The organism is Maribacter spongiicola, from assembly GCF_052119685.1.
GTDB classification, from domain to species: Bacteria; Bacteroidota; Bacteroidia; order Flavobacteriales; family Flavobacteriaceae; genus Maribacter; species Maribacter spongiicola_A.
The window spans coordinates 57,672-115,342 of record NZ_JBGQOO010000007.1; the positions used below are offsets into that span (position 1 = coordinate 57,672).

General features: G+C 35.1%; 53 protein-coding genes (1 of these 53 only partly in view). 28 read left to right on the forward strand and 25 right to left on the reverse strand.

What is annotated here, in order from left to right:
• The 3 genes in view from ACEN2N_RS12195 to ACEN2N_RS12205 are tightly spaced (at most 25 nt apart) and all read left to right on the forward strand, a layout consistent with a single transcriptional unit that may run on beyond the window.
• Window positions 1–321, forward strand: the 3' portion of a protein-coding gene (locus ACEN2N_RS12195) for a TolC family protein (RefSeq protein ID WP_441824586.1). Its footprint begins 1,020 nt before the window's first position; 321 of the gene's 1,341 nt are visible here — the last part of the coding sequence; its start codon lies beyond the left edge, outside the window; the stop codon is at window positions 319–321.
• A gap of 25 nt (window positions 322–346) precedes the next feature.
• The gene (locus ACEN2N_RS12200) at window positions 347–1,513 is read left to right on the forward strand and encodes an efflux RND transporter periplasmic adaptor subunit (RefSeq protein ID WP_441824587.1); all 1,167 of its coding nucleotides are present in this window, start codon (window positions 347–349) and stop codon (window positions 1,511–1,513) included.
• Window positions 1,514–1,519: 6 nt separating this feature from the next.
• A complete protein-coding gene (locus ACEN2N_RS12205; RefSeq protein ID WP_441824588.1) occupies window positions 1,520–5,020 on the forward strand; it encodes an efflux RND transporter permease subunit in 3,501 nt (1,166 codons plus the stop codon).
• A 72-nt stretch (window positions 5,021–5,092) separates the two neighbouring features.
• Here ACEN2N_RS12205 and ACEN2N_RS12210 read toward each other — a convergent pair whose 3' ends face one another.
• Window positions 5,093–5,440: a toxin-antitoxin system YwqK family antitoxin gene (locus ACEN2N_RS12210; RefSeq protein ID WP_423996863.1), complete on the reverse strand. Its 348-nt coding sequence runs from the start codon at window positions 5,438–5,440 to the stop codon at window positions 5,093–5,095.
• A 257-nt stretch (window positions 5,441–5,697) separates the two neighbouring features.
• Here ACEN2N_RS12210 and aspS point away from each other — a divergent pair, with 257 nt between their 5' ends.
• The 4 genes from aspS to ACEN2N_RS12230 all read left to right on the forward strand — a co-directional run bounded on the left by aspS (window position 5,698) and on the right by ACEN2N_RS12230 (window position 10,036).
• A complete protein-coding gene (gene aspS, locus ACEN2N_RS12215; protein WP_441824589.1) occupies window positions 5,698–7,452 on the forward strand; it encodes an aspartate--tRNA ligase in 1,755 nt (584 codons plus the stop codon).
• Between the two features lie 169 nt (window positions 7,453–7,621).
• A complete protein-coding gene (locus ACEN2N_RS12220; protein ID WP_441824590.1) occupies window positions 7,622–9,406 on the forward strand; it encodes a chloride channel protein in 1,785 nt (594 codons plus the stop codon).
• 101 nt (window positions 9,407–9,507) lie between these two features.
• Window positions 9,508–9,774 (forward strand): hypothetical protein, encoded by a 267-nt coding sequence (locus ACEN2N_RS12225; RefSeq protein WP_441824591.1) that lies wholly within the window; start codon window positions 9,508–9,510, stop codon window positions 9,772–9,774.
• A gap of 70 nt (window positions 9,775–9,844) precedes the next feature.
• Window positions 9,845–10,036 (forward strand): cold-shock protein, encoded by a 192-nt coding sequence (locus ACEN2N_RS12230; RefSeq protein WP_299319054.1) that lies wholly within the window; start codon window positions 9,845–9,847, stop codon window positions 10,034–10,036.
• Window positions 10,037–10,106: 70 nt separating this feature from the next.
• On the opposite strand, the gene ACEN2N_RS12235 is transcribed toward ACEN2N_RS12230, so the two are convergent.
• Window positions 10,107–10,550, reverse strand: a complete 444-nt coding sequence (locus ACEN2N_RS12235; protein WP_441824592.1) for a nucleoside deaminase — start codon at window positions 10,548–10,550, stop codon at window positions 10,107–10,109.
• A gap of 63 nt (window positions 10,551–10,613) precedes the next feature.
• On the opposite strand from ACEN2N_RS12235, the gene ACEN2N_RS12240 reads away from it, so the two are divergent.
• Both ACEN2N_RS12240 and ACEN2N_RS12245 read left to right on the forward strand, forming a co-directional pair.
• Window positions 10,614–12,380, forward strand: coding sequence for a 1-deoxy-D-xylulose-5-phosphate synthase (locus ACEN2N_RS12240; RefSeq protein ID WP_441824593.1), 1,767 nt, complete (start codon window positions 10,614–10,616; stop codon window positions 12,378–12,380).
• Window positions 12,377–13,504: a DUF3078 domain-containing protein gene (locus tag ACEN2N_RS12245; RefSeq protein WP_441824594.1), complete on the forward strand. Its 1,128-nt coding sequence runs from the start codon at window positions 12,377–12,379 to the stop codon at window positions 13,502–13,504. Before ACEN2N_RS12240 ends, ACEN2N_RS12245 begins: the two co-directional genes overlap by 4 nt.
• On the opposite strand, the gene dgt is transcribed toward ACEN2N_RS12245, so the two are convergent.
• Window positions 13,501–14,844, reverse strand: coding sequence for a dGTP triphosphohydrolase (gene dgt / locus ACEN2N_RS12250; protein ID WP_441824595.1), 1,344 nt, complete (start codon window positions 14,842–14,844; stop codon window positions 13,501–13,503). The genes ACEN2N_RS12245 and dgt overlap by 4 nt on opposite strands.
• 178 nt (window positions 14,845–15,022) lie before the next feature.
• Here dgt and ACEN2N_RS12255 point away from each other — a divergent pair, with 178 nt between their 5' ends.
• From ACEN2N_RS12255 to ACEN2N_RS12265, 3 genes are all read left to right on the forward strand, one after another.
• Entirely contained in the window at window positions 15,023–15,421 is a 399-nt protein-coding gene (locus ACEN2N_RS12255) for a carboxypeptidase-like regulatory domain-containing protein (protein ID WP_441824596.1), read from the forward strand.
• Window positions 15,422–15,653: 232 nt separating this feature from the next.
• Complete coding sequence (locus ACEN2N_RS12260) at window positions 15,654–17,921, forward strand: anion permease (RefSeq protein WP_441824597.1); 2,268 nt, start codon at window positions 15,654–15,656, stop codon at window positions 17,919–17,921.
• A gap of 31 nt (window positions 17,922–17,952) precedes the next feature.
• Window positions 17,953–18,672 (forward strand): DUF6503 family protein, encoded by a 720-nt coding sequence (locus tag ACEN2N_RS12265; protein ID WP_441824598.1) that lies wholly within the window; start codon window positions 17,953–17,955, stop codon window positions 18,670–18,672.
• On the opposite strand, the gene nadD is transcribed toward ACEN2N_RS12265, so the two are convergent.
• From nadD to ACEN2N_RS12295, 6 genes are all read right to left on the reverse strand, one after another.
• Window positions 18,669–19,253 carry a nicotinate (nicotinamide) nucleotide adenylyltransferase gene (nadD, locus tag ACEN2N_RS12270; RefSeq protein ID WP_441824599.1) on the reverse strand — a complete coding sequence of 195 codons (585 nt, stop codon included), beginning with the start codon at window positions 19,251–19,253 and terminating at the stop codon, window positions 18,669–18,671. The two genes, ACEN2N_RS12265 and nadD, sit on opposite strands and share 4 nt — an antisense overlap.
• 6 nt (window positions 19,254–19,259) lie before the next feature.
• Window positions 19,260–19,841: a guanylate kinase gene (gmk, locus tag ACEN2N_RS12275; protein WP_441824600.1), complete on the reverse strand. Its 582-nt coding sequence runs from the start codon at window positions 19,839–19,841 to the stop codon at window positions 19,260–19,262.
• Entirely contained in the window at window positions 19,842–20,699 is an 858-nt protein-coding gene (locus ACEN2N_RS12280) for a YicC/YloC family endoribonuclease (RefSeq protein WP_441824601.1), read from the reverse strand.
• Window positions 20,700–20,831: 132 nt separating this feature from the next.
• Entirely contained in the window at window positions 20,832–21,656 is an 825-nt protein-coding gene (locus ACEN2N_RS12285) for a 3-keto-disaccharide hydrolase (RefSeq protein ID WP_441824602.1), read from the reverse strand.
• 12 nt (window positions 21,657–21,668) lie between these two features.
• A complete protein-coding gene (locus tag ACEN2N_RS12290) occupies window positions 21,669–22,409 on the reverse strand; it encodes a 3-keto-disaccharide hydrolase (protein WP_441824603.1) in 741 nt (246 codons plus the stop codon).
• A 12-nt stretch (window positions 22,410–22,421) separates the two neighbouring features.
• On the reverse strand, window positions 22,422–23,474 hold the full coding sequence (locus ACEN2N_RS12295) for a sugar phosphate isomerase/epimerase family protein (RefSeq protein WP_441824604.1): 1,053 nt from the start codon (window positions 23,472–23,474) through the stop codon (window positions 22,422–22,424).
• A 161-nt stretch (window positions 23,475–23,635) separates the two neighbouring features.
• Here ACEN2N_RS12295 and ACEN2N_RS12300 point away from each other — a divergent pair, with 161 nt between their 5' ends.
• Window positions 23,636–25,339: a GMC oxidoreductase gene (locus ACEN2N_RS12300; protein ID WP_441824605.1), complete on the forward strand. Its 1,704-nt coding sequence runs from the start codon at window positions 23,636–23,638 to the stop codon at window positions 25,337–25,339.
• Window positions 25,340–25,403: 64 nt separating this feature from the next.
• The gene (locus ACEN2N_RS12305) at window positions 25,404–25,865 is read left to right on the forward strand and encodes an ASCH domain-containing protein (protein ID WP_441824606.1); all 462 of its coding nucleotides are present in this window, start codon (window positions 25,404–25,406) and stop codon (window positions 25,863–25,865) included.
• A gap of 71 nt (window positions 25,866–25,936) precedes the next feature.
• Here ACEN2N_RS12305 and ACEN2N_RS12310 read toward each other — a convergent pair whose 3' ends face one another.
• The 4 genes from ACEN2N_RS12310 to ACEN2N_RS12325 form a co-directional block, all read right to left on the reverse strand.
• Window positions 25,937–27,076, reverse strand: a complete 1,140-nt coding sequence (locus ACEN2N_RS12310) for a Gfo/Idh/MocA family protein (protein ID WP_441824607.1) — start codon at window positions 27,074–27,076, stop codon at window positions 25,937–25,939.
• Between the two features lie 169 nt (window positions 27,077–27,245).
• A complete protein-coding gene (locus ACEN2N_RS12315) occupies window positions 27,246–28,475 on the reverse strand; it encodes a nucleoside permease (RefSeq protein WP_441824608.1) in 1,230 nt (409 codons plus the stop codon).
• Window positions 28,476–28,919, reverse strand: coding sequence for a DinB family protein (locus ACEN2N_RS12320; RefSeq protein ID WP_441824609.1), 444 nt, complete (start codon window positions 28,917–28,919; stop codon window positions 28,476–28,478).
• A gap of 15 nt (window positions 28,920–28,934) precedes the next feature.
• Entirely contained in the window at window positions 28,935–29,927 is a 993-nt protein-coding gene (locus ACEN2N_RS12325) for a sugar phosphate isomerase/epimerase family protein (protein ID WP_441824610.1), read from the reverse strand.
• Window positions 29,928–30,099: 172 nt separating this feature from the next.
• Between ACEN2N_RS12325 and ACEN2N_RS12330 the strand changes: the two genes are divergently transcribed.
• The 3 genes from ACEN2N_RS12330 (at window position 30,100) to ACEN2N_RS12340 (ending at window position 33,458) form a co-directional block, all read left to right on the forward strand.
• Window positions 30,100–31,809 (forward strand): GMC oxidoreductase, encoded by a 1,710-nt coding sequence (locus ACEN2N_RS12330; protein WP_441824611.1) that lies wholly within the window; start codon window positions 30,100–30,102, stop codon window positions 31,807–31,809.
• A complete protein-coding gene (locus tag ACEN2N_RS12335; protein ID WP_441824612.1) occupies window positions 31,809–32,456 on the forward strand; it encodes a gluconate 2-dehydrogenase subunit 3 family protein in 648 nt (215 codons plus the stop codon). The genes ACEN2N_RS12330 and ACEN2N_RS12335 overlap by 1 nt, the downstream gene beginning before the upstream one ends.
• 78 nt (window positions 32,457–32,534) lie before the next feature.
• Entirely contained in the window at window positions 32,535–33,458 is a 924-nt protein-coding gene (locus ACEN2N_RS12340; protein WP_441824613.1) for a hydroxypyruvate isomerase family protein, read from the forward strand.
• Between the two features lie 1,009 nt (window positions 33,459–34,467).
• Here ACEN2N_RS12340 and ACEN2N_RS12345 read toward each other — a convergent pair.
• Complete coding sequence (locus ACEN2N_RS12345) at window positions 34,468–35,025, reverse strand: hypothetical protein (protein ID WP_441824614.1); 558 nt, start codon at window positions 35,023–35,025, stop codon at window positions 34,468–34,470.
• Between the two features lie 21 nt (window positions 35,026–35,046).
• Window positions 35,047–35,187, reverse strand: coding sequence for a hypothetical protein (locus ACEN2N_RS12350; RefSeq protein ID WP_441824615.1), 141 nt, complete (start codon window positions 35,185–35,187; stop codon window positions 35,047–35,049).
• A gap of 307 nt (window positions 35,188–35,494) precedes the next feature.
• On the opposite strand from ACEN2N_RS12350, the gene ACEN2N_RS12355 reads away from it, so the two are divergent.
• On the forward strand, window positions 35,495–36,229 hold the full coding sequence (locus ACEN2N_RS12355; RefSeq protein WP_441824616.1) for a LytR/AlgR family response regulator transcription factor: 735 nt from the start codon (window positions 35,495–35,497) through the stop codon (window positions 36,227–36,229).
• Between the two features lie 89 nt (window positions 36,230–36,318).
• A complete protein-coding gene (locus tag ACEN2N_RS12360) occupies window positions 36,319–38,220 on the forward strand; it encodes a tetratricopeptide repeat-containing sensor histidine kinase (protein ID WP_441824617.1) in 1,902 nt (633 codons plus the stop codon).
• Here the strand turns inward: ACEN2N_RS12360 and ACEN2N_RS12365 are convergent.
• Window positions 38,213–38,782: a DUF3109 family protein gene (locus ACEN2N_RS12365; protein ID WP_424004364.1), complete on the reverse strand. Its 570-nt coding sequence runs from the start codon at window positions 38,780–38,782 to the stop codon at window positions 38,213–38,215. The two genes, ACEN2N_RS12360 and ACEN2N_RS12365, sit on opposite strands and share 8 nt — an antisense overlap.
• Before the next feature lie 115 nt (window positions 38,783–38,897).
• Between ACEN2N_RS12365 and ACEN2N_RS12370 the strand changes: the two genes are divergently transcribed.
• On the forward strand, window positions 38,898–39,476 hold the full coding sequence (locus ACEN2N_RS12370) for a MarC family protein (RefSeq protein WP_133685993.1): 579 nt from the start codon (window positions 38,898–38,900) through the stop codon (window positions 39,474–39,476).
• Window positions 39,477–39,512: 36 nt separating this feature from the next.
• A complete protein-coding gene (locus tag ACEN2N_RS12375; RefSeq protein ID WP_424004362.1) occupies window positions 39,513–39,716 on the forward strand; it encodes a hypothetical protein in 204 nt (67 codons plus the stop codon).
• Here the strand turns inward: ACEN2N_RS12375 and ACEN2N_RS12380 are convergent.
• The 4 genes from ACEN2N_RS12380 to ACEN2N_RS12395 form a co-directional block, all read right to left on the reverse strand.
• The gene (locus ACEN2N_RS12380; RefSeq protein ID WP_424004461.1) at window positions 39,713–41,338 is read right to left on the reverse strand and encodes a S41 family peptidase; all 1,626 of its coding nucleotides are present in this window, start codon (window positions 41,336–41,338) and stop codon (window positions 39,713–39,715) included. The two genes, ACEN2N_RS12375 and ACEN2N_RS12380, sit on opposite strands and share 4 nt — an antisense overlap.
• Before the next feature lie 14 nt (window positions 41,339–41,352).
• On the reverse strand, window positions 41,353–41,790 hold the full coding sequence (locus tag ACEN2N_RS12385; protein WP_424004360.1) for a deoxycytidylate deaminase: 438 nt from the start codon (window positions 41,788–41,790) through the stop codon (window positions 41,353–41,355).
• 85 nt (window positions 41,791–41,875) lie between these two features.
• Window positions 41,876–42,460, reverse strand: a complete 585-nt coding sequence (locus tag ACEN2N_RS12390; protein ID WP_441824618.1) for a HupE/UreJ family protein — start codon at window positions 42,458–42,460, stop codon at window positions 41,876–41,878.
• A 25-nt stretch (window positions 42,461–42,485) separates the two neighbouring features.
• Window positions 42,486–43,226 carry a TerB family tellurite resistance protein gene (locus tag ACEN2N_RS12395; protein ID WP_441824619.1) on the reverse strand — a complete coding sequence of 247 codons (741 nt, stop codon included), beginning with the start codon at window positions 43,224–43,226 and terminating at the stop codon, window positions 42,486–42,488.
• 130 nt (window positions 43,227–43,356) lie between these two features.
• On the opposite strand from ACEN2N_RS12395, the gene ACEN2N_RS12400 reads away from it, so the two are divergent.
• The 3 genes from ACEN2N_RS12400 to ACEN2N_RS12410 all read left to right on the forward strand — a co-directional run bounded on the left by ACEN2N_RS12400 (window position 43,357) and on the right by ACEN2N_RS12410 (window position 45,268).
• Entirely contained in the window at window positions 43,357–43,767 is a 411-nt protein-coding gene (locus ACEN2N_RS12400) for a BrxA/BrxB family bacilliredoxin (protein ID WP_291788363.1), read from the forward strand.
• Window positions 43,768–43,847: 80 nt separating this feature from the next.
• Entirely contained in the window at window positions 43,848–44,585 is a 738-nt protein-coding gene (locus ACEN2N_RS12405) for a lysophospholipid acyltransferase family protein (protein WP_441824620.1), read from the forward strand.
• Window positions 44,582–45,268, forward strand: a complete 687-nt coding sequence (locus tag ACEN2N_RS12410; RefSeq protein ID WP_441824621.1) for an HD domain-containing protein — start codon at window positions 44,582–44,584, stop codon at window positions 45,266–45,268. Before ACEN2N_RS12405 ends, ACEN2N_RS12410 begins: the two co-directional genes overlap by 4 nt.
• A gap of 88 nt (window positions 45,269–45,356) precedes the next feature.
• On the opposite strand, the gene ACEN2N_RS12415 is transcribed toward ACEN2N_RS12410, so the two are convergent.
• Window positions 45,357–46,757, reverse strand: coding sequence for a glycosyltransferase (locus tag ACEN2N_RS12415; RefSeq protein WP_441824622.1), 1,401 nt, complete (start codon window positions 46,755–46,757; stop codon window positions 45,357–45,359).
• 280 nt (window positions 46,758–47,037) lie between these two features.
• On the opposite strand from ACEN2N_RS12415, the gene ACEN2N_RS12420 reads away from it, so the two are divergent.
• The gene (locus tag ACEN2N_RS12420; protein WP_441824623.1) at window positions 47,038–47,472 is read left to right on the forward strand and encodes an endo-arabinase; all 435 of its coding nucleotides are present in this window, start codon (window positions 47,038–47,040) and stop codon (window positions 47,470–47,472) included.
• 112 nt (window positions 47,473–47,584) lie between these two features.
• Here the strand turns inward: ACEN2N_RS12420 and ACEN2N_RS12425 are convergent, their stop codons facing one another.
• Entirely contained in the window at window positions 47,585–48,658 is a 1,074-nt protein-coding gene (locus ACEN2N_RS12425) for a PA0069 family radical SAM protein (protein ID WP_441824624.1), read from the reverse strand.
• 88 nt (window positions 48,659–48,746) lie between these two features.
• Between ACEN2N_RS12425 and ACEN2N_RS12430 the strand changes: the two genes are divergently transcribed.
• Window positions 48,747–49,403 carry a hypothetical protein gene (locus ACEN2N_RS12430; RefSeq protein ID WP_441824625.1) on the forward strand — a complete coding sequence of 219 codons (657 nt, stop codon included), beginning with the start codon at window positions 48,747–48,749 and terminating at the stop codon, window positions 49,401–49,403.
• On the opposite strand, the gene ACEN2N_RS12435 is transcribed toward ACEN2N_RS12430, so the two are convergent.
• Genes ACEN2N_RS12435 through ACEN2N_RS12445 form a run of 3 tightly spaced genes read right to left on the reverse strand, consistent with a single transcriptional unit; the run spans window position 49,396 to window position 53,180 of the window.
• Window positions 49,396–50,949 (reverse strand): hypothetical protein, encoded by a 1,554-nt coding sequence (locus tag ACEN2N_RS12435; RefSeq protein ID WP_441824626.1) that lies wholly within the window; start codon window positions 50,947–50,949, stop codon window positions 49,396–49,398. The genes ACEN2N_RS12430 and ACEN2N_RS12435 overlap by 8 nt on opposite strands.
• Window positions 50,950–50,966: 17 nt before the next feature.
• On the reverse strand, window positions 50,967–51,749 hold the full coding sequence (locus ACEN2N_RS12440) for an enoyl-CoA hydratase/isomerase family protein (RefSeq protein WP_441824627.1): 783 nt from the start codon (window positions 51,747–51,749) through the stop codon (window positions 50,967–50,969).
• Window positions 51,750–51,767: 18 nt separating this feature from the next.
• Entirely contained in the window at window positions 51,768–53,180 is a 1,413-nt protein-coding gene (locus ACEN2N_RS12445; protein WP_441824661.1) for a sensor histidine kinase, read from the reverse strand.
• A gap of 202 nt (window positions 53,181–53,382) precedes the next feature.
• Here ACEN2N_RS12445 and ACEN2N_RS12450 point away from each other — a divergent pair, with 202 nt between their 5' ends.
• Both ACEN2N_RS12450 and ACEN2N_RS12455 read left to right on the forward strand, forming a co-directional pair.
• Window positions 53,383–54,177 carry a transglutaminase domain-containing protein gene (locus tag ACEN2N_RS12450; protein ID WP_441824628.1) on the forward strand — a complete coding sequence of 265 codons (795 nt, stop codon included), beginning with the start codon at window positions 53,383–53,385 and terminating at the stop codon, window positions 54,175–54,177.
• Between the two features lie 229 nt (window positions 54,178–54,406).
• Window positions 54,407–57,658 (forward strand): ligand-binding sensor domain-containing protein, encoded by a 3,252-nt coding sequence (locus ACEN2N_RS12455; RefSeq protein WP_441824629.1) that lies wholly within the window; start codon window positions 54,407–54,409, stop codon window positions 57,656–57,658.
• Window positions 57,659–57,671: the final 13 nt, after the last annotated feature.

Here is a 57,671-nt window from a genome sequence, read left to right on the forward strand (position 1 = left end):
CAACGTGCTAAAATTGCTTTAGAAAAAGCAAAAACGCAATTAACAGAAGCTGAACAACAAATTAGATTACAGTTAGAGAATGCTAAAAATAATTATACCCTAGCGATAGATAACTACGAAACTGCAAAGCAAAACCTAACACTATCTGAACGTATTGAAAACAAAAACCAAATCAAGTATAAAGAAGGTTTGGCTACAAGTTTTGAACTAAGACAGGCACAGACACAATTGTATACTACCCAACAAGAATACTTACAATCTATGGTTGAGGTGATAAATAACAAGACAGAACTAGAAACCATTTTAAATACAAAAGACTAAATAATCAATCATTAAAAATATAATCATGAAGAAAATACTAGTTTTATTAATTGCGACCGTAAGCCTACTTTCTTGTGGCAGTGGTGAGCAATCGGTAGCAGATATTATAGCACAACAAGACCTAGAGGCAATAAGAGCTAAAAAAAATGATATTACCACGCAGCAAAAACTTATTGATGCGCAAGTAAAATCTTTAGATTCTGCCATTGCCATTTTGGGTAATGAAGAAAAATTACCATTGGTAAATACATTGACTGCTAAAAAAGAGCTATTCAATCACTATTTAGAATTACAGGGTGATGTATCTACCAAACAAAATGTATTGATCTACCCAGAAATGGCAGGTACGTTACAAAGAGTCTATGTAAAAGAAGGCGACAAGGTTTCTAGAGGTCAGGTATTAGCGACTATCGATGATGGTGGTATGTCAAGCCAATTAAGTCAACTAAAATCGCAAGCTGCTTTGGCAAAAACGACTTTTGAGCGTCAAGAGCGTTTATGGAATCAGAATATAGGTTCAGAAATTCAATTTTTACAAGCTAAAACCAATTATGAGGCTGCAGAAAATATGGTATCTCAGACACAGAGTCAATTAGGTAAATCTACCATAAGAGCACCTTTCTCTGGTATTATTGATAATGTAATAAAAGATCAAGGTACTGTTGTTGCCCCAGGCCCAGGTTCAGAGGTATTTCGTATTGTAAATCTATCTGATATGTACATTGAAGTAGAAGTGCCAGAAACTTACCTAGGTAGTGTATCAAAAGGAAAAGAAGCATTAGTATACTTTCCGGTTTTAGGTGATAGTATCGTTACAAAAATTAGAGAAACAGGCAATTTTATCAATCCTTCGAATAGATCATTTGAGGTAGAAATACCTGTACCGAATAAAGAGGGTAAAATTAAACCGAACCTATCGGCTAAAGTGAATATAAACGATTACACTAACGAAGATGCTATATTAATACCGACAAGTATAATATCAGAAAATGCAGAAGGTGAGCAATATGTTTTTGTAGCAGAAGAGCCAAATGCAGATGGTGAGGCGTTGGTAAAAAGAACGGTAATCATAACTGGTAAAACACAAGGTGCGAAGATTGAAGTATTATCTGGTTTAGCAGATGGCAACCAAATTATTAAAGAAGGTGCTAGAAGTGTAAAAGATGGTCAAAAAGTTAAAATCAAAAAATAAAGAGCGATGAGCAAAGTACAAAAGAACGCCGATAAAGAGTTCGGTTTATCGTCTTGGGCCATTGATAACCCTTCGGTTATTTATGTAATGATCGCTATTTTTCTTTGGTTGGGATTCAGTGCCTATATGGCAATGCCTAGAGAAGATTTTCCTGAAATTATTGAGACCAAAATCTACATTAGCACACCTTACCCAGGTAACACTGCCGAAGATATAGAAAAACTGATTACAGATCCTTTAGAAGACAGGCTAAAAAACATTAGTAATGTAGTAGAAGTTACCTCAACTTCTCAAGAAGATTACGCTATTTTAACCGTTGAGTTCGACGAAGAAATTACTGTTGAGCAAGCCAAACAAAAGGTGAAAGATGAGGTAGATAGTGAAAAAGCTAGTGAAGACTGGCCTACTTTTAATGGAGCAAAGGTAGAACCCAATGTTTTCGATCTAAATTTCTCAGAAGAGGTGCCTATTATGAACATCAATTTTACGGGTGATTACCCTGTAGAAAAGTTGAAGGAGTTTGCTGAATATTTACAAGACGAAATTGAAGACCTTCCTGAAATTAAACAAGCGGATATTCGTGGTGCACAAGATCTAGAAGTTGAAGTTGGTGTTGATATTTATAAAATGATGGCTGCCAAAATCAGCTTTCAAGATGTTATTAGTGCTATTAGCAATGGTAATATGACGATGTCTGCCGGTAACTTAAAAACCGTAGGGCAAAGACGTACCATTCGTATTTTAGGCGAAGTAGAAGACCCTAAAGAACTGAACAACTTCGTAGTAAAATCTGAGAATGGTGCCGTATACTTAAAAGATATTGCGACTATAAACTTTCAGGCAAAAGACAAAACTACTTATGCTCGCGAATACGGGAATAATGTGGTAATGCTTGATGTAAAAAAGCGAGCTGGTAGAAACTCCATTTCCGCTTCAGATAAAATAAAAGAACTGGTAAAGAAAGAAAAAGCAGATTACTTTCCGCCAGATTTAAATATTTCTATTGCCAATGATTCCTCTACTAGAACACTGAATCAAGTAGATGACTTGGTAAATAACATCATCTTCGGTATTATTCTAGTTGTAACCGTACTAATGTTCTTCTTAGGGTTTAGAAATGCATTATTCGTTGGTTTCGCAATACCAATGTCAATGTTTATGTCTTTCGTCATATTATCATGGCTAGGTTATACCTTAAATACGATGATTCTTTTCGGAATGATCATGGGGCTTGGTATGTTGGTTGATAACGGTATTGTTGTAGTTGAAAATGTATACCGATTAATGGATGAAGGTTTGTCAAGAACCGAAGCTGCTAAAAAAGGTATCGGTGAAATTGCTTACCCTATTATTATATCGACAGCTACAACGGTAGCGGCGTTTGTTCCATTAGGGCTCTGGCCTGGTATTTTCGGGCAATTTATGATCTATTTCCCTATTACACTTTCTGTTGTATTGGGCTCGTCATTATTCGTGGCAATATTCATGAACTCTATGTTGGTTTCAAAATTCATGAGCACCGATGAAAAAGAACTGAACTTAAAACAGCTCATTAGAATGAGTGTTATTATGGGGGGACTTGGAGCATTAATACTAATTTTCGGTGGCGCTATGCGCGGTTTGGGATCTGTACTTATACTTACTGCCATCATGTTTTGGGCATACAAATACGTTATTAAGGGCACTGCTATCAAGTTTCAAAAGAAAACCATGGCTCGCTTTGAAAATTGGTATGAGCGTCGTTTAAAGCATGCACTTAGAGGTAGCAACGTATATTGGTATTTTGGTGTTACTTTTTTAATGTTGATTGGCGTATTTATGTTATTTGGTATGTCTGTTAGTAGCGGTCGTACTAAAATCGAATTCTTCCCAGACAATAAACCAAATGAAATCTATGTGTATGTAGAGTACCCTGAAGGTACTTCTATTGAAAAGACCAATGAAATTACCAAAGAGGTCGAAAAGCAGGTGTACGCTATTATGGATGATGATATCTATCAGAAAGATGGAAAGAACTTTATGATGGCATCTGCTGTATCTGTGGTTGGTGAAGGTGCTGGAAATCCGCTTACAGATGGTGGTTCGTCTGCCGAAATGCCACATAAGGGCAAGGTAACCGTAAACTTTAGTGAGTATAAATATCGTAATGGTTTAAATACCGAAGATATTCGTGGTCGTGTGCAAGCTGCATTACAGGGCATTTATCCTGGTGTTGCAATATCTGTAGAGAAAGATGCCAATGGTCCGCCAGCAGGTTTCCCTATTAATATTGAACTTGAGGGTAATGATTATGATGAGCTGATCAATACTGCCGAAGACATTAAAAACTTCATCAACACTAAAAATATTGCAGGTATTGAAGAATTGAAGATTGATGTAAACAAAGGCAAACCTGCCATGCAAGTAATTGTAGATCGCGAAAAAGCGGGTGAATTAGGTGTTGCCGTTGGCCAAGTCGGTAATCAATTAAGACGCTCTATTTTTGGCGAAAAAGCAGGTGTTTATAAAGAAGATGGTGAAGATTACGATATCAACATCAGGTTCAATGAAGATTTGAGATACAATAAGAGTGCATTATTCAATCAGAATATCATTTTTAGAGATCCTTCTAACGGACAGATCAAAGAGATTCCAATTTCTGCTGTAGCGACCGAGAAAAACACATCTGGTTATAGTGCTATTAAACACCGCGACGGTAAACGTGTGGTTACTATTTATTCGGGTTTAAAACCTGGCTTTACAGATGCCGGCGCCATTGTTGCTGAAATTCAAAATGAGATGGGAAGTTTTGATGGAACTCCAGCTACTATAAATATTGATTATACCGGTCAACTAGAAGAGCAAGCGAAGCAACAAGCATTCTTAGTTGGTGCTTTTTTCTCAGGATTAGGATTGATTATGCTTATTCTAATCTTCCAATTTGGTGGCATATCGAAACCATTAATAATTATGATCGCAATTTTCTTAAGCTTCATTGGTGTATTTGGAGGATTGATGATCACCGGATGGTCTTTCGTAATTATGATGACGATGATGGGTATTATCTCATTAGCAGGTATTGTGGTGAATAACGGCGTAGTACTCCTCGATTACACCCAAATTTTGGTCGATCGTAAAAAGGTAAGACTTGGTATGGAAGACAGTGATCTGTTAACAATTGAAGATGCGACCGATTCTATGATTGTTGGTGGTAAGGCAAGATTACGCCCAGTTATATTAACTGCCATTACCACCGTATTAGGATTGATTCCGCTTGCAATCGGACTTAACATCGATTTCTTTGCGCTATTCTCAGAGTTTAATCCGCATATATACATAGGTGGTGACAACGTAATTTTCTGGGGACCATTAGCATGGACGGTAATCTTCGGATTAATCGTTGCGACCTTCTTAACCCTAATAATCGTGCCGGTATTATTCAACATAGTATACCGTATAAAAATAAAGTTTAGCGGTTTCGGCAGTAATAGTAATGAAGAAAATAAACAATTAGAACAAGTGGCTTAATCTACAAAAAGCTGAAATAAAAAAGCCCCGTATCAAATGATACGGGGCTTTTTTTATTGTTGTTGATCGAGATTATTTATTGCTTACAACAGGATCTTTTTTACTAGCTTTATTTACACTAGCAATTCTGTTGTTATCGAAGTTTACTTCACTCGTTACATCACCTTCCCAAAATAACCACTTACCGGTTCTTACACCATTATCATAGTTACCCATTGCAATCTTCTCTCCTTTTTCATTGAACATTTTCCATTGTCCTTCTAACTTTTCATTTAAAAAATAGCCCTCTTGAGACTTTTCTCCATTAGCATGAAAATATGTTGCTTTTACTTTATCTCCATCTTTTTCAAAAGTAGGATCAACTTGAGCGTAAGCTCCGAACGACAATGCCATTACAGCTATAATTAAGATTTTTTTCATGGGATATATTTTTTAAATTAATTTCTTCCTTAACACTAACGTTACAAATATACATTTATTTCTCAATTAATCAATGTTTTGGTAACTTTTAGTTTACATTAAGTTTACATTGGAAGTGTACTATCCTATTTTACAGTGTTTTAACAACAATTCATGTTTAACATTGGCACAACTAGTCATCGTGTAAAAGCTACCGGTTAAATAGATCTATAATGAAATAGACTTCTTAAATTTGCCAATTCATTAAAGCAAGTACTATGTATAGAAGCCATTCCTGCGGGGAGTTAAGAGAATCACATATTGGCCAAACGGTTACACTATCTGGTTGGGTAGCAAAAACTAGAGACAAAGGTTTCGTAGTTTGGGTAGATTTAAGGGATCGCTATGGTATTACACAACTAGTACTTGATGAAGACCGCACAAATGCCGAGCTATTAGAGCAGGCAAGAAATTTGGGTAGAGAGTTTGTTATTCAAATTAAGGGAGAGGTTATTGAAAGAGCATCTAAAAACGCAAACATCCCAACGGGTAATATAGAAGTTTTGGTTTCTGAACTTACAATTCTGAACGAATCTAAAACTCCGCCATTCACTATTGAAAACGAAACCGATGGTGGTGAAGATCTTCGAATGAAATACAGGTATTTAGACATCCGTAGAAATCCTGTAAAAAACAACCTTATTTTTAGAAGTAAGGTAGCTATGGAAGTCCGTAAGTTTTTATCTGGCGAAGGCTTTATAGAAGTGGAGACTCCATATTTAATAAAATCTACACCAGAAGGTGCTCGAGATTTTGTGGTACCAAGCCGTATGAACGAAGGTCAGTTTTATGCGCTACCCCAATCGCCACAAACATTCAAGCAATTGCTAATGGTTGGTGGTTTAGATAAATACTTTCAGATCGTAAAGTGTTTTAGAGATGAAGATTTACGTGCCGATAGACAGCCAGAATTTACGCAGATAGATTGCGAAATGGCTTTTGTTGAGCAAGAAGATATACTCAATGTATTCGAAAATTTGACCAAGTCCCTTTTAAAGGAAGTAAACGGTGTTGAGATCGATTCTTTCCCAAGAATGACTTATGATGATGCCATGTCTAAATATGGTAATGATAAGCCAGACATTCGTTTTGGAATGGAATTCTCAGAACTTAATGCTGTAGCACAACATAAAGAATTCGGAGTTTTTAATTCCGCCGAATTAGTAGTTGGTATTGCAGTACCTGGTGTAGCAGAATATACTAGAAAAGAATTAGATGCATTGGTCAACTGGGTAAAACGCCCGCAAGTTGGTGCCAACGGAATGGTTTATGTAAAATGTAATGAAGACGGAAGCTTTAAATCGACCGTTGATAAATTTTATGACCAAGACGATTTAGCAAAATGGGCAGAAGCTACAGGTGCTAAACCAGGTGACTTAATTTGCGTATTATCTGGTGATGCCAATAAAACAAGAACACAGTTAAGTGCCTTGAGAATGGAAATGGCAACCAGACTAGGACTTAGAAAGCCAAACGAATTTGCACCATTATGGGTAGTAGATTTCCCTTTATTGGAGCTTGATGAAGAAACTGGTCATTACCATGCAATGCACCACCCATTTACCTCACCAAAGCCAGGTCAATTAGAATTATTAGATACTGATCCGGGTGCAGTACGTGCAAATGCTTACGACCTTGTATTGAACGGTAATGAAATAGGCGGTGGATCTATTCGTATTCACGATAGAGATATGCAAGCAACAATGTTTAAGCATTTAGGCTTTACACCTGAAAAGGCAAAAGCACAATTTGGTTTTCTAATGGAAGCTTTTCAATACGGTGCACCACCACATGGGGGATTGGCATTTGGTTTAGATAGATTGGTAGCAATTTTAGGCGGACAAGAAACTATCAGAGATTTTATTGCGTTCCCTAAAAACAATAGTGGTCGCGATGTAATGATCGACGCTCCCGCACCAATTGATAATGCACAGTTGAAAGAATTGAGTTTGAAGTTGGATATTCAAGAATAATTAATCTTGACAAAGTCATAATCAAAAATCCTGCCCAGTGCAGGATTTTTTTTGTTTTTACTATGGAAACCTTACGTCAAATTTATCTTGAATATTTAGAGGAACTTAAAACCAAAATCATAGCAAGTAATTAAATACCTTTGAACCCTATCACTGATATGGCTCAACCATGCCCATCCAAAGAAATAAAATTTTAAAAAACATTTACAAATGGAGATATAAGCATATCTCTCAAAAAACCTTCATTTACATCTTAAGTGTAATCGTTGGGCTTTTAGCTGGGTTGGCATCTGTTACCCTAAAAAACATTACTTATTTTATTGAGGCATCTCTTGAAAAGGGAATTATTTTTTCTAGTAACCAATTATACTTTATTCTGCCTATTATAGGTCTTACTCTGGTATATCTCTATGTAAAATACATTCATAAAGAGAAATTAAAGCATGCCGTTTCTTCAATTCTATTTTCTTTATCAAGAAACAAGGCAAATATTGATGCAAAGCAGATGTACACCCAACTTATTATTGCACCGCTAACTGTAGGTTTTGGTGGATCAGTGGGTTTATTAGGTCCGGCAGTGGCAACAGGTGCCGCATTAAGCTCTAATTTAGGTAAGCTCTTTCATATCAATTCTAAAAGGCGCTCTTTATTAATTGCCTGTGCATCGGCAGGTGCAATCTCATCTATATTTCAATCGCCGATTGCCGCCATCATATTTGCGGTAGAAGTATTTAGTCTAGACCTGACTATGATATCTATGTTACCATTATTATTGGCATCGATCAGTGGTGTACTTACCTCCTACTTCTTCATGGGTAACGAGGTATTGTTCAATTTTTCCATTAGTGAGCCATTTGAAGTGAAGGATACTTTATTTTATGTTCTTCTCGGCGTAGGTACAGCAGTAGCATCTATCTACTTCACAAAAATGTATTTTGGTATCATTAACCTTTTTAAACCATTGAAAAGTCCGAAATACCGTCTTTTGGTTGGCGGTCTAGCCATTGGTATTATGCTGTATATGATTCCACCATTGTACGGTGAAGGATTTACATTTATAAACAACTTGTTGAAAGGTGACCATATTCAAGCTTTAGGCAAAACCCCCTTTGATGCCTACATCGGTAATATTTGGGTTGTAATTGCTCTATTATTCGGCATCACAATTTTTAAGGCAGTAGCGATGACCACTACTTTAGCTGCCGGTGGTGCAGGTGGTATTTTTATACCAACAATGGTAATGGGTAGTGCCTTGGGCAATGTCGTCGCGAAATTGATCAACAATTCGGGATTGGGGTTTTCAGTATCTGAAAGTAATTTCACCCTAATAGGCATGGCAGGTCTTATTGCAGGCGTGCAACACGCTCCGTTGACGGCAATTTTCCTTATTGCTGAAATAACAGGTGGTTATGCCTTATTTGTGCCTTTGATGATTACAGCATCTATATCATACATCATTACTAAAAACACGGTAGATTATACGATTTACACCAGAGAATTGGCTGAAAGTGGCGATTTACTGACGCACAATAAAGATCACGCCGTACTTACCCTTATGAACATTGATATGGTTATAGAAACCAATTTCAAAATCGTACACCCAGACATGACGTTGGGTGAAATGCTGCATGATTCCGTTGCTAAATCAACACGAAATATTTTTCCTGTAGTAGATGCAAATCACGTGTTTTTGGGCATTATTTTATTAGATGATATTAGGGAGTTCATGTTCGACACCAAATTGTATGACACTACAAAAGTGGAAACATTTACCCATAAGGCACCTGATCATATTTACTATGGGCTTGACAGCATGCAAATTGTAATGCAAAAATTTCAAGATAGTGGTGCATGGAATTTACCCGTCGTCAAAAACGGAAAATACATGGGCTTTGTTTCAAAATCAAAACTATTGACCGCTTACAGAAGAGAACTTATAAAATTCACTAAGTAATCAACCTCGGGGCAAGCCCAGAGACATTCTTAGAACAACAATAACAATTCGAGACAAGCCTCGGAGCATTTAAATCTCGATTATAGAGTAAAAGAGAACTTATGAAATATGTAATTATCGCCATAGTATTAATCTCAATCGGATTAATTATCTACGGATTCAATTTAGATGCTAGTCAAGATGCCTTATCTCACAAATATATAGGCTCGGGCACTTTATTACTATTTTTAGTGGCTATGCCGCTGTTTCTTATTCGAGAGAGTAAGGGTAAAAAATTCAATGATTACATGCTTACCGATGAGAATGTACGAAAAATGCAAGGCAAAGAACCTAAAAAGGCTGATAATCAAGACACTCCGAAAAAATAATAGTTCAATTCTTTACCAATGAATCTTAAAATATTGTAAATTAGAATGTTAATATTAAAATTTCAATACAATGATTGGTACCGTCAAATTTTACAATGAATCTAAGGGTTATGGGTTTATAACCAATGAAGAAACTGGAAAAGATATTTTTGTTCACGCCACCGCTTTACATGGCACAGAAATTAGAGAAGGTGATAAGGTGAGCTACAAAGAGGAAGAAGGAAAAAAAGGTACAGTTGCCGGGCAAGTGCAGGTACTTTAAAAATATTCTTTTTCACTAAAAAAATTAGATAACCACGCTCTTGCGTGGTTTTTCATTTATGCTCGATTTCCTATTTTCTTTTCTTCGCAAAAAATTGCTGTAATAAACTAGCCGCTTCATCTGCAAGAATACCGCCGATCATTTTAGTTCTAGGGTGAAGAGTTGTTCCCATAACTCCGCAACCGCGCTGTTCATCTGCAGCCCCATAAACAATTTTACCAATCTGGCTCCAATACAACGCACCAGCACACATTTGGCACGGCTCTAAGGTTACATACAACGTACAATCTATTAAATACTTACCACCTAGAAAATTAGCTGCAGAAGTAATCGCTTGCATTTCGGCATGTGCCGTAACATCATTCAATTTTTCGGTCAAATTATGAGCTCTTGCAATAATCCTGTCTTGCACTACAATTACAGCGCCTACGGGCACCTCGCCAGCTTCAAATGCATATTCAGCTTCTTGAAGTGCCTTTTTCATAAAATAAGTATCATCGTAAGGTAAAACCATAACCTCAAAAATACGATAGTTTCATTTTTAAAAAAGTATTTTTGTGACCATTATAGATGCAATTTGAAATCAATTCTAGAACATATCAAATCACCTAACGATCTAAAAACTTTATCAGTAAAGGATTTAGAGCAATTGGCTGTTGAGTTACGTGAGTTCATTATTGATATTGTTTCTGTAAAAGAAGGACATTTAGGCGCCAGTTTAGGTGTTGTAGAGTTGACCATTGCATTACATTATGTGTTCAACACACCTATAGATAAGCTAATATGGGATGTAGGCCACCAAGCATACGGTCATAAAATACTGACGGGCAGAAAAGATGTTTTTGATACCAACAGACAATTTGGTGGCATTAGTGGTTTTCCGAAAATGGAAGAAAGCGAGTATGATGCTTTTGGCACTGGGCATAGTTCTACCTCTATTTCAGCTTTGTTAGGCATGGCTTTGGCAGCACAATTACAAGGGAAATTAAGAAGGCAACATATTGCAGTTATTGGCGATGCATCTATAGCAAGCGGTATGGCATTTGAAGGCTTAAACCATGCTGGTGTAACCAATGCAAATATTATTGTGGTACTCAACGATAATGCTATGGGTATAGACCCAAGCGTTGGTGCATTAAAAAAATACCTGACTAATGTAAAAACTGGTACCGCAAAAGAAGAGAATATTTTCGAGTGCCTTAATTTTTATTACTCAGGTCCTGTAGACGGTCATGACCTACCTGCTTTGGTAAAAGAATTAGAACGATTAAAAAAGATAGAAGGCCCTAAATTATTACATGTAATCACTACAAAAGGAAAAGGCTTACAAAAGGCAGAAGAAAATCAAGTTACCTACCATGCACCTGGTAAATTTGATAAACAAACTGGCGAGCTACAAAAGAAATCTAATACTATTGAACCACCTAAGTTTCAAGATGTATTTGGCAAGACTTTAGTTGAGTTAGCACTTAAGAATGAAAAAATAGTAGGTATTACTCCTGCTATGCCTACAGGTAGTTCATTAAAATTTATGATGGATGCGCTACCTGAAAGAGCTTTCGATGTTGGTATTGCCGAACAGCATGCGGTAACCATGGCAGCAGGTATGGCAACAGATGGCTTAATTGTATTCTGTAATATTTACTCCACTTTTTTACAACGTGCTTACGACCAGGTTATACACGATGTAGCTATACAGAATCTTCCGGTTATTTTTTGTTTGGATCGTGCAGGTTTGGTTGGCGAAGATGGCCCTACGCATCATGGTGTGTTCGATATTTCTTATTTACGATGTATTCCGAACCTAATTATCTGTTCCCCATTAAACGAAATTGAGCTCAGAAACATTATGTATACTGCTCAGTTAGGTTTAGACCATCCTATAGCAATAAGATATCCACGTGGACGTGGAAAAGAAATGAATTGGCAAGTACCCATGAAAAAGTTGAACATAGGCGAAGGTCAACTTTTAAAAGAAGGAAGTAAAATTGCGATTCTAAGCACCGGCCCTATAGGCAACATGGTTTCTGAACTAATACATGAATTGGATAATACCCCTGCAATCGCGCATTTTAATTTCCCATTTATAAAACCATTAGATACGGATTTATTGAAAAGAATACTGAAGAAATTCGATCATATTATCACCTTAGAAGATGGTTCAGTAACTGGCGGATTCGGAAGTGGTTTGTTAGAATTTGCAAATACTATTGGAATCCATAAAATAATTAAGATATTTGGCATTCCAGATGAGTTTATAACCCACGGTGCTACCGAAAAACTGCATATAAAAGCAGGGATAGATAAGACATCCGTTAAAAAATATGTACAACAATTTTTATGAATAAAATACCTTCAAAAATCGTTAAGAGTTTATGTTCGTTACTCTTTTTGGTAACACTAGTAACCTTTGGACAAGATACCATACCTGCACCTATAATAGTAGATAGTGTTACCGTAGACAGTGTTGCTATAGATACTATTGTAATACGCAGAACGGTAGATAAAATCTATTCTCCTAGAAAAGATGTAAATCTTCAAATACCCAATATAGACTTCAACAAAACGAAAACCTTACAAAAAGGGTTTAACAGATTTAGAATACCCTCGTTTTGGGAAAACGAAAATAGCTTCGGTATCAATATTAGCGAAGTTGCCTTTGTCAATTGGAACGCGGGTGGCGATAATGCCGTTAGTGGTTTAGGATTTTTAAAATTTGCCAGAAAATATAAATTCAGCAATTTTCAATGGGAAAATAATCTTGAATTACGTTACGGATTAAATGCCCAAGAAGGCCGCAAACTTAGAAAGACAGAAGATGTTATACGTTTAAGTTCAAATTTGGGCTTTAAAAAAGACAACACCAGTCGATGGTTCTATTCGGTTCAGCTAAACTTTAATACCCAGTTCTCTAATGGTTATAAATACCCAGATAGAGAGACCCCTGTATCTCGTTTTATGGCACCTGGCTATCTACTTTTTGGTGCGGGTACCTCTTATATAACTAAAGATGAAAAGTTTAATCTTTACCTATCACCATTAACTCAAAAATCTACTTTCGTATTGGATCAAGATTTAGCTGACAATGGGAATTTTGGTGTACAAGAGGCCATTTTAGATGCAGATGGAAACATTATAACACCCGGAGAAAACCATTTGTTAGAAATCGGAATATTAATTACCAATAATTTCAATATTACCATTGCTGATAATATTGAATTAACCAACAGGCTAAATCTTTACACCGATTATATAAAAAGCTTTGGTAATATTGATGTGGACTGGGAACTTACGCTAAACATGAAAGTAAACAAGTTCATTAGCACAAGCTTAGGCACACAAATGATTTATGATGATGATATTCTTTTCGATGTACTGAAAAACGATAACGGAACTATAATAAACCCTGGTGTACCTAAAATTCAATTTAAGCAAGTATTAGGTGTTGGTATCTTGTACGGATTCTAAAGTTGTTTTCCTTTAATTTTATTGTGAATATGTACTGCTGCGCTATCAGAGAGACTTGCAACATAGCAACAAGTGTTTAGAACTATTTCGTAAAGCGATGTATTGGTTTGCTGATAAAAACCAGGCAAAGTTCTCAAAATCAATTTGTGATAGTTAGATGCATTGTTATTCATTTTACCAATTAAGGCAGCAATATAAACATCTAGAATATCGGATATAATAGTGTACCCGGCAATCTCTTTTTCTACCACTTCTTGCGACTGATAAATTTTTTGAACGCTTAGGCTAATAATGTCTTCAATTTGGGCTTTGAATCCACTTTTATCTAATAAAGAGACCTCAAAATTGCCATTTAAAATAAGTTCTTCATTCTCGATGAAAATAGAAACTGCATCTTGTATTAGCGTATTGATGGCTAAGGCACGAAGGTAACTAAGCCTATCTTCCATATATTCCAAAGAATTATACTTTTTGGTATTTATGGTGTCCTTAACCAGTTTAATAAGGTATTCTAGGGCATAATCTTCAGAAATGAGACCTAAGTTAATTCCGTCTTCAAAATCAATAATAGTATAGCAAATATCATCTGCAGCTTCTACCAAAAATGTCAGAGGATGCCTACCATATGAAATGGTACCGTCGTTACTTCTAGTCGGTAACCCTAAATCTTGAGCTACTTCGTCAAAAATGTGTTTTTCACTTTGAAAGAATCCGAATTTTTTATCACAGATATGGTTAGTAGGTTTTTTAGGCAATGATTCTTTCGGGTATTTCATAAAAGCACCCAATGTGGCATAGCTAAGACGGAGTCCGCCAAAGACACCTGCCCTATCTTGCGTCATTAATTTAAATCCGTTGGCATTACCCTCAAAATCGATAATATCTTGGTATTCAACTGCCGAAAGTTGATCTTTTAACTGTAGCCCGTTACCGGTTTTAAAATACTCGCCAATTGCTTTCTCACCACTATGCCCAAAGGGTGGGTTACCTATATCGTGAGCCAATGCAGCAGCAGCAACGATTCCTCCAAAATCATTGAATTGATAGCCATGAACCTCTTTTAAGTAAGGGTGTTTTTCAATGATTTTCTTTCCTGCCAATCTACCTAAACTTCTACCAACAACAGACACCTCAAGACTATGCGTTAATCTGGTATGAACAAAATCGGTCTTTGACAAGGGTATTACCTGGGTCTTATCTTGCAAACTTCTAAAGGCGGACGAAAATATGATACGGTCATAATCAACATCGAACCCTAAACGGGTCTCATCTTGTTCATTTCGTAACCGTTTGTTTTTATCGCCTTGTCTACGCAAAGAAAGTAATTGCTCCCAATTCATGTTAGTCCGTTTTTACAGCCTGCAAGATACAGCATTTGCCTATTTCATTACCTAAAGTCTCATTTCTGGTAAACTATTTTATCTCAGAACCTTAACCTTTAAAACATATATTCATAATCCTTAGGTAACCTTAACTTAACCTTTGGTCATTTTCTTTGTACCAGTATTTAAATTAGGTATGAAGAAAATATTTATTCTATTCGCTTTAATGATTTGCTCTTTGTCTTTCTCACAAGAGACCAGTGCTATTAAAGGTCAAATTTTAGATGGTGAATTTTTCAACGAACCATTATTAATGGCTTCTGTATCTATTGATAATGCAGATATTTCTACACAGACAAATTTTAGAGGTAATTTTGAGTTTACCGATATTACACCTGGCACGCATGATGTACTAGTACAATTTGTAGGCTACGACCCAATACATATAGAAATAACGGTTAAAGAAGGCGAGCAAGCTGAAATTCTAGAGACCTTATATGCTAAAAGCCTACCAATGCCTTCTACGGCTAAAGTAAGTTCAACAACAAAAGATGTTCTTAGTTCATTAGAATTAGCCGCAAACAAAACAAGGTAATCTTCAGAAATTTTGCTATCGAATTGGCTGCATTTTTTTAATCACTTAAAAAAGCCCAATTGAATTGCGCTAAAAAATCTTTTTCGAAAAGAAATTAGTATTTTCATCAACTAATCTTGGTTTCTTTGTAACTATTAATCATCATTGCAAAATTTACGATTTAACTTCATAACCTTATTTTAACGTTAATGATAATTTATAATATCATTTTTGTTCCTTATTTAAATTTTTGATGGGCGAGAACATTTATTTATTCATGATTATTGCATTAGCGGTTTTAGCCGTAACAGATTTAATCGTTGGTGTCAGTAATGATGCCGTTAACTTTTTAAATTCTGCAATAGGTTCAAAAGCGATTTCTTTTAAAACAATAATGCTTGTTGCCAGTGTAGGTATCGCCTTTGGAGCCGTTTCTTCAAGCGGAATGATGGAGGTGGCCCGAAAAGGAATATTTAACCCGTCTGAATTTGTTTTCGCTGAGATTATGATTGTTTTCATGGCAGTTATGATTACAGACATACTATTGCTTGATTTTTTCAATACTTTAGGTATGCCAACCTCAACCACTGTTTCTATTGTTTTTGAACTATTAGGTGCAGCGGTGGCCATATCATTGGTTAAAATTTACGCAGGTGATGGTAATTTTACCCAACTTTCAAATTATATCAATACCGATAAGGCTACTGAAATTATAATAGGTATACTCTTATCAGTCGTCATTGCATTTACTATTGGTGCTATCGTCCAATTTTTCACCCGTATTCTACTATCATTTAAGTTTGAAAACAAACCAAAATGGCTAGGTGCTATTTTTGGTGGTATGGCGATTACAGCTATTATTTATTTTATACTTATAAAAGGTTTAAAAGGCACTTCTATTATCAGTCCTGAATTATCAGTATTGATTGGTAATAATCCTGAAATATTCATATTAGGTAACTTTATAGTGTGGTTTGCCTTATCGTGGTTAGCAACTACTATCTTAAAATGGAATATTTATACCATCATTATTATATTAGGAACCTTCGCTTTGGCAATGGCCTTTGCCGGTAATGATCTAGTAAATTTTATTGGTGTACCGTTGGCAGCATACGAATCATTTGTAAGTTGGTCGAACTCTGGTCAACTAGCCACCGAATATAACATGAAGGGCTTAGCAGTTGCCGTACAAACACCAACCTATCTATTATTAGCCTCTGGTATTGTTATGGTTGTTACCTTATGGTTTTCATCTAAAGCTAAAAATGTAGTAAAAACAAGTGTTGACCTTTCTAGACAAGATGAAGGCGATGAGCGTTTTGAGCCAAACTATTTATCGAGACAAATCGTAAAATTCTCTATCAAAGCATCTGAAAGTTTAAACGGATTAATACCGATATCATTACAAAACAGAATAGACACTCAATTCGTTAAACCAACTTCGTACGCTCAAAAGGCAAAAGCAAAAGATCAACCTGCTTTCGACCTTATTAGAGCTTCGGTAAATTTAATGGTTGCCAGTGTATTGATATCTCTTGCTACCTCGTTAAAACTGCCATTATCGACCACATATGTGACTTTTATGGTTGCCATGGGAACATCGTTAGCAGATCGAGCTTGGGGATCAGAAAGTGCCGTATATAGAGTTGCAGGTGTACTTAATGTTATAGGCGGATGGTTCTTTACCGCAATCGTAGCATTCGTAGCGGCAGCTATAATCGCTTACATTATTCACCTTGGTGGTATTTGGGCAATTGCCGCATTATTAATTTTTGCTTTCGTTCTTATAGGCAAAAACTACCTTTCGCATACCAAGAAATTAAAGGAAACCAAAGAAGAAGAAATATTAGAACGTGCAGAGAGTAGTTCTATACAGGGTGTTATCGAAGAAAGCGCCAAAAACATTGCAAACGTTGTAAAAAGAGCAAGTAAAATCTATTCTAATTCTATTAACGGACTCGCAAAACAAGATCTTAACTCGCTTCATAAGAACAAAAAACAAGGTGCTAAATTGGCAAATGAAATCGATGATCTTAGAAATCATACTTTTTACTTCATCAAGAATTTAGAAGAGGCACATATTGGCGCCAGTAATTTCTATATTAATGCCATGGGGCACTTAACAGACATTTCACAATCGTTGGAATATATTGGTAAAGTAAGCCATAAACATGTCAACAATAATCACAAGAAATTAAAGTATAACCAAATTAAAGAGCTTAAGCAGATAGACATAAAACTAGCTGAAATTTTAGACAATACGTACCACGCTTTCGAAGAAAGATCTTTTGAAAAAATCGGTAATATTCTAAATAATAAGCAAGAATTATATGATTTGGTATCGCAAAAAATTAGTCTACAAGTAGAGCGCACAAGATCAGAAGAATCAAGTCCGAAAAACACGACATTATATTTTTCGATTTTACTTGAAACTAAAGATTTAATGACCGCAACCATGGATCTATTAGAGCTTTATTATAAGGAACATGATGCTGATATTGCACCTGTGAAATTAGATTAAGTGATTTTTCAATTCAATTAAAAGCATAGTTATGAAATATCTTTTGATAGCCGTTTATTTACTGACAGGGTTTTTCATAAATGCCCAAGAAATAACCGGTAACGAATTATTAGAACGAGCAATAGCATTTCATGACCCACAAAACAATTGGTCTACCTTCAAAGGCAAAATGCTTATTGAAATGGAAAACCCTAAGGGGAGTCCGCTCAGTACGGTTGTTGAAATGAAATTACCCAACAACTATTTCAAGACTACTGTAAAAAAAGATAATTATACGATAGAGTCAGAATTAGATAATGGCGCGTGTACCTTAAAATTAAATGGTAGTACCTCCATCTTTCCAAAGATAAAAGACAGCATGAATATTAGTTGTGATCGTGCTAAGATGATGAAGAACTACTACACGTATCTATATGGTCTACCAATGAAGTTAAAAGACCCTGGGACATTGGTAGCTGACAAGGTGATTAAAAAAACATTTAAAGGAAAAGAGTATTTAGTATTAAAGGCTACTTACGAAAAAGAAGTCGGTAATGATACTTGGTATTTCTATTTCGACCCTAAGACATACGCGATGGAAGTCTATCAGTTTTTTCATGACGAAAGTAAAAACGACGGGGAATATATTCTACTTTCTGAAATAATTACCGTAAACGGAATTAAAATACCCAAAATACGAAAGTGGTATTATAACAAAGGTGATGTATTTCTTGCTACCGATGTTTTACGAAAAGCCAGCGTTTTAGATTAGCGATAAAAATTCATTTCATCCATATATTTCCACACTTCTGGCGGCAATAAAGGCTTGATATTTTTACCGTTTTTATGTTCTCTTCTAATAAAGGTTGATGATATTTCCATGATAGGGGCATCTACACGATGTATTTTATCATGGTTTTTAAACTGATGATCCGTAGTACCCTCAGAAATTCTTGGATAAACGTACAGATTATGAAGCTCTAAAATGGTCTCGTAGTTCTTCCACTTATGGAATCCTTTTAAATTATCCTCTCCCATTATCAGTGAAAAATCATACCCAACAGGGTACTTTTCTCCTAAGTGAACAAGCGTATTTATCGTGTAATTCGGTTGCGGAAGGTTGAACTCAATATTACTAGGCTTCAACTTCGAATAGTCTTTTGTAGCCTCATACACCATTTCGAATCTTTGGTGATTATCTAGAAGCGTTTTCTTGGTCTTAAACGGACTTTGTGGTGTTACCACAAACCAAACCTCATCTAAGTCTGAAAACTCTACCATATGGTTCGCTATGACTAAATGACCGATATGAATAGGGTTAAAGGTACCAAAGTATAATCCTACCTTTTTCATATGCATTTATTCTTTATCCTCTGAAACGAAATCGGCAACAAGATCTACTGCTTCTTGTAAAGCCACATCAAGGTCATAATTCTTTATAATCTTATCGAATTGTGGTGCTGTTGCCAATTCTACCGATGCTTTGGCGATACGCATATTTATTTTGTCTTCGTTTTCGGTACTTCGTTTTTTAAGCCTGATCTTAAGCTCGTCTACACTTGGTGGTTTTACAAAAACAGCCAATGTCTGATCAGGAAACTTCTTTTTAATTCTTAAACCTCCAACTACGTCAATATCAAAAATGACATTCTTGCCTTCTGCCCACAGTCGTTCTACTTCACTTTTTAAAGTACCGTAAAAATTATCTCGGTAAACTTCTTCCCACTCCAAAAAATCATCATTCTTGATATGATTTTTAAATTCTGAAACCGACATGAAATAATAGTGTTCCTTATTCTTTTCTTTACCTCTTCTAGGGCGCGAAGTTGCAGATACCGAAAAAGCTAAATTTAATTCTGGTTGTGCCAATAAATGGCGTACAATGGTTGTTTTCCCACTTCCTGAGGGTGCAGAAAAAATGATAAGTTTACCACCTTTCATCTATAGTACGTTTAACATTTGTTCTTTAATCTTTTCTAACTCATCTTTCATTTGCACCACAATTTGTTGCATTGGTGCAAAGTTTGCTTTAGAACCTATCGTATTAATTTCACGACCAATTTCTTGAGATATAAATCCTAATTTTTTACCATTGCTATCGTCTGACATTAATGTTTTACTGAAATAATCTAAATGATTTGCCAAGCGCACTTTTTCTTCAGTAATGTCGTACTTCTCTAAGTAGTAAATAAGCTCTTGCTCAAATCTGTTAGCATCAACATCTGCCTTTAAATCCTGTACCGCTTTTTCTAAGCGCTCACGAATGGTGGCTTGTCTATTAGGATCAATAGTTATTACTTCTTCTAGTAAATTATTTAAAGTAGTTATTCTGTCTAGAAAATCTTTCTCTAAAACACTACCTTCTTCTGATCTAAACTCATTGATTTCTACCAAAGCACCTTGTAAGGCTTCCTTAATAGCTTCATATTCCGTTTCATCAATATCTTCCTTATCGGTCTTCATCGCATCAGGAAAACGCAACGCCATTTCTAATAACCGTAAATCATCACCATCAGCGATATTCTTCAACTGATTCATGTATTGTTTAACGGCTACTTCGTTAACTTGGGTAGAAGTGGTATCGCCCGTAAGCTCAACGTATAAGTTAAAATCTACCTTACCACGCAATAAAGAATTAGCGACCAACTTTCTTAGTTCTAATTCCTTTTCACGATAATTTGAAGGCATACGCGCATTTAAATCAATGCTCTTACTATTAAGCGATTTTATTTCTACCGTAATTTTTTTATTAGGCAATTGAACTACATGCTTTCCAAAGCCGGTCATTGATTGAATCATAAATACATTTTAGATTAAGACAAAGGTAAGGTAAATGAAAATTTCAACGATAATCATCTCACTTTACATAATAAATAAAGGAGTAAACAGAAAAATATTTTGTTTACTCCTTGGCTTCTAACCGATAAAACATTAAAGTTCTCTAACCCAAATATTCCTAAAGCTTACACGACTATCGTCACCATGATCTTGTAACATTAATGGTCCTTTACCGTGCGCTGGGTTTTTAGGCCAGCCAATATAAGGTGTCGTACCTTTTAGCTCCACATGATCTTGAACTAAAATTCCGTTATGGATTACGGTAATATCGCCTGATTTTATCTTCCCACCATCAACATTAAATACTGGCGCATGATAAATAATATCATACGTATTCCACTCACCTGTTGGTACAGAAGCCATAGCTAAAGGCACATGTTGTTTATAAATAGACCCAACTTGACCATTTACATAAGTCGGGTTATCATTTTGATCTAGAATTTGCACCTCATATATTCCATTTAAAAATACACCACTATTTGCTCTATTCTGATTATCTCTCTGCACTGGCAAAGGAGATTTCCATTCTACATGCAATTGAACGTCACCAAAATTCTGTTTGGTCTGTATATTACCGGTTTTGTCATTTACCGTCATACTACCATCTTTGTTCAAATGCCATTTGGCAGCAGTACTATCATTTGTACTTACCCAATTATCTAAACTAGTTCCATTAAAAAGCACTACGGCATCACTTGGTGCAGAACTAACAGTAGCTGGTTTAACAACAGGAACTTTAGGTTCGTAAAATTCAGTTTCCTCGGGGGTTGTCGGTTCTTCGCCCATGAATTCTTCATAAACGATAACACTATCTTTTACCGCTTCAATACCACTATCAGGATTTATTGTTACTTTCTCTTGACAAGAAATTACTGATAATGATGCAGCTAAGAGTAGTAATGAGTATCTATTTTTCATAGGTAAATGCTATTAAAGTTGTTTGATTTTTATGTTTCTGAAACCGACTATGTTACCGTGATCTTGTAATCCGATTTTACCGGTAGTATATTTTCCGAAGCCGTCCCAACCTGCAAATTTAGATTTTGCGACCATAGCATCCCACTGCTCATTTGCTACAGGGAATGTTACCATTACGGTACCGTTTAAGGTAACGCTTCCTATATGTTCATTGTGATCTACGGTAATAACCATTGTGTTCCATTCCCCAACCGGATTAGTAACATCTTTTGCCGGCGAAACCATATCATACAAAGCACCTGCTTGATGCGTTGTACCCGCTTTTGCATCTGGGTGTTTTTCATTATCTAAAATTTGAATTTCTGGACCTGTCTGGTATCCTGTCCCAAATTTTTCGTCTTCACTAACACCCCAAAAGACACCACTATTGCCCGCTTCGGATATTTTCCAATCTAAGCTTAATACAAAATTGGTATACTCTTTTCTTGTTACAAGGTCATGGTTTGTAGACTCCTCACCTTCAGCAGGTGGTGTGTATACCAAAGCGTCACCTTCAATCTTCCAAGCATCACTTACTCCGTCAGTTTTGAACTCTTTCCACTGATCTAATGATGAACCATCGAATAAGACTTCCCAATCATTTTCAACAATTGCTACTTCTTCAGCAACGGCGGTTTGAGTTGTTTGTTTTTTCTCTTGTTTACATGCAACGAATGCCAAAATACAAGCTACACTAGCTATAACTTTCTTCATTTGTGTTCTATTTTAAAGTCCTAACATTTTCTTCAACATTTCTTTATCGATTTCAGCGCCTGCAAAATCATCAAAAGTCTTTTCAGTCGCTTCGATAATATGGTCAGAAATGAATTTTGCTCCTTCACGAGCACCTTGCTCCGGACTCTTAATACAACATTCCCATTCCATAACCGCCCAAACATCACATCCGTATTGTGTCAATTTAGAAAATATGGTTTTGAAATCTATTTGACCATCACCCAAAGAACGGTATCTACCAGCTCTATTGCCCCAATCGTTATATCCACCAAAAGCACCTTTTTTACCAGTAGGGTTAAACTCAGAATCCTTTACATGAAAAGACTTTATAAACTCATGATAATGATCGATGTACGCGATGTAGTCTAACTGTTGCAATACAAAATGACTAGGATCATAAAGAATATTTACTCTTTTATGGTTGCCGGTTGCTTCTAGAAAACGCTCAAAAGTATCACCATCATGTAAATCTTCACCAGGGTGAATTTCATAACATACATCAACACCTTCTTTATCAAAATGATTTAAGATTGGTGTCCATCTCTTTGCTAATTCCTCAAATCCCATTTCAACTAAACCTGCAGGTCTTTGTGGCCAAGGGTGCATGGTATGCCACAATAAGGATCCCGAAAAAGTGGCATGCGCATTTAAGCCAAGTCTTCTACTAGCAGTTGCAGCTTTCTTTACCGTTTCTATCGCCCATTCTGTTCTTGCTTTTGGGTTTCCGTGCACATTTTTAGGAGCAAAAGAATCGAACATTAAATCATATGCTGGGTTCACTGCAACTAATTGCCCTTGTAAGTGTGTAGAAAGTTCTGTTATTTCTAAACCGTAAGAGTTTACTTTTGCTTTGAGCTCGTCGCAGTATGTCTGACTTTCCGCTGCTTTATCCAAATCAATTAAAAAAGTTTCCCACGTCGGAATTTGAATTCCTTTATATCCCAGATCAGAAGCCCATTTACACATTCCGTCCAAGGAGTTAAATGGAGCTTTACTGTCTACAAATTGTGCCAAGAATACGGCTGGTCCTTTGATTGTTTTCATAAAAATATACTATCTGTTGTTGTTTGAATTTGTTGTTGAATTTGAGATGTCACATCCCTCAAAAAATCTTATATTTAAGAATTGTATTAGGTTCTTCTCAATACTTTGGAGATTTGCTATAAATATAGGGATTACCATCAGAAAAAGATAAAATTTCAAGCATGAATCAAGATGAAATATTCGACGCAATTGTTGTCGGAACAGGAATAAGTGGTGGCTGGGCTGCTAAGGAATTAACAGAGAATGGCTTAAAAACGCTTGTTTTGGAACGTGGCCCAATGGTAAAGCATGTTGTAGATTATCCTACGGTGAACGATGACCCGTGGGATTATCCTTTAAAAGGTAAATTATCTAAGGAAGATGAGAAGAAATATCACATACAAAAACGCGTAAATTGGGCTCCGACAGAAGACTCAAAGCACTTTTTTGTAAACGATCTTGACCACCCGTATGTAGAAACAAAACGTTTTGACTGGATTCGCGGTTATCAAGTTGGTGGTAGATCACTTACTTGGGGGCGACAAAGTTACCGATGGAGCGATATTGATTTTAATGCGAATAAAAAAGAAGGCATTGGTGTAGACTGGCCTGTTAGATATAAAGATATTTCGCCTTGGTACGATAAAGTCGAGGAATATATTGGGGTAAGTGGCGAAAAATTAGGTTTAGAAGTACTGCCTGATGGCATATTTCAACCCGCTATGAAATTGAATTGTGTTGAGGAGGATTTTAAAAAAACAACTTCTGATAAGTTTGATGATGGTAGATTGGTAACGATCGGTAGAACGGCACACATTACAGACCCTAATGCAACTTTTGAAGGTCGCGGTACATGCCAAAACAGAGACCGGTGCTGGCGTGGGTGCCCATTTGGTGGTTATTTTAGCAGTAACTCATCTACGTTACCGGCTGCTGAACGTACCGGCAACATGACTTTAAGACCAAATTCGATTGTACATGAAATCATCTATGATGATACCACAAAAAAAGCAACAGGTGTAAGAATTATTGATGCTGAAACCAATGAGAAAATAGAATTCAAGGGAAAGGTAATTTTTCTGTGTGCATCGGCCATGGCATCAGTTGGTATTTTATTGCAATCTAAATCTGAGCGTTTTCCTAACGGATTAGGTAATGATTCTGATGCTTTAGGAAGAGGTATAATGGACCACCATTACAAACTTGGAGCCACTGCTAAAGTTGATGGTTACTTAGATAAGTATTATAAAGGCAGACGTGCAAACGGATTCTACATACCGCGCTTTGTAAACCTCAACGAGAAAACAAAAAGAGAAGGATATTTACGTGGCTTTGGTTATCAAGGTACCGCTAGCAGAGGAGATTGGTCTAAAGAAATAGGTGAATTAGGATACGGCAAAGACTTAAAAGAAACCGTTTTAAAACCAGGGCGATGGACCATTGGTGTTACCGGTTTTGGTGAATTTTTACCATATGATGATAATAGAGTTACACTAAGCCCTACGGAAAAAGACAAATGGGGTTTACCACAGTTAGCTTTTGATGTTGAGTTTAAAGAAAACGAATATAAAATGCGCGAAGACATAAAGAAAGAAATTGTTTCTATGTTTGAGGCCGCAGGTTTTAAAGACGTGTCATCTTATGAAGAGGCAAGCGGACCAGGTCTGGGTATACATGAAATGGGCGGTGCAAGAATGGGACACAGTGCAAAGACTTCGATTATCAATAAAAATAATCAAGTACATTTGGTGCCGAATGTGTACGTAACAGATGGTGCGTTTATGTCATCATCTAGCTGTGTAAATCCGTCATTAACCTATATGGCTTTTACGGCAAGAGCAGCAAACCATGCAGCCGAACAATTAAAAGCAGGTAAATTCGCTTAACGTTAAAATTAATTACCGATTAAAACGTTTATTAAATTCTATAGCTTAAAGAAAATAACAATTTATGGAAAATGCTTCAGCCAGAAATATGTGGGGTAATTATTTAAAAAATCATCTCGAAGATGTCTTTCACGAGACACCTAAAACAATGTATTTTGGCGACAATGAACAAGATGCCAACGAAAACGCTAGGTTAATACAGAGTGGAGCTAAAAAGGCAATTTCACATTCTTTACTAGGTTTACAAAACCGTAATGAACCTTTACCCAAAATAGGAGATTATATAGTAGTCACGAATTGGAGTGGTGAAGCACAATGTATCGTTGCAACCACCGCTGTTTCTCTTAAACCGTATTTTAGCATAGATTCAACTTATGCTCAATTAGAAGCAAATGGAGACAAATCATTAGACAGTTGGAAAAAGTATCATTGGGATTTCTTTACCAGAGAATTACAAGAATTCAAAAGAGAACCAAGAGAAAGTATGATTGTTGTATGCCAACATTTTAAAGTTGTAAATTCTTAAATATCATTTAAAGCTTATATAAAAAAAAGAGCCGCAAATTGCGGCTCTTTTTTTTAGTCAATACTAACTTTTTAGTTTTCTAAAGCTACCCAAGTATTTCCGCTTTTATGCGAATCTACGGTTGCTTCAATAAAATTCATTCCACGAACACCGTCTGTCATGGTTGGGAATTCGCCACTATTATATTCTTGTCCTCTAATTGCTTTTGCTACACCTTTATAAATGTTTGCCATAGAATCAAAAATACCCTCTGGGTGACCAGCTGGTAATTTAGTGCCATCTAAAGACAGGGCAGAATTATAGGCATGACCTGGTTTATATATTTGTGTTGGTTCAGTATCACTTAATTTATATAAAAAATTAGGGCGTTCTTGCTCCCAACGAAAAGCACCTTTCTCGCCATATATTGAAATAGCAAGTCCGTTTTCTTCACCTGTAGCTACTTGACTACCTCTAATAACACCTTTTACATGGTCTCCCATGCGTATAAGAACGGTACCATCAACATCCATCTGATTATCTTCATAAAGGTAATTAAAGTCGCACAATAGTTCATTGATTTTAAGCCCTGTAGTATATTCGACAAGGTTAAAAGCATGAACCCCGATATCGCCCATACAAGAGCTAATACCTGCTTTCTTTGGGTCTAATCTCCAAACAGAAGATCTTTTCTCTTTGTCATGTATAATTGTATTGATCCAACCTTGGTAATACACGGCATCAACCTTATGTATTTTACCTAGAGCACCAGCTTTGATCATTTCACGCATTTGGCGCACCATTGGGTAGCCTGTATACGTATGTGTTAAAGCGAAAACCGTACCCGCTTTCTCATGAGATTTCTGCAAGTCTTTTGCTTCATCTAGAGTAGTGGTCATCGGTTTTTCACAAATGACATGGAACCCGTTATCCAACAACTTCTTGGCCATTGGGTAGTGCAAGAAGTTAGGGGTAAGAATAGAACATACTTGAATACGCTCATCTTCTGGCAATTTTAATTCCTCTTCAATTAAGGTATCAAAATCTTTATAGATTCGGTTTAAAGGAATATCAATTTCTTTTGCAAATTCAATGCTGGCATCAAAATCAGGATTAAAAACAGCACCTGTTATTTCATAATTATCATTAATGAATGATGCTACTCTGTGTAACACTCCTATTAATGAATCTCCTCCTCCACCTAGTATTCCTAATCGTATTTTCTTTGGCATTTTTGTTGTTGTTTTTGTTGTTGTTTTTATTGAAAATAGTATTGTTTAAAATCCCTTCGGATTTGCATTGTTGTTCCAATTCGAAAACTGCTTACCGAATTGAGGCATTAAATATAACTGCACCACTGCGTTAGAAACAATTTTCAGGGGTTTAAATTAAAGAATTTATCTAAGACTGATATTCTATTTTCTCGGTTTTAAAGAAAATGGCGAACAAAATAAATACAGCCAGCGCAAAACCAGCCGGATACATCCAAATGGATTCCCACAAATGTTTACCGTCTTCTAAAAGATATGCGGTAGATATTTTACCTGCGACCCAAAACCCTATTAACATACCCACACCATAGGTTGCCAATGTTATAAGACCTTGTGCCGAGCTTTTGAATTTTTCACCTGCTTTACTATCGGTGTAGATTTGCCCTGAAACAAAGAAAAAATCATAACATATACCATGCAGTGCAATACCGATGATGAGCATAAACCCAAGTTCGTTTACATCACCGAAAGCAAATAACAAATAGCGCACGACCCAAGCAGCCATAGCTACAAGAATAGTTTTCTTAAATCCGAATTTAGTAAAGAAATAAGGTAATAATAACATAAAGGCAATCTCTGAAATTTGACCTAATGTCATTTTTCCGGTCGGGTTATCCATCCCGATTTCAACAAGAAACGGATTTGCATTCTGATAATAAAATGCCAACGGAATACATATTAATACTGACGAGATAAAGAATATTAAAAAATTCTTATCCTTAAATAAACTTAAAGAATCTAAGCCTAAAATATCTTTCAACCTTAATTTTTCTGAACTAGCGGCTTTAGGTGGTGTTTTAGGTAGGGTAAAGCTGAAAAATCCTAATATTAACGATGCTATCGCTGTCATTAAAAAAGTATTTTTCAATACACCTTGTCCAATATTTTCACCTTGGTCCCAGCTAAAAATGTAGCTAATTGAAAGTCCCGCAATGATCCATCCTGCAGTTCCAAAAACACGAACCATAGAAAACTCCTTGGCTGGGTTCTTCATTTGATTAAAAGAGACCGAATTTACCAATGCTAATGTGGGCATATATACAATCATATATGCTAATACCAAGATATAGAAATCATCGAAGGCACTACTTTGGTACATAAAATACATGAGCACCGCACCAAAAAGGTGTAAAACTCCTAAAATTTTTTCTGCATTAAAATATCTGTCGGCTATGATTCCAATAACAAAGGGAGCAATGATAGCTCCCCATGATTGTGTTGAAAATGCCAAGGCTATTTCATCGTCTGTTGCTTTTAAATTGTTTCCTAAAAATGTACCTAGGGTTACAAACCATGCACCCCAGATAAAAAATTCTAAAAACATCATGAAGCAAAGCTGTGCTCTGACTTTATTTTTCATCTATCTTTTGTAATACACATAATCTGAACTCATCGGAATTTCATCATTATTTCTAAAATCTACGGCAATTTGGCCTCTATGATTAGTAGAATGGTTGATGATATGAAAAAGAATATCTTGCAAGGTATTGGTAAACAATCGCCCTTCGCTATTCTCATAGTCAATACGCTTATCAAAACTATCGGCATTAGAAACGATCTCAAATGAACTACGCTGATTTTCATAATGAATATCCGCCCAATTTTTTACATCATGTTCTTGCCAAACTTCGTATTCACTAGGTTTATTTAAAACTCTTGCGTTCCAAAGATGATGCGCATTTAAGACATGGCTAAATAAACGCATAGTTTCTGGCGGAACCCTTTTTAGCGTTAAACACTGCTCTATTAGCTTCTTGTTACAGTGAAAATTATAATCGAATATTTCATTAAAAAAAGTCTCCATAAATCACACTCTTGATTATTCTATTTCTTTAGCTGCTTTCAACAAAAGATCTCTAGTAGCTATAATACCTGCTTCTTCACTAATTTCAGAACCTTCGAATTCTACACCTATAAAACCGGTATAACCTGCTTCTTTTACAATTTTTAACATCTGAACATAATCGATACCTGTATCATATCCGTCAGCATCAAAATTGTTAGATTTTGCGCTAACGGCCTTAGCATATGGCATTAATTCTTTAACACCCTTATATTTATCATACTCTTTTAAACAATCCCAACTTTCTGGTTTACGTTCCATACAGAAATTTCCAAAATCAGGTAAACTTCCGCAATTATCCATATTAACGGTTTTCATTACCTGCGCATGTAGCTCTCCGTTAGATGATAATCCGCCATGATTTTCTACCAAAATATTAATATTTTTGGTTTTTGCATAAGTCGCTAATTTTGTAAGTCCGTCGACAGAGTTCTTTATCCATTCTTCTGGCACATTACTACCATTAAGGTTCACTCGAATAGCATGGCAACCCATCGCTGCTGCTGCATCTACCCATTTTTTATGCTTTTCTACAGTCTCGTTTCTTTCAGCTTCATCATTAACCGCTAAATTACCTTGACCATCTATCATGATCAACACATTTTTCATTCCGTACTTTTCAGCCTCTGCATTAGATTTTGTTACAAAATTCGCCATTGCTTCTTCAGAATAACCAGCATCTGCCAATTCTGGATTATACAGCTGACTAACATATTCTAAACCTGTAAACCCCCAGTTTTTTGCTTTCTCGGCAAAAGAATAAGGATCAACCCCGTCTTCGTTAATCATTTTATGCATAGACCACTGTGCCAATGACAATTCAAAAAATGGTTCTTCAGTACTGTTATTTACAACGACTTCAGAATTTTCTATTTTTTCTTTTTTTGTTTCCTTACATCCGTAAGTTCCTAGTAACGAGACTCCAATACCTACAACTGAGGCAAATCGAATTAATTTTTTTCTTTTCATTTTTGGTAGTTTGTTGTTGTTTGAAATATAACCCTATTTGGTAGCGTTAAAATTATGAATTGGTACATTATTCTAACTTGATGCCTGTTTTAGAGTATTTCGCAAGAAGAATGGACATTAAATGTATAGAATTAATTTTATATTTAATAAATTTAGAGAATAAACAACTTTTATGAGCAAATTTTATTATAACGAAGAACAAGAGTCGTATGACGCAATTGTCGTAGGAACAGGAATAAGTGGTGGTTGGGCCGCAAAAGAACTATGTGAGGCAGGCCTTAAAACACTCGTTTTAGAACGTGGTCGAATGGTGAAGCATATAGAAGATTACGAAACGGCAAATAAAGATCCTTGGGATTTTCCTAATGCAGGTGAACCGACCAAAGAAATTATAGAACAGCAACCAAAGCAAAATAGAACAGGTTATACTACTAACCAAGCCAGTAATATGTGGTTCGTTAATGATTTAAAGCACCCATATAATGAAACAAAAAGATTCGATTGGATGCGAGGGTATCACTTAGGTGGTCGTTCGCTACAATGGGGTCGTCAAAGTTACCGATTAAGTGACATTGATTTTGAGGCCAACAAAAAAGAAAACATTGCTGTAGATTGGCCTGTTCGTTATAAAGATATTGCACCTTGGTACGATAAAGTAGAAACATTTATTGGTGTAAGTGGTGAAAACTTAGGTTTAGAACAATTGCCTGATGGTCAATTTTTACCAATGATGGATCTAAATTGTGTAGAACAAGTTTTTAAAGAAAAAGTAGCCGAGAATTTTGATGGTCGTGTAGTTACTGCTGGTAGAGTAGCACACCTTACAGGAACAAAACAATTTGATGGTAGAAGTAAATGCCAATTTAGAAACAGATGTATCAGAGGGTGTCCTTTTGGAGCTTACTTCAGTAGTTTATCATCTACATTACCAGCTGCTGAGGCTACAGGTAATATGACCCTTAGACCAGATTCGATTGTACATGAGGTTATGTATGATCCGAAGACAAAGAAAGCTACAGGTGTAAAGGTAATTGATGCTAATACTAAAGAAACTTTTGAATTTAAGGCGAAGGTTATTTTCTTATGTGCTTCTGCAATTGCATCTACTTCAATTTTAATGCAATCGAAATCAGAAACTTTCCCTAATGGTATGGGTAATGAATCTGACCAATTAGGGCGTAACATAATGGACCACCAACTTCAAGTAGGAGCTTCTGGTAAATTTGACGGATTCGATGATAAATATTATAAAGGAAGAAAGCCTAATGGAATCTATATTCCTAGATTTAGAAACTTAGGTGGAGATACGGATAGAGAATATAAGAGAGGATTCGGATACCAAGGTGGTGCCTCTAGAGGTAACTGGGAAGATTCTATTGCAGAACTTTCTCATGGTAAAGAATTAAAAGAAACAATTTTAAAACCAGGGGGATGGACGTTCGGTATGATGGGCTTCGGTGAAGTACTACCATACGAAAACAACAGATTTACCTTAGACTACGACAAATTAGATGATTGGGGTCTGCCAACAGTTACTTTTGATGCCGAGCTACAAGAGAACGAACTTAAAATGCGTAAAGACATTTTAGAATCGGCTGTTGATATGCTAGAAAAAGCAGGATTAAAAGAAGTAAAAGGGTATGATAACGAAAGTGCCTTAGGTTTAGGAATTCACGAAATGGGTACTGCCCGTATGGGTAGAGACAGAAAAACATCTGTTTTAAACGGAAATAACCAATTGCACGATGTTCGAAATGTTTATGTAACAGATGGTTCATTTATGACCTCTGCTAGTTGTGTAAACCCATCATTAACATATATGGCCTTTACGGCCAGAGCTGCAAATCACGCGGTTAATGAACTTAAAAAAGGAAACATATAATGGATAGAAGACGCGTATTAAAAAATATGGGTATGTCACTTGGATATATGGTGGCCACCCCAACTTTATTATCAATAGTACAAAGTTGTAAAAGTGAACCGGCAATTACTTGGACACCTGAATTTTTAGCTCAAAACGAAGGGTCAGTGCTTTCTAAATTGGTAGATATTATTTTACCAAAAACTGATACACCTTCTGCCACAGAAGTACAAGTTGACATTTTTATTGACAAATTTGCCAAAGACGTTATGGAAACGGAACAACAAGATTTCCTTAAAATGTCTATGAATAAATTTATAAATAAAGCCTTAACCGATTCTGGTAAAGAAAAAGCTGAAGATTTAACCGCTGAAGATTTAGAATCAGTTTTAGCAAGTTCTTTAAAATATACCAAAGATCAGCAAACAGAAATGTCCAAATCTATAAATAGCTACACAGAAGCTATTGCTGAAGGCGGCACTGCAGAATTGGATGATGAGGTCTCTAGATTTGCTTTTGCGAACAATTTAAGAGGTATGACTATTTGGGGTTATAAAGCGTCTGAATATGTTGGTGAAGAAGTTTTAGCTTACTTACCTGTGCCTGGCGAATATGTGCCATGTGGAGATTTACAAGAGCTTACAGGTGGCAAGGCATGGTCCTTATAACCTAATAAGAGCATAATCTAATAGCCAAGGGCATGATAATTTATCGCTCTTGGCTATTTTTATTTAAAAACACTACATATGAAAAGAAGAAGTTTTATTCAAAAAACGGCCTTAAGTACTGGTGCACTTTCTGTAGCGAGTAGCGTAACATTTGCCAATAGTCTAACAAATTCTACCGCAGCATATACATACAATTTAAAGTATGCGCCGCACTTAGGTATGTTCAAAAATCTTGCTGGTGATGACCCTATTGACCAATTAAACTATATGGCTGATCAAGGTTTTACCGCTTTTGAAGATAATGAGATGCGTAAACGCCCAATAGAGCAGCAAGAAAAAATGGCGGCAACAATGAAAAAACGGGGTATTGAAATGGGTGTTTTTGTTGCCCATGAAATTCATTGGACAACACCGAACCTAGCCTCTGGAGATTTAACTAAAAGAGAAGAGTTTTTAAATGATATAAAAAGCTCAATTGAAGTAGCCAAACGAGTAAATGCAAAATGGATGACCGTAGTTCCAGGTCATGTAGACCTAAAACTACGAATGGGCTATCAAACTGCCAATGTTGTAGAAAGCCTTAGACAAGCATCTGCCCTATTAGAACCACATAATATTACCATGGTTTTAGAGCCATTGAATTTCAGAAATCATCCCGGATTATTTTTGACAGATTCGCCTCAAGCTTTTGAAATCTGCAGGGCGGTCAATTCACCTTCCTGTAAAATTTTATTTGATATATACCATCAACAAATTCAAGAAGGGAATCTGATTCCGAATATGGAAGCTTCTTGGTCAGAGATTGCATATATTCAAATTGGCGATAACCCAGGCCGAAAGGAACCAACTACTGGTGAAATTAATTACCGTAACGTATTTAAATGGATACATGAGCAAGGCTTTACTGGAATACTCGGTATGGAACATGGTAATTCTAGAAATGGTAAAGAAGGTGAGCTTGCAGTAATTGAAGCCTACCAAAAAGTAGATGGTTTTCTTTAATACCATCTATAGACTACACACATAACAAAAGCACAAAAAATGTATTTCATCGAATAGTTATCACTTTTTCGATGAAATACATTTTAATATGTAAGAATTTACTTACTTATTCGTTCTTTTGTATATGTCCCAATACCTACACACATTACTCGTCTATGACGGTTTACTTCTGGCATCAAAATTATCTTTTTATATCTATAAAAAGGTAAAGTCCTATTCATTTGAATTATTTCAAATGAGACTAAGTTATAAATGGTTCAACATTAAAAATGCTATGAAACTGACGTATCACAGTATTTTTAACGACACCATCAAGTTTCCATAATCCAAAAAGGATTTTGCTACGTATATAACTTACACTCCAATACTTAAGCTATGGAAAACTACATCACTTTACTAATGATATACGCTGCAGCGTTGTTATTTACGACTGTATTAAAGCCATATATCAATAAAGATAAATAAGAACCCCCTTACTTAACCTCGGCTTTGCCGTATATAAAAAAGATCCCTATTTGGGGTCTTTTTTATTCTCTTCGTTAAATTATATTTCAAAAAGGTCACATTAAGAATCTTTATCTGCTAGCCATTATTTAGCTCAAGACATCATTCCTTTTTATTTCTTGTGGAAATTTTCGCCCTAGACTTAATGAAGCCAATGTGATTTGTTATAAGACCCTACTCCAAGTAATTAAAATAATATCTCTAAAGTATTTGAAAAAACATTACTAATCCGGAGTTTAAGTTAGAGAATACAGAAACATTATTAATGTTTTTGAAATCAACTGAAGATGAAAAATTGACATTTAAATTGTCACTTGAAATAAAAAATGTACGGTCCCACTAATGCTTCTATTATGAAAAATGCCCACCAAGTCTAATAAAGGTAGTTCCCCCGAAACCTTTTCTTAGAATGTAATTCTACGACGAATCGTAGTTATACTATTTTGGCGCTCAAACATTAGATATAAGATAACATACACTACCCTATAAAGAACCGTACTAAATTTTAAACTTTTATATCAGCATTAAAAAAACCTTTGACATTCAAAGATTCTCCATTTGCATTTTCTAATTGTACTTCTAACCTACCATCGACATGGTCAGAATAATATTCGGTGATAATTATATCACCAGATTTTATAAAGAAAGGTAATTCACTAATACTACCTAAATCTGCAAAACCATACACACCGCTAAACTTATTTAGTAAACGGTCTAAATTTTTTATTTTATGTACACCTACCGGCACACCGTGATGCTTTTTTGTTTTAGAAGCTATAATAAATTCTAAATTCTGCATCTTTACATTATCCCCAGAAGTAAAATTCAATAACAATTTGTTAATCGAATTACCGAATTTATCTTCCTCAATACTATTTTCAAAGGTTGCCAAACCTTCTAGTTGAAAACTTAATTGGCCATTAATAGTAAAACTATAAGTGCCATTTTCAACTTTTAATGTAGCTACATCACCTTTAGACCCACCAGCAAGTAAAAAAAAAGGTACAATACCGAAAAAAAACATTTTCAATGATTTGCCTATAACCTGAAATATCTTAAGCATAGTTGTAAGAATTAGTTATAGTCATGGTCTGTCAATATTTTGATTCTGAACCTCTATCACTACGGTCATATTTTCATTTAAACCGTCTTCATCTTTCATAAACTGCGATGCGACCAATAAAGCCACTATAAATAATGCTAACATTATACCGCACTTTTTCATGTTAATTTCATTTATAACATACTGAAGTTCTTTGCTAAAGATAATTTTAAGCTGAAAAAGCATAGATCTATATTGTATAACCTGTATCTTTTTATGTATAATCGGAACACGAAATTCTCACAAAATTGAAGGAGAATCATTTTTGTAATCTTTTTCCTTCTAAAAGTGATGATTCGAAAAGCTTACACACCTTTAACTCTTTACATACCGATTACACTAAAATTACATCCATTGATACAAAATAGTAGTGGAAAGCCCCACATACCCGTAAATTTTCATAACTTTCTAACTTGATACCCGATCTTTTATGCTACAAGCTGTTATCGTTGATGATGAAATTAAAGCACTACAAAGCTTAACCTGGGAGCTTACAAATTTCAGCGATGAAATAAATGTAATAGCATCGTTTACCAACCCAAACGAAGCACTTTCATATTTAGAAAAAAATACCCCAGACTGTCTTTTTTTAGATATCGAAATGCCCACCATGGATGGTTTTCAGTTCATTAGAAAACTCACCAACAAGAATTTTCCTGTTGTAATTACTACTGCCTATAATCAATACGCCTTAAAAGCTATCAAAAGCCAAGCGTTAGATTATCTTTTAAAACCAATCGATACCGACGATTTAGAAGAGACTATTGTAAAAATCAAAAAATTCAATAGCAAAAATTTTTCTGTTGAAAAGTTAGAAAAGGCACTCTTAAATTATAATTCTAGATCGGTACATAAACGTATTACGCTGAATACCGATGGTAAATTGTTATTTTTAGAGAGTGATGAAATTTTATATGCCGAATCTGATGGTAATTACAGTACCATATTTTTAACTGACGGTCAAAAAATAGTACTTACCAAAAAATTAAAGGAAGTCAACGAATTACTCCCGGCAGATTCTTTTTTTAGAATTCATAATTCGTACATTATCAATCTAAATAAAATAAAAGAATTCTTGAAAACAGATGGTTATGTGGTATTAAAATCAAATCATAAAATACCAGTATCTAGACAAAAGAAATCTGATTTTTTAGACATGCTGTAGTCCTTCTAAAGACCTTTCTCGCATAAATCTTAAGCTTACTTTTAAAAATTATAGTGTATAAATTAAAGTTCAAATTTCTATTTTTATTCTTGTACATATTAGTGCTATCACACCATAGTTACTCTCAAGATATACCCGGAAATTTAAAAGGTATAGTAGATAGCCTGCTTTCAAAAATTCCGAAAGACTATCAACAGATACAAACGATTTTAGCTCCATTTAATAATGACAGCATTGCTTTGCGCTACATAGAACAAAGAAGTACAACTAAAAAATATCTTTCTGGCGAAACCTACGCATTAATTGAATTAGGTAATATATATCGAGAGTTAGCTATTTACCCGAAAGCCCTTGAACTATATCAAAAAGCTTTAGAAAGATCGACTGAAGCTGATAATATTGAATTTAGGGTATATGCTTTAAATATGTTAAGTACGGTTTATAGACGTACAGATGCCGTGAAATCGGCATTAGATTACAGCCAAGAAGCATTAGAATTAGCCGAAACTGTCATTGAACCTAATATCGAATTAAAAAAAAGCATCACCATTTCTTTAAATACCATTGGCGGAATCTACCAAATGCTAGAACAGTACGATTTGGCCATCGAGAAATATGAAAGATCGATGGCTCTTCAAAAAGAATTGGAAGATAAACAAGGACTTGCCATTAGCCATCAAAATTTAGGCGAATGTTATGAGTTTCAGGGAAAGCTTGAACCAGCTTTAAAAAATTTCAGAAAAGCACTTGTTTATAATGAAATAATTGATTCTAATCGCGGAAAAATCATATGCAATTATAGTATAGCCCATGTCTATGTTCACATGGGCAAGATCCAAGAGGCAATCACAATTTTAGAGAATAATCTACTAAAAGCTATTTCTCTTAGTGATCAAAAAATTATAACCACTATCTATATAAACTTAGGATGGGCATTAATACGCTTAGGAGATTATGATGCAGCAGAAACAAATTTAGAGTCTGGTTTAAGCCTGGCAACAACAAATGAATTCAATTCAGAAATAGCGGAAGCTAACAAATTCTTATCTGAACTTTGGATAAAACGAGATGACTACCAGAAAGGTATGATTTATTTTAAAGAATCTAGAAAATACGAAGAACGCATTACCAACTCTCTAAATCTACGTTATGTAAATGATATGATTTTGCGTTACGAATCTCAAATAAGAGCCAATCAATTAGAGCGGTTAGCTGAAGAAAATGAATCGGTAAGGTTAAAGTTAAAGAATAATAGAACCATGCTTCTTATCATTGGTATCTTCTTAATCTTACTTGTAGGCATTTTGTATATTCTATATAGACAAAGTCAATTAAATGCCGAGAAAAAACTGTTGACATTAGAGCAGAGTATGTTGCGCAGTCAAATGAATCCACATTTTTTGTTCAATTCTTTAAATTCGATAAAATTATATATCATTAATAATGAGAAAAAGAATGCGGTACACTACCTAAACAAGTTCTCTAAGTTGGTGCGTAAAATTTTAGAAGCATCATCGCAGCGAGAAATCTCATTAGCAGAAGAATTAGAAACAGTAGCACTCTATATGAACATTGAAAATATTAGATTTTCAAATGAAATCAATTTCGTTATTGATATAAAAGATGATATCGATACTCATAATATAAAAATCCCTTCATTAATTCTTCAACCATTTTTAGAAAATGCCCTGTGGCATGGGTTATCATCTAAAGATGGAGCGAAAAATATTGACTTGGTCGTAAAAAAAGGTAAAAGTGGCTTCATTGAAATAATCATTACCGATAATGGTGTGGGTCGAGATGCCGCAGAAAAAATAAAGGACAGTAAAGTTCTTAAAAGAAAGTCAGTAGGTATTGATATTACCAAAGAGCGATTGGCAAATTTTTCTCGTGATTACGAAAACTTTTTTCATGTTGACATCATTGATAAATTCGATGACGATACTAACGCTATCGGTACGCAGATCGTTATATATATCCCGACTATTTAAGATGATCTTTTGCGACCTCCTCTAATTCATTATACCAAGGTTCACCGAATTTTCTAATTAAGGCTTCTTTTACAAATTTGTAAACAGGCACCTTTAATTCTTCACCTAAAGCACATGCAGGATCACATATTTGCCACTTATGGTAATTTACAGCAGTTAGTTCGGTATATTCTCGCACTCGAATAGGGTACAAATGACAAGATACAGGTTTTTTCCACTTAATTTTACCTTGGTTGTAAGCCTCTTCAATACCGCATTTGGCAATTTTTTTATCATCAAAAATGACATAAGCACACTCGCTGCCATTTACTAGCGGTGTTTCCCATTCACCGTCTTCACCCTTAACAAAAGCACCTTCTTTTTCAATAACGGCAATACCTTCTGGTCTCAAAAATGGTTTTACTTTGGCGTAGATATCTACCATGATTTCGGTTTCAGCATCTTCGACAGGTGCACCCGCCTCACCATCAACACAGCAGCCACCTTTACAAGCGCTAAGGTTGCAAACAAAATCTCTCTCGATTATTTCTTCAGATACTATGGTTTTCCCTAATTGAAACATGACCTAATTTAAAGGGCGCAAGATACATTTTTTAAAAGGCATTGGTCTTAGAATATTTTAAGAATAAACATCTAAGTGCGTATTTATAAACGTAAATTTGCAAAAAATTTGAAGGATGGAGTTTCATTTTGATTTAAGAGAGATCGCTACCGCTAGTATGGTACTATTTGCCGTTATTGATATTTTGGGTAGTATTCCTATTATCATTGGGCTTAGAAAAAAAGTAGGTCACATTCAATCTGAAAAGGCATCTGTTGTAGCAGCCGTTATTATGGTAGCATTTTTATTTCTTGGAGAAGAAATCTTAAACCTAATAGGCATCGATGTAAATTCATTTGCCGTTGCCGGTGCATTCATCATATTCTTTTTAGCGATTGAAATGATTTTAGGTATTCAATTATACAAAGATGATGAGCCGGAAAGTGCTTCTATTGTACCAATTGCATTCCCGTTAATTGCAGGTGCCGGTACACTTACCTCTTTACTGTCGTTAAGAGCTGAATATTTTGTAGAAAATATTATTGTGGCTATCATCATTAACATCATCTTCGTTTTTATAGTTCTAAAATCATCTGTAAAAATTGAAAAGATGTTAGGTAAAAACGGAGTAAACGTAATTAGAAAAGTGTTTGGTGTTATTCTTATGGCAATTGCTGTTAAATTATTCGCAGCTAACATTAATCAGCTTTTTTAGACCACTAGAAGGTTGTATTTTTATAAAAACAAGTTTATGAGCAAGACATTATCCATAATTTTTATAGTAGTTGCAATAGCACTTATAGCCTATAATGTAACACTGGTAAATTTTGCCGACCCTTTTGAAAAAAATAGTACTATCGCATTGATTGGCATTATGGCTTCTTTATGCGCTATTGTACTTCTTTTGGTATTCGTTACCAGTAAGAAGATTCAAGATAAGATGAAAAATGATTAATTAATGGCTTTAATTACACCAGATGCTTGTTGCTGAATTCCAGCACCATCTAATTCTAATACTTTTTGAAGCATTAAATCATCATCAGCCTTTATTTTTGCGTGAATATTGGTATTAAACAACTGTTCGGCAATATTCGCTTTTAAATATCTTTTGATGCTTTGCTCATAATCGTAGAAATTCATTCTTAGATTTCTATCTACAGAGTATTGTACAAACCTTTCAAAAAGAATATCATCTACTTTAAAATCGTTTACAAATTCTTCTTGGGTATATTGAGCATATCTTTCTCTATCCTCATCTAAATGTTCAAATACGAAAAAGGATAAAAATCCTAAATTATCCATACTCTCAACAGCTTCCTCCTCATTGCTGCCGATAGGTACAAATACATCAGGTATAATACCGCCACCGCCATATACCACTTTTCCTTTCGGAGTGGTAAACTTCAATGAGTCTGCTACTTTAATACTATCAACAGAGATCATTTCTCCGCTATGAAATCTATCTGTAAAACGTTGATAGTAATCTTTAGTACCGTTGGCATAAGTTTTTTGAATACTTCTACCAGTAGGTGTGTAATATCTAGAAACTGTAAGTCTAACAGCCGAGCCATCGCCTAAAGCCATTTCTCGTTGCACCAGACCTTTACCGAACGAACGTCTACCAACAATGGTACCTACATCATTATCTTGCAAAGCACCAGCTACAATTTCACTAGCAGAAGCAGACCTTTCATTGATGAGCACATAAATTGGTTTATCTTCAAAGCTACCTTCATCGGTCGCAAAGCTCTTATTGATTTTTCCTTTTTTATTTTTAGTAAACAAGATTAGCTTACCGTCTTCTAAAAATTCATCTGCCATTTCTTCGGCCATACCTAAATAGCCGCCTGGGTTATCCCTTAAATCGAGCACTAATTTTTTGGCGCCGCGTTTCTGTAAATTCACCAAGGCATCTTTAAATTCTTTATAAGTAGATTCTGCAAAGCGATTTACTTTTATATACCCAATGTCTTTGGTAAGCATATAAAAGGCATCAACACTTTTTAAAGGAACTATACCACGCTTTACCTTAACCTTGAATGTGCGATTTTCAGACTTTCTAAAAACAGTAAGATCAAGAGATGTACCCTCTTTGCCTTTTAATTTTTCTACAATAACCTCGCTCGGGAAGTCTTTGCCGTAAAGCGTATCATTATCAGCCATTAGAATACGATCACCAGGTAAAATTCCTTTAACGAAACTTGGACCATCTTTGACCGTTTTTATAACGGCAATAGTATCTTGATAGGCATAAAAGTTAATACCTATACCTACAAAATCGCCTTTCATATTTTCGGTTACCCCAGACATTTCTTTTTCAGAAATATATACGGAATGCGGGTCGAGTTTTTCTAGAATACTATTAACGGTAACATCAACAATACTATCTGTGTTTACATCATCTACATATTCATAGTCGATATAATCTATAAGTCTGTTGAGTTTGTCTTTTTTAGAATTCGTAGAAAATAAACGTTCTGGAGAGTCATTAAAATTCAGTTTTCCGCCAACAAAAAACCCTAATGCAAGCGCAGAAGCGATAATTAGTGGTAGAAGAGAACTGTATTTTTTATTCATCATTATTATTAACGTTAATTAGCCACATTTATTTCTGGCATATGCTGTAATTCAACTCCCGCTTTGGCTAAAAATTGCAATCCCGAATCATCTTTGTATCCTACTTGATATACTACACGTTTAATGCCAGACTGATGAATTAACTTACTACATTCTCTACAAGGCGACAACGTAATGTACAAAGTGGCCCCTTGGCAAGATTGTGTAGAACTAGCGACTTTAAGTATTGCATTGGCTTCGGCATGTAAAACATACCATTTGGTATACCCATCTTCATCTTCACAGTAATTTTCGAATCCGGTTGGTGTACCGTTATATCCGTCAGAAATAATCATTCTATCTTTTACGATAATGGCGCCTACTTGTTTTCGCTTACATGAAGAAAGCATACCCCATTCTTTGGCCATTCTTAAATAGGCCCTATCATACTTTAATTGTTTTTCTTTCTTCATTTATAGTACATATTAACTAAGTACATAAGCCTAAGGTACCTGCTTTGTGCAGTACCCACAATGCCTTAGGCTAAATTTTAACAATCTAAAAAGGAAATGTTTCATATAACAAGGGCAGGGTAATTAGAACTATTAAAACACTACCAACTGTTATGAATAAGCTTTGCTTGACTTTTAAAATGTTTTGTATTACATAAGCCAAAATCAAAACTAATAGAACAATAACTACTTGAGACAATTCGATCCCGCCAGCAAAGCCTAATAATGGTGCTAGTTTATCTTCCTCTCCCATAATCAACATTTTAAAATAATTAGAGAATCCGAATCCGTGTACTAGCCCAAAAATACCCGTGGCTATTACATGAAACCATATTGTAATATCTTCTTTTTGATCATTGCTATCCACTAAATTAAATAGCGCGGTACTTACTATGGTAACAGGAATCAAAAACTCGATCCAACTAGCTTCTATCACCATAATCTCATACACAGAGAATACCAGTGCCAAGCAATGTGTAAAGGTAAAAACTGTAGCTAAAAGCAAAACATTCTTCCAACTTTTAAAAGTAAAAGGTAGTGCTAGGGCAGTTAAAAATAATATATGATCATACGCATTTATGTCTAAAACATGATACAGACCCAATTCTATATAAAACCAAAATTCTTGCATGCTAATACATCTAAAAAATTCCCTTTTAATTTAAACCGCGTTCTTTTTGAATAGTCTCATAGGCGGCTTTTACCTGCTTAAACTTTTCTTCAGCACCTTTTTTAATGGCTTCATCTTTGGTATTCACCCTGTCTGGATGATATTTTTTAGCCATTTCTCTGTATGCCTTTTTTACCTCGGCATCTGTAGCTGATTTTTCAACATCCAAAATTTTATAAGAGTTGTTTGCCGATTTTACGAACATGGCTTTTATACTATCAAATTCATTAAGCGAAACTCTTAGGTAACCTGCTATCTCTCGAATTTTTTGAATTTCGGGATTACTAATGCTACCATCTGCCTGAGCAATACCAAATAAAAAGTGAAGCAACTGCAAGCGAACCTCGTAACGGGTGCGCTGTGCCAAAAACGTACAAACGTTCTGTGCAGATATTTGTCCTTTCTTATTTATTTCATTGAAACTTCTAAAAATGGCATTCGCCTTGTCTTTACCATATGTACTTACAAAATACTGGCGTACATAATCCATTTCTGACTGACTCACTTGTCCGTCTGCCTTAATTACCAAAGAACATAAAGAAAGTAAATTCAGCTCAAAATCTGCTGCTGTTACATTTGGTCTTGTATAATCTTCAAATACACTGCGTGCCTTGCCTTTACTCGGACCAAAAAAATTATCTATTATACTACCGGCAAAAAAGCCCAAGATAGCTCCAGACAAACCTCTTAAAAAAAAGCCTACTACAGCTCCCAACCATTTAATCATTTCGTATTCTCAATTTTGCCAAAGATAAAATAATACCGACAGAAAGTTAGGCCAATGAAAAGTTAAGGTCTGAAGCTGTACTACGACTAATTGAGTATCTTTGTAATAGTTTAATTAAAATAACAAGAATATGTACCCTGCGGAATTAGTAAAACCAATGAGAGATGATCTGGCCTCTGCCGGATTTGAAGAATTATATACAGCAGATGCAGTAGCAAATGCCATCAATAAAGAAGGAACAACTTTAGTAGTTGTTAACTCTGTTTGTGGTTGTGCAGCGGCAAATGCAAGACCTGCAGCAAAAATGAGCTTGCAGAACGATAAAAAACCAGACTTTGCAGTAACTGTATTTGCTGGTGTAGATAAAGAAGCTGTTGACGCGGCAAGAAATCTTATGATTCCTTTCCCTCCTTCTTCTCCTTCTATGGCTTTATTCAAAAATGGCGAGTTAGTTCATATGATCGAACGTCACCACATTGAAGGTAGACCAGCTGAAATGATTGCTCAGAATTTAGCACAGGCTTACGACGAGTTTTGCTAGATTTTACAGTCTAAGCTATTTTCTTACAAAATAATAGGATTAAAAAACCGCTCTAATTGAGCGGTTTTTTATTTTTGTGTATGCAGAAATTGCTTTCTTACATTATAACTCCCTTTTTTTTCGTGGCATTTGGGCTGTGCCTCCTTATTTTTCACCCCATTCAATGGATCGGGTTTAAGATATTTGGATACAGCGGATTAAAACCATCTGTCAGCAAATTGAATTATTGCTTAATGCGAAGTACCAATATTCTCGGTACGACTTACCGCTTTACCAATAACTTTGATTTACCAACAAACAGACCATTGATTATTGTAACCAATCATCAAAGTATGTACGATATACCACCACTTATTTGGTATATGCGTAAACACCATCCAAAATTTGTTAGTAAAAAGGAATTGGGCAAAGGCATACCGAGTGTATCATTTAACCTTGTTCATGGCGGTTCTGTTTTAATTGACAGAAACGATGGCAAATCGGCCATTATGGAGATAGGAAAACTTGGTACCTATATTGAAGAACATAAAAGAAGTGCAGTCATTTTTCCGGAAGGAACAAGAAGTAGAGACGGACACCCAAAACCATTTAAACCGATGGGACTTAAGATGCTTCTTAAAAAAGCTCCGTCTGCATTAATTGTACCTATTAGTATTAATAATTCATGGAAATTGGTTCGCTTCGGACAATTTCCGATGGGTTTAGGCGCCAAGGTTCGACTAGAGGTTCAACAACCTTTAGAAAATACAGGCAATTTAGACGAACTCATTGCACAAATAGAAGCATCCGTAGTTAACGGAGTAAATTCCTTTAAATGACCAATTCAGAAATTGTAGAAGAAACCATAACCTTTGTCAAAGAAACTTTAAAAAATGCCGAGGGTGGACACGATTGGTTTCACATACAGCGCGTATTCAATAATAGCATGTTAATTGCAAAAGATGAAGATGAAGATGATGTAAACCTCTTGGTCGTTAGTCTTGGTGCATTGCTTCATGATATTGCAGATGCTAAATTTAATGATGGTGATGAATCTTTGGGTCCGAAAATGGCAGAGAATTTTTTATTAAGTCTGGGTGTACCTAAAAGAACCATTAATCACGTCACCAATATCATCAAATACAGTTCATTTAAAACCAGTTTAACCGATGGAAAGATGAAGAAGAAGCTATTCTCGTCTAAAGAGCTTAAAGTGGTACAAGACGCCGACCGTTTAGATGCCATAGGTGCCATTGGTATTGCCCGTGCATTTAATTATGGTGGCTTTAAAAATAGGGCACTTTATGACCCTAGTATATCGCCTAATTTAGAAATGAGCAAAGAAGAGTATAAAAAGTCTGAAGCACCTACTTTGAATCATTTTTATGAAAAGCTCTTATTGCTAAAAGATAAAATGAACACAGAAACAGGCAAGCGATTGGCTGAAGAAAGACACCAATATATGATTGATTTTTTAGAGCAATTTTATCAAGAGTGGAATCCTTTAAAAAATTTAAGTTAAATTTAGAGAACAGTTCAACAACATCAAACCATTAAAAAAGGGTCTCCATTTACATGGAGACCCTTTTTACATTTTATATATTTTACTACTACTTCTGTGGCAACTCTCTAGTTAACCAACCACTTCTACTGGCTGTTACAATTGCATAAGGTGTGATCCAGAAAAGACCGAAGGTGAAAAGCACGCTGTAAGAATATGCCCATATAGACTCAGAAAACGAGTATCTTTTAGCATAGAACAATACTGGAAAAGTTGATAAAACCAATATACTTACAAAAGTAGAACTTAAGAATAATAATGGATGTGTAAGTACAAATACTAACATGAATAACACAAATGGGTAGCAAAGTACAATTCTTGAAAATTGGCTAAAGAACAATAATCTTGTACCTGCTTTTGGTCCTTTTCTAAAGTTAGTAAATACATATTTAGACATTTGAATGTTCTCACGTACATTACTTCTACCCCATCTAATAAACATTTTGTAAAGTCCCTTATATTTTTCAGGAACATTAGTATAAGCAAATGCATTTCTTTGAAACAATACGTGGAAACCTTGCTTTAAAATCATGTTCGTCATAGCTCTATCTTCACCAATATCTGAAGCTTGACCCATAAACGTTTGATTGATCCACTGATCTAAACAACCGAATACTGCAGTAGCTCTGTAGGCTGCTAAAGCACCAGGAGTACATAAAACTGAATTTAACGTACTTTCAGAAGAACGAACGAACTCAAAACTTAATGCGAAACTTACGTCTAACATTTTAGGTAAAATCTTGTCATTATTCAAAACCCTAATGTTACCTGCAACAGCACCACAATTCTTATCTACAATGAACGGACTAACTAAATTTCTTAAGGTGTCTTTATCAACAATAGAATCACTATCAACGGTTACGAATATTTCACCTGTACCTTCATTAAATCCTCTGTACAATGCGTGACGCTTACCCATGTTCTTTGGTTGCTGACAAATAGAAACTCTATCACCTAATTCTTTCTTGGCTTCTTTCATCCAGTTCCAAGTATCATCTTTGCTACCATCATCGATAGCTAATAATTGTATTTTGTGTTCTGGATAATCACTATCGGCTAAACTTTTCAAAGTTGCCCATACTTGTTTACCTTCATTATATGCTGGTACAATTACCGTAACGGTTGGTAATTCTTCATTAGAAACAGAAGGGATAGCCTTATACTTTAAAAATCTGATAAAAGTATAAATGAAGAACGTCAATTTAAAAACAAAAAAAGCAGCGGCTACGATCATAAAAATTAATCCGATCATAGTGCTTCTTCTCTCTAAATGTAATTGAGTGAAGTCATTTTGTAATATGTATGCTAAATAAGCTGAACCAAACATTAGCACAAATGTGCTACCCATTACAAAAATACCCCATGCATTGGCATTTTCAATTAGATGTTTAAGTCTTGAGAAGAAAGACTTCTTCTCTGATTTCTCGGTATTTTCTTTTAATGTTTTCATTTCGTTTTTGGTAGTATTCTTGGTTTTCAGAAATAGTGCTCGTATTTATTTCTTCTCCCTATCTACGCTAAGAAGTATCTTTTGGATTTTATTTTAACAAAACTTTCTAAAGAAATTTTTTAACTATACCTATTGCACGCTTTTTTAAATTCATCTGCTAATTTAAAACCTTAATTTTTTGACTTATTTATAATATTTACCTCGTTTTCATATAGTTAAATTAATCATTTAAGAAATAGTCATATTTCACCTATATTTAAATAACTCAAATAAATTTCCCATGAAATACGTTTTTCTAGTTCTACTTTTCTCCATGACTTTTAGTTACGCACAAACTGATGAAGAGGCAATTATTTCACTTTTAGAGAGAGAATCTTCTTCATGGCGTTCAGGTGATGTTGAAGCACATGCTTCTTGCTGGTCCATTCAACCCTATAGTAGAATTTTTGTTTCTATGGCAGATGGGAATAGTATAGATGTACCACCGGCAATGATGATCAATCCACCTGAACATTTGGTTGGTAAAGGCGGGACATCTAAAAATTCTAATTATAAAATGAATATAAGTGGCAATAACGCTTGGGTTACTCATGACGAGGAATCTACCACTACTGATGGCGTCACCAATTACACTTACGAAATGCGGATTCTAGAGAAAATTGATGGCAACTGGAAACTCGTTGGGCAATCAATACACCCCAGAAAAATGAAATAAGTATTAAACTCCTCGACCCAAGAGCGTGAGATATACTTCTGAACTGATATTTTAAGGTACGCCTGAACGATACGTCAAGTAAGCCTCAATTAATTAGACCATCAATGAAGGATTAAAATAACTTCAACTGCCCATCTTTATAAGCTTCATGTAAAGTAGTATTTAGTTTTGGAAATGTTTTACCTTCAAAATATTTACGTTTCGCCAAACGTACCATATCATGAATTTGAGTAGCAATTATACCGTCACCCCTACTTCTTAATCCAAATCTGCTATCGTTTAATCTACCGCCATGGCATTCTTGAATTTGATGCAATACCTTTTCCGCTTTATCAGGCAACGTTTTGCGGATCCAATCTGTAAATATTTCACCTATTGCTCCGTTTAATCTTACCACGGTAAATGCTATAGATAAAGCACCATTCTCTGATACTGCTTTTGCCAAATTCAAAATCTCGTGACTATTGATGCCCGGTATAATTGGCGCTAACATTGCATTTACAGGAATTCCATTTTCAGACAATACTTTTATGGCTTCCAATCGTTTCTTAATGGTAGTAGTTCTAGGCTCTAATATTCTTCTTGTTTCTTCAGATAATGAAGTGACGGAAATATTGACACCGATTAATCCATATTCATTCAGTTCTTTTAGAATATCCAAATCACGCAAAATCAAAGCGTTTTTGGTTATGATACCCACCGGATGCCTATATTTTAAGAAGATTTCTAAACACTTACGGGTTAACTGAAATTCTTGCTCTGCAGGTTGATAGCAATCTGTATTACCTGAAAGCACAATAGTACTAGCCTTCCAACTTTTACTTCTCAATTTAGCTTCTAATAGTTTAGGAGCATCATGTTTTATCAATATTTTCCGCTCAAAATCTAATCCGGCACTATAGCCCCAAAATTCATGGGCATTTCTAGCATAGCAATATATGCAACCATGCTCACAACCTTGGTACATGTTCATGGAATAACTCATACCCACATCAGGACTAGTGACTTTATTCACTATCGTTTTTGGAAAAATAGGAAGGTATTGGGTCTTATTTCTATCGGCAACTTCACCTTCTACTCGGCAGAATTCAAGAAAATCGTCTCTTGTTTCGTAACTATATGCAGAAAATTTATTGCTCGTATTTTTTTGGGCACCTCTTCCTTTCACCGAAGAATTAGAATTCATTAAATAGGATTTAATCCAAAATTATGGAAATTATCCTGTTTAAATATATTTTAATCATTTCAATGCTCTAAATGTCTAATTTGGTAGAATGAAAAGCATATTCCTAGTAGCACTTCTTTTTCTCAGTAATCATTGTTTTGGTCAATTAGGCACACCGAGTCTTTATGGTGAATATGATGTTTTTATCGATGAAGAGTTTAATGATAATATTTTTCATAAAATAACTTTCGGCTCTGAATTGACTTCATTCAAATTTATTGCTCCTGAGTTTGATGTTTCATACTATTATGGCTTAAACTCACAAGAAATACTTTATGCTGAACAAACAGGACCACCAACATATACCGCCTATTTAAGTGAACACTTTGAAGGGTTCGTATGGGGGTTTTCACCAAAACTCTTTTACGAAGAAGAAGGTACTCGCGTGGTTTTTATCCCCAAATATCATTTCGGAAAAATACACGCGACAGGTAATTTTTTAGATTCAGATAATCTTAGGCTAGAAAAAAAGATTAAATCGAAAATGTACTATTGGTCTTTTGCTTTAGGCATTGAAGAATCTAAGTGGTCCAACAATGCCACATATGGGTTTTACCTAATATATAATGGCTTGAATGCAGGCAAAACACTAAATGAATTAGACTTTGATGCACAATCATTCACAAAAGACAATTACAATACAAGAACCATAGGTCTTGGCATTAGAATATCTTATAATTTTAAAACACGCAATCAAGTTATTTAACACCCACTTGAACCAATTGCTTTTTTGTACCTCTTTTAGCGTAGAACCTTAATTCATCTTTCTGGTAATCAATATATGGTACAGATACCATTAATGGCAAGCGCGCTTCGGTATCATCAATTACCTTGTTGTATTTCATATGACCGTTTTCGTCTAACCGAATTAAGAACACATTTCTGTTTCTGCTTAAGCCTTGTTTGAACATGATACGATCATCGCTCAGTTGCTGCGGATTCTCTGAAGACGTACTTATAAAAAAGTATGTTGTATTGTTTTTAGTATAAGAACTATATGATGCATAAGCACCATCGCCCTGTGTAACCTCTGTTTTATTTATATTTCTAGCCCAAACCAAATCTCCGGTTGCGCTTAACTTTGCACTGATAATATCATTATGGTGATATCTAGTAACCATAACTCGCCCACCGCTAGAGTTAGATTGTACGCTATTACTTGTAAAATATTCTTCGGCATTAAATAGAATGTTCCCCTCTTTGGTGATATCCATTCCTTTAAACACTAAATCTTTTATCGCCTTATCATCTTCACGCCCAAACTTATCCATCATAAATTGCTCAGAAAACGGATTAAACTTTTCAGACTTCATCTCTAAAGTTCTCGGGTCTAAGTTGAAATAAGAAATTCCGTTATAGCGATTATCTTTTCTATCCGCATAAAAACCGATACAAAGCAATTCATCGCCTCTAAAAATAGGCTTCAATGATTCTGGAAATTTACCCGGAGTATAAAAAGACTGTACATTTCTACCGCTGTTCGAAATTCGAACCATTTCATATTGAAACTTACGCTCAGTAGGATTAAAACGTTTCTTTTTAAAATATGCCTTACCCACCAAATAAACATTCTGCAAATCTTTCGAGAAGACGATATTTTCGAATGCATAATTCTTTTCTTCTACCTCATCAGAAAAATCATGTTCCATTAACTTATTCAAGTTGGCATTGAATACATGAATTGTATGCTGATCAACCTTTCTTTTCTTGTAATGTGTTGTTATGGCAAAAGCCGACTTATCATCATTAAATAAAATAGAGGTTGTAAATCCAGAAGTAAAGTTTCGATTATAAAAATTTCTATCTAAAGGCTGCTCAACGGGATCAGACTCAATAGACAAAATTGTTTCTTTTGTAAATTGAAATTGTGAAAACGGACTTCTATGAACTTCGTATTGGTAACTCTTATTTCTATAATTATACTCTAAAAACAACAAGTACACTTGACCATTACGGACGTAAGCATCTATAAAATTAGCATCTTTCAGCTTATAATTATATTCAGATACTAGTTCTAAATCTTTATTATAATGTTCAATAAAATACCCTTTTGGTTTTAGAATAATACCTGTATAATAGGCACGTACCACAACAGTACCTTCGCTACCATCATCTGCGATAGCAAGCATGTTAGAGTATCTATATTTATCGTGAAATTTTTCGCCAATAGTATATGATACAAGTTCTTCTTGCGCAAAAGAACTAACAACATTAATGAGGAACAAGAATAAGAATGCGCTACGTTTAAACATAACCAATTTGGTTTATGTCATGAACCCGGAAAATTTGCCTTTCTTTTTTCTAAAAATGCAGTAGTACCTTCGGCAAAATCATCTGTACCGAAGCAAGCACCAAAGGCTTCAATTTCCTGCTCATAACCATTTACAGTATTCTTAAAACCAGCATTTACCGCTTTTATTGCATGAGCAATGGCTACAGATGAGTTATTGGTTATTCTTGATATAATTTTATGGCACAACGGCAATAATTCTTCTTGTGTAGTTACATGATTTACCAGACCGTAAGCATGTGCTTGTTCTGCAGTAATCATACCCGCGGTCATAATCATCTCCATAGCTCTACCTTTACCTACTAACTGCGGTAAACGTTGTGTACCACCATAACCAGGTATAACACCTAAAGAAACTTCTGGCAGTCCCATTTTTGCATTATCGCTTGCCACTCTAAAATGACATGCCATTGCCAATTCTAATCCGCCACCTAAAGCGAATCCATTTACTGCTGCAATAACAGGCGTATTTAAATTCTCTACAAAATTGAATAATTGCTTTTGACCTTTTGCCGCTAGCTTCTTTCCTTCCTTTTCACTAAAATCAGAAAACTCTGAAATATCTGCACCCGCTACGAATGCCTTTTCTCCACTACCGGTTAAAATAATGGCTTTAACGCTTTTATCTTTTTGCAACGCTTTAAAAGCTTCTTGCAGCTCGCCAATAGTTTGTTTATTTAATGCATTTAATTTATTCGGACGATTGATCGTCACTATTGCCGTTGTTGCTTCTCTATCTATAAGAATTGTTTCGTATGACATTGTTGTTGTTTTGTTGATTTATATATTCTCTTTCGGAAACTTTACACAGAATACTGTACCCTTACCTAAATGAGACGTGAATTTGATCGTACCCTTATATGTTTCTACAATATTTTTTACCATACCTAAACCTAATCCCATACCGCTAGTCTTGGTAGTAAATTTAGGTTCAAATATTTTTTCTTCATTATCCTTTTCAATTCCATGACCATTATCTGCCACAGATATTTTAACCATATCACCTTCAGATGCTACACTGACCAAAACTCTTGGCGATGCTACATCTGGCACAGCCTGAATTGCATTTTTTACCAAATTGGTTACCACACGTATTAGTTGTGTACGGTCTAATTTCGCAATTATTTCTTCTTCATCTGCGATGAAATGTATGTAATCTTCATTGAAAATATCTAAAGCCAATTTCACGATTTTTACCACGTTCAACGTTTCGTTTTGTTGCGCTGGCATTTCGGCAAAATTTGAAAAAGCTGAGGCAATGCTGCTCATGGTATCTATTTGCTGAATTAAGGTATCGGAATATTCCCTTAATTTTTCATGTATCTGCGGGTCGCTTGGATCAAACTTGCGTTCAAAACTTTGTACCGTTAATCGCATAGGTGTCAACGGATTCTTGATTTCATGCGCCACCTGTTTTGCCATTTCGCGCCATGCCTGCTCACGTTCGCTACGTGCTAATTTTGCCGCACTTTGCCCAAGCTCATCTATCATACCATTATAAGCGTCAATTAGCTTTTCAATCTCTTCGCCTGGGTTGTCTATATAAATTTTCTTGTTCTGTTTGTTCAAGTTTGTTTTCCCCATCATCGTAGAAATGGTCTCTAACGATCGAGTAATATACTTCGATATAAAAAATGCAAAAGCAATTGCCATGAGCAACATCAATAAATACACTCCAGATAGTCGAAATAAAAACTCTTTTAACTCATAATCGTTGAATGAATTATCTTCAAAATAAGGTAGATTAAGAATACCTATGGGTTTAAATTTTTGATCAGCGATATAAGAGAAAGAAGCTTTGTATTTATCTCCTGCCAAAGCGTTTTCAAGTATATAATGTTTATTTGGACTAATCTCCAATTTGTTCAATACCTCAGCATCTAAACACATTGAAATAGAATCATTGGCAAATTTTGGACGTGAACTTTTTATTAGTTCCCCATCTAAGCTGTAGATGTTAAAATTCATGTTTTGCACCACTGCAATCTCATAAATTTCATTTTTAAAAATAAGGTCTAGATTTTCGGTAGTAACCGGATAGGTCGTTTTCTGAATGGCAAGGTCAATACTTTGGCGTATCTGTTCCTCTTTACGCTCCATTCTATTTTCATGGTAATCTTTAGACTGTTCACGATATTGGTATACCGTAACACCCGCAATCAATACCGATGCAATAAGCACCAAAAATATCATGGATAAAAAAATGCGTGACCGTAAAGATACTCTTGTTAGCAAGATTCAATTATTTCGTTTAAAGTTAACAAATATCGAACCAAAAATATCAAATATGCTTTTAAGGTTTAATGGCGAGAAGTATAAGGTGTTACTTTAAATGTTATCTTCAATACTAGGTTCGTCAATGCGCCATAATTAAAGTATTCAAAAATTCAGATATATGCGTTTACGTACCAGTTGCAATATAAAGTTCGAGATTTCTGAGCCAACACCATTTATTCTTATGTTGAGACCGCGTAGTGGCAGCCAACAATGGGTAGAAAGAGAGGAATATAAAATTACCCCGAGCATTCCAGTTATTGAGTTTACCGACAACTACGGTAATCTATGTCAACGATTAATTGCTCAACCAGGGCAGTTCTTAATATCTACCTCTTCAGAAATTGTAACCTCAAATTTTATAGACCAAGGTTTTGGCGCATCATTTGTAGATATACAGAATTTACCAGACGCTGTTCTTAGTTACCTATTACCAAGCAGATACTGCGAATCTGATTGCTTTTATGAAATGAGTTCAAGTATAACTAATGGTCATTTATACGGTTATAATCAAGTTTCTGCAATTACCAATTGGTTGCGTGACAATATTAGCTATTTACCAGGAAGCAATAATCAGCCACTATCTGCAAGTCAGGTTAATATTAGAAGGTTTGGTGTTTGTCGAGATTTTGCTCACTTGGGAATTGCCTTGTGCCGCAGTTTAAGCATTCCTGCCCGTATTGTTGTTGGTTATCTTTATGGCTTAGAGCCTATGGACATGCATGCTTGGTTTGAAGCTTATGTTGGAGATCGATGGTATACATTTGATGCAACACAAATAAATTCGCCTGGTGGGTATGTTATTCTTGGTTTTGGTCGTGATGCTGCCGATGTTGCTATTTTCAATCAATTTGGTCCGCTCGTATATCCCACAGAGCAACTTGTTAAAGTGGAACAGATATCATCGGATACCTAATAGGAAAATGAATTAAGTCCGTGACACTTATGAAATAGCGGATTAATCCATTGTAAATTGATTAAATCAAATCATATATCACTTAGATATAATTTTTAAACTCATTTCTAAAATCAATTATTTTGAAATAAAAGTTAAAATTTCATGATAAATAATGTTTGGAAGTAATTTCTTACATTTATTTACGTTAATACTATGTTGTAATTTATTTTTTATATCAAATTCAGGCATGCTATATAAGTCACTTTTAACGTTATTCACGATATTCATTGCCCTTTGCACCTCTATAACGCTACATTCTCAATACGCTGAATCGCTTACATTTCAGCATATTCAAGACGGTATGTCTCAAAGCACTGCTACCGTTTTCTTAGAGGATAGTTTTGGTTTTATTTGGATAGGCACCAGAAATGGACTCAACAGATATGATGGAAAAGATTTTGAAATCTACACCAAAAGTCTTGATGGTAAAACTGGGCTCAACCATGAATATATTGTGGCATTATATGAAGATGGTCAAAATATTATTATTGGCACAAATGAAGGAATTAGTCTTTATGATCGTAGTTTAAATATTATAACTCCTTACCCGTTAATCAATGAAGGTGAAACTATCAAAAATGAAGTATTTGAGACTATAGCAAAGAAAAATGGCATACTTTGGTTAGGTTCAGAGTCTAGTGGTGTTTATAGATACGAAATAGAAACCGGAAAAGTAAAACATTTTTCTCCACCTAATGAACACATTAAAGTTGAAAACCCACGACTTAACAAAGTTGTTAAAGTTGAAGTTTTAGATGCTAACCGTATTCTTGTGGTATTCACATATAATACCTTACTACTAAATTCTGAGATGGAGATTATTAGTGAAGTTTTACAAACGGAAGAGATGGTTACCGGTATAAATTCATCAGATAATTCTTTTTTAATAGGATCAGGGAGGGGATCGCTATTTAGTTTGGTCATAGAAGAAAATTCAATTAGTATCACCAAAGAAAAAGATGTTAGCCCTTATTTTGGTATACGCTCTTTAGAAAAAACGTTAGATAACGAATTGTGGATAGGCACCGAAAATAACGGTTTACATATTTACGATGAAAATCTAGATTTAATAAGACATATTGAGTACAGTGTTACAAGACCAAATTCCATTTCTGGAAATTCTATATGGGCTTTATTATGTGCTCGCAATGGCACAATGTGGATAGCGCCTTACAAAAGCGGACTAAATTTTTACGATAAAGAATATTTTAAATTTAAACATATAAATTCTGACCCATTCAACCCTAAATCGCTAAGTAACAAATTAGTGAATTGCTTTACCGAAGACGACAAGGGCAACCTTTGGATTGGCACAGATGGCGGTGGAATAGATTACTGGGACCGATCTTCAAATACATTTGACAACTATTCACTAACTAATAAAACTTTTCCCAGTGATGTAGTTCTTTCAATATTACAGACTAAAGATGACGAGTTATGGGCGGGAACATGGACAAATGGTATAGCCATACTCAATACAAAAACAAAAAAAAACAGTGTACTAACTTCAGAGAATTCATTTTTAAAATCAAACATAATAATTGACCTTTTAAAAGATAAAAAAGAAAGAATTTGGATAGTAAACTACTTTGCAGGAGTGCAAGTGTATGATCCTAAAACAAAAACTCACCGAGATATAACGCTGAAATCAGAAATTGATGGTAGTATAATTAACTCCATATACCTGATTTTTGAAGATAATCAAGGTAATATTTGGGTTGGTACCTTGAACACCGGTTTATTTAAAATAACAGAAAATGGTGACGAATATTCAACTGTTCATTATCATACCAAAAACTCTTTAAGTAATAGTTTTATTAATGCCATAATTCAAGATCATGAAGATAACATTTGGGTTGGTACCCAAGGCGGACTTCATAAGTATAATCCACAAAACGATTCGTTTACAGTGATTTCTAAGAATGATGGTTTAAAAAACGATGCTATTAAAAGTATCATAGATGACCAGAAAAAACATTTGTGGTTAAGCACTGAAGAAGGTATCATTAGATATGACATGAATACTGGAAAAACAATTAATTACGATGTAGGTGATGGTCTTCAGTCTAAAGAATTTATTGCAAGTTCATCCATAACAACAAAAAAAGGCGAATATATATTTGGTGGTATTAACGGCTTTAATATTTTTACTGCTAGTGATGTTGAAAAACGAAAAGATACGCTTACCCTCTTTGTTTCTGGATTAAAAATTTTCAATAAGCCCGTACTACCTAATGATGACTTTGGAGTATTAAATAAAGATATTGGTCAAGTAGACTCGTTAACCTTTAACTACGACCAATCTGTAATTAATATAGATTTTAAAGCCCTTAACTTTAGACATCCAGAAAGTGTTAATTATGCATTTTACCTTGAAGGTTTTGAAAAAGACTGGAATTATGTAGGTAATAATCCTACAGCAACATACACAAACTTAAATCCTGGAGAATATATATTAAGGATGAAATCTACCAATTCTGACGGAGTTTGGGTCGACAACGAAATAGATCTTCATTTAACTGTTACCCCACCTTATTGGCAAACTTGGTGGTTCAAAACATTAATGATTGTGCTTGTTTTATTATTATTTTATATCGCGCAACATGTTAAACTACTAAATATTCGAAAAAATCAACGAAGACTAGAGTTGAAGGTTGATGAACGTACCAAAGAATTACAATTTCAAAAAAACAAACTAGTAGAAGCTGCAGACAACTTAGCATCTAAAAACGAGGAAATTCAACGATTTACGTATGCCGTTTCTCACGATTTAAAAAGTCCGTTAGGTAACATTAGAGGACTCGCAAGTCTAATACCTTTAGAAGTATCGTTAGAAGACCACCCAGGTCTAGCCGAATACTTGAGCCTTATCGATGTTTCTTGCAACAATATGAACGAATTAATTTCTGATATTACAGAAATTGCCAGACTAGGAAAAATCGACAACAAAAATGAGTTGCTAAAAACCAACGAACTATTAGACCTATCAAGAAATTTAATTAAGGGCAAACTGAAACAGCTCAATATAGAGCTTTCAATTACTGAAAATATGCCCGATATTTTTGGTGACCGCAATAGAATACTTCAAGTTTTTGGTAATTTCTTAGATAATGCCATTAAATATATGGGCAACCAAGAAAACCCAAAAATAAGAGTCACGTACGAAGATAATGGTGACACGAACAGCTTTATGGTTATCGATAATGGGTCAGGTATGCATGAGGGAGCTCTAAAAAAGCTTTTTACACCTTTCGAACGTTTTCACGATAATGTAAAAGGTACAGGTTTAGGGCTCTATATGGTAAAACAAATAGCGATTTCACATGGCGGTACCATTATCGCAGAATCAGAAGGAGAAGGCAAAGGAGCTACTTTTAAACTAATTCTTCCAAAGGCTAAAATTGCAGCACAAAATGCTAGAAAATCACTTATTTCCTAAATTCTAAAAAATT

Excerpts from the sequence above, each read along its gene's own strand:
- ACEN2N_RS12200 (WP_441824587.1), top strand. The coding sequence starts at position 347 with ATGAAGAAAATACTAGTTTTATTAATTGCGACCGTAAGCCTACTTTCT.
- ACEN2N_RS12205 (WP_441824588.1), top strand. The coding sequence starts at position 1,520 with ATGAGCAAAGTACAAAAGAACGCCGATAAAGAGTTCGGTTTATCGTCT.
- ACEN2N_RS12210 (WP_423996863.1), bottom strand. The coding sequence starts at position 5,440 with ATGAAAAAAATCTTAATTATAGCTGTAATGGCATTGTCGTTCGGAGCT.
- aspS (WP_441824589.1), top strand. The coding sequence starts at position 5,698 with ATGTATAGAAGCCATTCCTGCGGGGAGTTAAGAGAATCACATATTGGC.
- ACEN2N_RS12220 (WP_441824590.1), top strand. The coding sequence starts at position 7,622 with ATGCCCATCCAAAGAAATAAAATTTTAAAAAACATTTACAAATGGAGA.
- ACEN2N_RS12225 (WP_441824591.1), top strand. The coding sequence starts at position 9,508 with ATGAAATATGTAATTATCGCCATAGTATTAATCTCAATCGGATTAATT.
- ACEN2N_RS12230 (WP_299319054.1), top strand. The coding sequence starts at position 9,845 with ATGATTGGTACCGTCAAATTTTACAATGAATCTAAGGGTTATGGGTTT.
- ACEN2N_RS12235 (WP_441824592.1), bottom strand. The coding sequence starts at position 10,550 with ATGGTTTTACCTTACGATGATACTTATTTTATGAAAAAGGCACTTCAA.
- ACEN2N_RS12245 (WP_441824594.1), top strand. The coding sequence starts at position 12,377 with ATGAATAAAATACCTTCAAAAATCGTTAAGAGTTTATGTTCGTTACTC.
- dgt (WP_441824595.1), bottom strand. The coding sequence starts at position 14,844 with ATGAATTGGGAGCAATTACTTTCTTTGCGTAGACAAGGCGATAAAAAC.
- ACEN2N_RS12255 (WP_441824596.1), top strand. The coding sequence starts at position 15,023 with ATGAAGAAAATATTTATTCTATTCGCTTTAATGATTTGCTCTTTGTCT.
- ACEN2N_RS12260 (WP_441824597.1), top strand. The coding sequence starts at position 15,654 with ATGGGCGAGAACATTTATTTATTCATGATTATTGCATTAGCGGTTTTA.
- ACEN2N_RS12265 (WP_441824598.1), top strand. The coding sequence starts at position 17,953 with ATGAAATATCTTTTGATAGCCGTTTATTTACTGACAGGGTTTTTCATA.
- nadD (WP_441824599.1), bottom strand. The coding sequence starts at position 19,253 with ATGAAAAAGGTAGGATTATACTTTGGTACCTTTAACCCTATTCATATC.
- gmk (WP_441824600.1), bottom strand. The coding sequence starts at position 19,841 with ATGAAAGGTGGTAAACTTATCATTTTTTCTGCACCCTCAGGAAGTGGG.
- ACEN2N_RS12280 (WP_441824601.1), bottom strand. The coding sequence starts at position 20,699 with ATGATTCAATCAATGACCGGCTTTGGAAAGCATGTAGTTCAATTGCCT.
- ACEN2N_RS12285 (WP_441824602.1), bottom strand. The coding sequence starts at position 21,656 with ATGAAAAATAGATACTCATTACTACTCTTAGCTGCATCATTATCAGTA.
- ACEN2N_RS12290 (WP_441824603.1), bottom strand. The coding sequence starts at position 22,409 with ATGAAGAAAGTTATAGCTAGTGTAGCTTGTATTTTGGCATTCGTTGCA.
- ACEN2N_RS12295 (WP_441824604.1), bottom strand. The coding sequence starts at position 23,474 with ATGAAAACAATCAAAGGACCAGCCGTATTCTTGGCACAATTTGTAGAC.
- ACEN2N_RS12300 (WP_441824605.1), top strand. The coding sequence starts at position 23,636 with ATGAATCAAGATGAAATATTCGACGCAATTGTTGTCGGAACAGGAATA.
- ACEN2N_RS12305 (WP_441824606.1), top strand. The coding sequence starts at position 25,404 with ATGGAAAATGCTTCAGCCAGAAATATGTGGGGTAATTATTTAAAAAAT.
- ACEN2N_RS12310 (WP_441824607.1), bottom strand. The coding sequence starts at position 27,076 with ATGCCAAAGAAAATACGATTAGGAATACTAGGTGGAGGAGGAGATTCA.
- ACEN2N_RS12315 (WP_441824608.1), bottom strand. The coding sequence starts at position 28,475 with ATGAAAAATAAAGTCAGAGCACAGCTTTGCTTCATGATGTTTTTAGAA.
- ACEN2N_RS12320 (WP_441824609.1), bottom strand. The coding sequence starts at position 28,919 with ATGGAGACTTTTTTTAATGAAATATTCGATTATAATTTTCACTGTAAC.
- ACEN2N_RS12325 (WP_441824610.1), bottom strand. The coding sequence starts at position 29,927 with ATGAAAAGAAAAAAATTAATTCGATTTGCCTCAGTTGTAGGTATTGGA.
- ACEN2N_RS12330 (WP_441824611.1), top strand. The coding sequence starts at position 30,100 with ATGAGCAAATTTTATTATAACGAAGAACAAGAGTCGTATGACGCAATT.
- ACEN2N_RS12335 (WP_441824612.1), top strand. The coding sequence starts at position 31,809 with ATGGATAGAAGACGCGTATTAAAAAATATGGGTATGTCACTTGGATAT.
- ACEN2N_RS12340 (WP_441824613.1), top strand. The coding sequence starts at position 32,535 with ATGAAAAGAAGAAGTTTTATTCAAAAAACGGCCTTAAGTACTGGTGCA.
- ACEN2N_RS12345 (WP_441824614.1), bottom strand. The coding sequence starts at position 35,025 with ATGCTTAAGATATTTCAGGTTATAGGCAAATCATTGAAAATGTTTTTT.
- ACEN2N_RS12350 (WP_441824615.1), bottom strand. The coding sequence starts at position 35,187 with ATGAAAAAGTGCGGTATAATGTTAGCATTATTTATAGTGGCTTTATTG.
- ACEN2N_RS12355 (WP_441824616.1), top strand. The coding sequence starts at position 35,495 with ATGCTACAAGCTGTTATCGTTGATGATGAAATTAAAGCACTACAAAGC.
- ACEN2N_RS12365 (WP_424004364.1), bottom strand. The coding sequence starts at position 38,782 with ATGTTTCAATTAGGGAAAACCATAGTATCTGAAGAAATAATCGAGAGA.
- ACEN2N_RS12370 (WP_133685993.1), top strand. The coding sequence starts at position 38,898 with ATGGAGTTTCATTTTGATTTAAGAGAGATCGCTACCGCTAGTATGGTA.
- ACEN2N_RS12375 (WP_424004362.1), top strand. The coding sequence starts at position 39,513 with ATGAGCAAGACATTATCCATAATTTTTATAGTAGTTGCAATAGCACTT.
- ACEN2N_RS12380 (WP_424004461.1), bottom strand. The coding sequence starts at position 41,338 with ATGAATAAAAAATACAGTTCTCTTCTACCACTAATTATCGCTTCTGCG.
- ACEN2N_RS12385 (WP_424004360.1), bottom strand. The coding sequence starts at position 41,790 with ATGAAGAAAGAAAAACAATTAAAGTATGATAGGGCCTATTTAAGAATG.
- ACEN2N_RS12390 (WP_441824618.1), bottom strand. The coding sequence starts at position 42,460 with ATGCAAGAATTTTGGTTTTATATAGAATTGGGTCTGTATCATGTTTTA.
- ACEN2N_RS12395 (WP_441824619.1), bottom strand. The coding sequence starts at position 43,226 with ATGATTAAATGGTTGGGAGCTGTAGTAGGCTTTTTTTTAAGAGGTTTG.
- ACEN2N_RS12400 (WP_291788363.1), top strand. The coding sequence starts at position 43,357 with ATGTACCCTGCGGAATTAGTAAAACCAATGAGAGATGATCTGGCCTCT.
- ACEN2N_RS12405 (WP_441824620.1), top strand. The coding sequence starts at position 43,848 with ATGCAGAAATTGCTTTCTTACATTATAACTCCCTTTTTTTTCGTGGCA.
- ACEN2N_RS12410 (WP_441824621.1), top strand. The coding sequence starts at position 44,582 with ATGACCAATTCAGAAATTGTAGAAGAAACCATAACCTTTGTCAAAGAA.
- ACEN2N_RS12415 (WP_441824622.1), bottom strand. The coding sequence starts at position 46,757 with ATGAAAACATTAAAAGAAAATACCGAGAAATCAGAGAAGAAGTCTTTC.
- ACEN2N_RS12420 (WP_441824623.1), top strand. The coding sequence starts at position 47,038 with ATGAAATACGTTTTTCTAGTTCTACTTTTCTCCATGACTTTTAGTTAC.
- ACEN2N_RS12425 (WP_441824624.1), bottom strand. The coding sequence starts at position 48,658 with ATGAATTCTAATTCTTCGGTGAAAGGAAGAGGTGCCCAAAAAAATACG.
- ACEN2N_RS12430 (WP_441824625.1), top strand. The coding sequence starts at position 48,747 with ATGAAAAGCATATTCCTAGTAGCACTTCTTTTTCTCAGTAATCATTGT.
- ACEN2N_RS12435 (WP_441824626.1), bottom strand. The coding sequence starts at position 50,949 with ATGTTTAAACGTAGCGCATTCTTATTCTTGTTCCTCATTAATGTTGTT.
- ACEN2N_RS12440 (WP_441824627.1), bottom strand. The coding sequence starts at position 51,749 with ATGTCATACGAAACAATTCTTATAGATAGAGAAGCAACAACGGCAATA.
- ACEN2N_RS12445 (WP_441824661.1), bottom strand. The coding sequence starts at position 53,180 with ATGATATTTTTGGTGCTTATTGCATCGGTATTGATTGCGGGTGTTACG.
- ACEN2N_RS12450 (WP_441824628.1), top strand. The coding sequence starts at position 53,383 with ATGCGTTTACGTACCAGTTGCAATATAAAGTTCGAGATTTCTGAGCCA.
- ACEN2N_RS12455 (WP_441824629.1), top strand. The coding sequence starts at position 54,407 with ATGCTATATAAGTCACTTTTAACGTTATTCACGATATTCATTGCCCTT.